At 44.0% G+C, this 57,671-nt stretch carries 49 protein-coding genes (2 of these 49 running past the window's edge); 6 read left to right on the top strand and 43 right to left on the bottom strand.

Annotated features, from left to right (window positions below):
* The 9 genes from ASG89_RS14595 to ASG89_RS14630 form a co-directional block, all read right to left on the bottom strand.
* Window positions 1-218, bottom strand: the 5' end (the start) of a protein-coding gene (locus ASG89_RS14595) for a hypothetical protein (RefSeq protein WP_057311448.1). 424 nt of this gene lie to the left of the window's left edge; the window shows 218 of its 642 coding nt (coding positions 1-218); it begins with the start codon at window positions 216-218; its stop codon lies beyond the left edge, outside the window.
* Window positions 219-348: 130 nt separating this feature from the next.
* Window positions 349-2,496 carry an ABC transporter transmembrane domain-containing protein gene (locus tag ASG89_RS14600; protein ID WP_057311449.1) on the bottom strand — a complete coding sequence of 716 codons (2,148 nt, stop codon included), beginning with the start codon at window positions 2,494-2,496 and terminating at the stop codon, window positions 349-351.
* Window positions 2,497-2,696: 200 nt separating this feature from the next.
* Complete coding sequence (locus ASG89_RS36415; protein WP_157276665.1) at window positions 2,697-2,861, bottom strand: hypothetical protein; 165 nt, start codon at window positions 2,859-2,861, stop codon at window positions 2,697-2,699.
* Window positions 2,862-2,989: 128 nt separating this feature from the next.
* Window positions 2,990-5,008, bottom strand: coding sequence for a TOTE conflict system archaeo-eukaryotic primase domain-containing protein (locus tag ASG89_RS14605; protein ID WP_057311450.1), 2,019 nt, complete (start codon window positions 5,006-5,008; stop codon window positions 2,990-2,992).
* 139 nt (window positions 5,009-5,147) lie between these two features.
* Window positions 5,148-5,318, bottom strand: a complete 171-nt coding sequence (locus tag ASG89_RS14610; protein WP_235549765.1) for a type II toxin-antitoxin system RelE family toxin — start codon at window positions 5,316-5,318, stop codon at window positions 5,148-5,150.
* A gap of 80 nt (window positions 5,319-5,398) precedes the next feature.
* Window positions 5,399-5,575: a hypothetical protein gene (locus tag ASG89_RS14615; RefSeq protein WP_235549766.1), complete on the bottom strand. Its 177-nt coding sequence runs from the start codon at window positions 5,573-5,575 to the stop codon at window positions 5,399-5,401.
* Window positions 5,576-5,754: 179 nt separating this feature from the next.
* Window positions 5,755-7,368, bottom strand: a complete 1,614-nt coding sequence (locus ASG89_RS14620; RefSeq protein ID WP_057311453.1) for a glycosyl hydrolase family 18 protein — start codon at window positions 7,366-7,368, stop codon at window positions 5,755-5,757.
* A gap of 160 nt (window positions 7,369-7,528) precedes the next feature.
* Window positions 7,529-8,092, bottom strand: a complete 564-nt coding sequence (locus ASG89_RS14625; RefSeq protein ID WP_057311454.1) for a DUF6155 family protein — start codon at window positions 8,090-8,092, stop codon at window positions 7,529-7,531.
* A 67-nt stretch (window positions 8,093-8,159) separates the two neighbouring features.
* Complete coding sequence (locus ASG89_RS14630) at window positions 8,160-8,513, bottom strand: helix-turn-helix domain-containing protein (RefSeq protein WP_057311455.1); 354 nt, start codon at window positions 8,511-8,513, stop codon at window positions 8,160-8,162.
* Window positions 8,514-8,812: 299 nt separating this feature from the next.
* Between ASG89_RS14630 and ASG89_RS14635 the strand changes: the two genes are divergently transcribed.
* Window positions 8,813-9,958 (top strand): sensor histidine kinase, encoded by a 1,146-nt coding sequence (locus ASG89_RS14635; protein ID WP_057311456.1) that lies wholly within the window; start codon window positions 8,813-8,815, stop codon window positions 9,956-9,958.
* Between the two features lie 18 nt (window positions 9,959-9,976).
* On the top strand, window positions 9,977-10,663 hold the full coding sequence (locus ASG89_RS14640) for a response regulator transcription factor (protein ID WP_057311457.1): 687 nt from the start codon (window positions 9,977-9,979) through the stop codon (window positions 10,661-10,663).
* Between the two features lie 90 nt (window positions 10,664-10,753).
* Here ASG89_RS14640 and ASG89_RS14645 read toward each other — a convergent pair whose 3' ends face one another.
* From ASG89_RS14645 to ASG89_RS14805, 33 genes are all read right to left on the bottom strand, one after another.
* Window positions 10,754-11,449, bottom strand: coding sequence for a glycerophosphodiester phosphodiesterase (locus tag ASG89_RS14645; RefSeq protein ID WP_057311458.1), 696 nt, complete (start codon window positions 11,447-11,449; stop codon window positions 10,754-10,756).
* 75 nt (window positions 11,450-11,524) lie between these two features.
* Entirely contained in the window at window positions 11,525-12,655 is a 1,131-nt protein-coding gene (locus ASG89_RS14650; RefSeq protein WP_057311459.1) for a hypothetical protein, read from the bottom strand.
* The gene (locus ASG89_RS14655) at window positions 12,652-13,410 is read right to left on the bottom strand and encodes a glycerophosphodiester phosphodiesterase (RefSeq protein ID WP_082593258.1); all 759 of its coding nucleotides are present in this window, start codon (window positions 13,408-13,410) and stop codon (window positions 12,652-12,654) included. Before ASG89_RS14655 ends, ASG89_RS14650 begins: the two co-directional genes overlap by 4 nt.
* A 2-nt stretch (window positions 13,411-13,412) precedes the next feature.
* Window positions 13,413-14,429 carry an SGNH/GDSL hydrolase family protein gene (locus ASG89_RS14660; protein WP_057311461.1) on the bottom strand — a complete coding sequence of 339 codons (1,017 nt, stop codon included), beginning with the start codon at window positions 14,427-14,429 and terminating at the stop codon, window positions 13,413-13,415.
* A 14-nt stretch (window positions 14,430-14,443) separates the two neighbouring features.
* A complete protein-coding gene (locus tag ASG89_RS14665) occupies window positions 14,444-15,274 on the bottom strand; it encodes a carbohydrate ABC transporter permease (protein ID WP_082593231.1) in 831 nt (276 codons plus the stop codon).
* Between the two features lie 10 nt (window positions 15,275-15,284).
* Window positions 15,285-16,229 carry a carbohydrate ABC transporter permease gene (locus ASG89_RS14670; protein WP_057311463.1) on the bottom strand — a complete coding sequence of 315 codons (945 nt, stop codon included), beginning with the start codon at window positions 16,227-16,229 and terminating at the stop codon, window positions 15,285-15,287.
* A gap of 86 nt (window positions 16,230-16,315) precedes the next feature.
* Window positions 16,316-17,629: an ABC transporter substrate-binding protein gene (locus tag ASG89_RS14675; protein ID WP_057311464.1), complete on the bottom strand. Its 1,314-nt coding sequence runs from the start codon at window positions 17,627-17,629 to the stop codon at window positions 16,316-16,318.
* Window positions 17,630-17,909: 280 nt separating this feature from the next.
* Window positions 17,910-18,671, bottom strand: a complete 762-nt coding sequence (locus tag ASG89_RS14680; RefSeq protein WP_082593234.1) for an MgtC/SapB family protein — start codon at window positions 18,669-18,671, stop codon at window positions 17,910-17,912.
* A 24-nt stretch (window positions 18,672-18,695) separates the two neighbouring features.
* On the bottom strand, window positions 18,696-20,366 hold the full coding sequence (locus ASG89_RS14685; RefSeq protein ID WP_057311466.1) for a glycerol-3-phosphate dehydrogenase/oxidase: 1,671 nt from the start codon (window positions 20,364-20,366) through the stop codon (window positions 18,696-18,698).
* Between the two features lie 117 nt (window positions 20,367-20,483).
* A complete protein-coding gene (locus ASG89_RS14690; RefSeq protein WP_057311467.1) occupies window positions 20,484-21,041 on the bottom strand; it encodes a glycerol-3-phosphate responsive antiterminator in 558 nt (185 codons plus the stop codon).
* Window positions 21,042-21,087: 46 nt separating this feature from the next.
* Complete coding sequence (locus ASG89_RS14695; RefSeq protein ID WP_057311468.1) at window positions 21,088-21,861, bottom strand: HAD-IIA family hydrolase; 774 nt, start codon at window positions 21,859-21,861, stop codon at window positions 21,088-21,090.
* Window positions 21,862-22,101: 240 nt separating this feature from the next.
* Complete coding sequence (locus ASG89_RS14700) at window positions 22,102-22,947, bottom strand: helix-turn-helix domain-containing protein (protein WP_057311469.1); 846 nt, start codon at window positions 22,945-22,947, stop codon at window positions 22,102-22,104.
* 34 nt (window positions 22,948-22,981) lie between these two features.
* The gene (locus tag ASG89_RS14705) at window positions 22,982-23,674 is read right to left on the bottom strand and encodes a phytanoyl-CoA dioxygenase family protein (protein ID WP_057311470.1); all 693 of its coding nucleotides are present in this window, start codon (window positions 23,672-23,674) and stop codon (window positions 22,982-22,984) included.
* A gap of 142 nt (window positions 23,675-23,816) precedes the next feature.
* Entirely contained in the window at window positions 23,817-24,473 is a 657-nt protein-coding gene (locus tag ASG89_RS14710) for a M48 family metallopeptidase (protein ID WP_057311471.1), read from the bottom strand.
* Window positions 24,470-25,177 carry an alpha/beta fold hydrolase gene (locus ASG89_RS14715; protein WP_057311472.1) on the bottom strand — a complete coding sequence of 236 codons (708 nt, stop codon included), beginning with the start codon at window positions 25,175-25,177 and terminating at the stop codon, window positions 24,470-24,472. Before ASG89_RS14715 ends, ASG89_RS14710 begins: the two co-directional genes overlap by 4 nt.
* Before the next feature lie 148 nt (window positions 25,178-25,325).
* Window positions 25,326-26,573 carry a carbohydrate-binding domain-containing protein gene (locus ASG89_RS14720; RefSeq protein WP_057311473.1) on the bottom strand — a complete coding sequence of 416 codons (1,248 nt, stop codon included), beginning with the start codon at window positions 26,571-26,573 and terminating at the stop codon, window positions 25,326-25,328.
* A 192-nt stretch (window positions 26,574-26,765) separates the two neighbouring features.
* On the bottom strand, window positions 26,766-28,487 hold the full coding sequence (locus ASG89_RS14725) for a GTP-binding protein (protein ID WP_063867899.1): 1,722 nt from the start codon (window positions 28,485-28,487) through the stop codon (window positions 26,766-26,768).
* Window position 28,488: 1 nt separating this feature from the next.
* Window positions 28,489-29,400 (bottom strand): sulfate adenylyltransferase subunit CysD, encoded by a 912-nt coding sequence (gene cysD / locus ASG89_RS14730; protein ID WP_414813267.1) that lies wholly within the window; start codon window positions 29,398-29,400, stop codon window positions 28,489-28,491.
* Window positions 29,401-29,757: 357 nt separating this feature from the next.
* Window positions 29,758-30,873 (bottom strand): slipin family protein, encoded by a 1,116-nt coding sequence (locus ASG89_RS14735; protein ID WP_057311474.1) that lies wholly within the window; start codon window positions 30,871-30,873, stop codon window positions 29,758-29,760.
* Window positions 30,874-31,949: 1,076 nt separating this feature from the next.
* On the bottom strand, window positions 31,950-33,428 hold the full coding sequence (locus tag ASG89_RS14740) for an ATP-binding protein (protein WP_057311475.1): 1,479 nt from the start codon (window positions 33,426-33,428) through the stop codon (window positions 31,950-31,952).
* Window positions 33,419-34,150, bottom strand: a complete 732-nt coding sequence (locus ASG89_RS14745) for a response regulator transcription factor (protein WP_057311553.1) — start codon at window positions 34,148-34,150, stop codon at window positions 33,419-33,421. Before ASG89_RS14745 ends, ASG89_RS14740 begins: the two co-directional genes overlap by 10 nt.
* Before the next feature lie 219 nt (window positions 34,151-34,369).
* Complete coding sequence (locus tag ASG89_RS14750) at window positions 34,370-35,257, bottom strand: hypothetical protein (RefSeq protein ID WP_235549767.1); 888 nt, start codon at window positions 35,255-35,257, stop codon at window positions 34,370-34,372.
* Window positions 35,254-36,546, bottom strand: a complete 1,293-nt coding sequence (locus ASG89_RS14755) for a copper amine oxidase N-terminal domain-containing protein (protein WP_063867906.1) — start codon at window positions 36,544-36,546, stop codon at window positions 35,254-35,256. The genes ASG89_RS14750 and ASG89_RS14755 overlap by 4 nt, the downstream gene beginning before the upstream one ends.
* A 13-nt stretch (window positions 36,547-36,559) precedes the next feature.
* Window positions 36,560-37,918 carry a phosphoglucosamine mutase gene (gene glmM / locus ASG89_RS14760; protein WP_057311477.1) on the bottom strand — a complete coding sequence of 453 codons (1,359 nt, stop codon included), beginning with the start codon at window positions 37,916-37,918 and terminating at the stop codon, window positions 36,560-36,562.
* 24 nt (window positions 37,919-37,942) lie between these two features.
* Window positions 37,943-38,704, bottom strand: a complete 762-nt coding sequence (locus tag ASG89_RS14765) for a sugar phosphate nucleotidyltransferase (RefSeq protein WP_057311478.1) — start codon at window positions 38,702-38,704, stop codon at window positions 37,943-37,945.
* 28 nt (window positions 38,705-38,732) lie between these two features.
* Window positions 38,733-40,562 carry a glutamine--fructose-6-phosphate transaminase (isomerizing) gene (glmS, locus tag ASG89_RS14770; RefSeq protein WP_057311479.1) on the bottom strand — a complete coding sequence of 610 codons (1,830 nt, stop codon included), beginning with the start codon at window positions 40,560-40,562 and terminating at the stop codon, window positions 38,733-38,735.
* 32 nt (window positions 40,563-40,594) lie between these two features.
* A complete protein-coding gene (locus ASG89_RS14775; RefSeq protein WP_057311480.1) occupies window positions 40,595-41,950 on the bottom strand; it encodes a nucleotide sugar dehydrogenase in 1,356 nt (451 codons plus the stop codon).
* A 31-nt stretch (window positions 41,951-41,981) separates the two neighbouring features.
* Window positions 41,982-42,797: a response regulator transcription factor gene (locus tag ASG89_RS14780; protein WP_057311481.1), complete on the bottom strand. Its 816-nt coding sequence runs from the start codon at window positions 42,795-42,797 to the stop codon at window positions 41,982-41,984.
* Window positions 42,798-42,829: 32 nt separating this feature from the next.
* Window positions 42,830-44,278: a glycosyltransferase family 2 protein gene (locus ASG89_RS14785; protein ID WP_057311482.1), complete on the bottom strand. Its 1,449-nt coding sequence runs from the start codon at window positions 44,276-44,278 to the stop codon at window positions 42,830-42,832.
* Between the two features lie 15 nt (window positions 44,279-44,293).
* Window positions 44,294-45,463: a HEAT repeat domain-containing protein gene (locus ASG89_RS14790; protein ID WP_057311483.1), complete on the bottom strand. Its 1,170-nt coding sequence runs from the start codon at window positions 45,461-45,463 to the stop codon at window positions 44,294-44,296.
* A 19-nt stretch (window positions 45,464-45,482) separates the two neighbouring features.
* Complete coding sequence (locus tag ASG89_RS14795) at window positions 45,483-47,720, bottom strand: hypothetical protein (protein ID WP_057311484.1); 2,238 nt, start codon at window positions 47,718-47,720, stop codon at window positions 45,483-45,485.
* A 661-nt stretch (window positions 47,721-48,381) separates the two neighbouring features.
* Window positions 48,382-49,473, bottom strand: a complete 1,092-nt coding sequence (locus tag ASG89_RS14800; protein ID WP_057311485.1) for a DGQHR domain-containing protein — start codon at window positions 49,471-49,473, stop codon at window positions 48,382-48,384.
* Complete coding sequence (locus ASG89_RS14805; RefSeq protein WP_057311486.1) at window positions 49,470-51,014, bottom strand: hypothetical protein; 1,545 nt, start codon at window positions 51,012-51,014, stop codon at window positions 49,470-49,472. Before ASG89_RS14805 ends, ASG89_RS14800 begins: the two co-directional genes overlap by 4 nt.
* A gap of 231 nt (window positions 51,015-51,245) precedes the next feature.
* On the opposite strand from ASG89_RS14805, the gene ASG89_RS37675 reads away from it, so the two are divergent.
* Window positions 51,246-51,470 (top strand): hypothetical protein, encoded by a 225-nt coding sequence (locus ASG89_RS37675; protein ID WP_157276666.1) that lies wholly within the window; start codon window positions 51,246-51,248, stop codon window positions 51,468-51,470.
* Window positions 51,471-51,692: 222 nt separating this feature from the next.
* On the opposite strand, the gene ASG89_RS14815 is transcribed toward ASG89_RS37675, so the two are convergent.
* Entirely contained in the window at window positions 51,693-53,456 is a 1,764-nt protein-coding gene (locus ASG89_RS14815; RefSeq protein WP_057311488.1) for an ATP-dependent nuclease, read from the bottom strand.
* Between the two features lie 320 nt (window positions 53,457-53,776).
* Between ASG89_RS14815 and dndB the strand changes: the two genes are divergently transcribed.
* From dndB to dndD, 3 genes are all read left to right on the top strand, one after another.
* The gene (gene dndB, locus ASG89_RS14820; RefSeq protein ID WP_057311489.1) at window positions 53,777-54,865 is read left to right on the top strand and encodes a DNA sulfur modification protein DndB; all 1,089 of its coding nucleotides are present in this window, start codon (window positions 53,777-53,779) and stop codon (window positions 54,863-54,865) included.
* Between the two features lie 61 nt (window positions 54,866-54,926).
* Complete coding sequence (gene dndC, locus ASG89_RS14825) at window positions 54,927-56,270, top strand: DNA phosphorothioation system sulfurtransferase DndC (protein ID WP_414813268.1); 1,344 nt, start codon at window positions 54,927-54,929, stop codon at window positions 56,268-56,270.
* Window positions 56,267-57,671 carry the 5' portion of a DNA sulfur modification protein DndD gene (dndD, locus tag ASG89_RS14830; RefSeq protein WP_057311491.1) on the top strand. 629 nt of this gene lie beyond the right edge of the window, so only the first 1,405 of its 2,034 coding nucleotides appear in the window; it begins with the start codon at window positions 56,267-56,269; its stop codon lies off the right edge, out of view. The genes dndC and dndD overlap by 4 nt, the downstream gene beginning before the upstream one ends.

The raw sequence follows: 57,671 nt of genomic DNA on the forward strand, positions 1-57,671 counted from the left end.
AGCGAACTTTTTCCACTTCGAATTTTTGTGTAAACATTAAAATCATAAACCGCGTCTTGCTCCGCAGATGATTCAAGTACCACTCGATCTTTGTTAAGAATGCCTAGAATTTTCGCAGACTCTTTGATTTCACCTGCATGGACATGATTATCTAATACTTTCGTGTGAATTCCCACTTGATTTTGTCTATACCTCTTGTATGTTTCTATTAATTCCATGTATATGAACCTCCTAATGCACTGATAAATATGCTTGCAAAGTATTATAAAGGATGACCTGCTTTTGGGAAAGTGTTGTGTAGGTTTTCGTTGGCAGGTCCGATATGACCGTTTTGGGAGTCATTAACCATTAGCTCCTCTCACTCAACGACTGATTCAATTTCGCCTTCATATCCTCATAGCGATCCAAAAGCGGCATCAACTGCTTCCGCGTTAGCGTCAAAAGCGTGCACTCCGTCAAAGCCGTGATATTCGCATTACGAGGCGCATCCTTCAGCAATGCGATTTCACCGAAATGGTCTCCATCTTGTAGAACAGCTACCCTTATGTTCTCGCCTTGGGCATTCCTTTTCGCCACTTCCACTTTGCCACGTGCAATGATGTACAATTTATGCCCCGCTTCACCTTGTCGGAAAACATGTTGGCCGCTCATTATTTTTTCCGTCATCACCAAGTCCTTGATTTCGTGCAGCAGATCCTCATTCATATAAGCAAAGAATGGCATCTGTCTTAAACGATCGACTTCTATAACAACTTCACCCGTTTGGGATAGTTGGAAGCCTTGTTGCTTTTGCCATAGTCGGTGGTAGGCCCCTTGGCGCTCTAGCAATTCCTGATGCGTTCCGTATTCGATGACTTTCCCCTCTTGAATGAAATAGATCAGATCCGCATGTGAAACGGTCTTCAAGCGATGCGAAACAGCAACTACCGTACGACCTTGATTAGCACGAGAGATGGTCTCATTCAGTGCTATTTCTGACTCGGGATCTAAGGATGCCGCGACTTCGTCCATGAATGTGAGCTCATTCGAACGTAGTAAAGCTCGCGCGATTGAGATCCTATGTCGTTGGCTGACGGACAGATTGGCTCCATCATTTTCGATCCAGGTATCATAGCCATTCGACATTTGCATAATCGCCTCATGAACGCCGACCGCAAGCGTCGCTTCGAGAAGCTCTTTCTCGGTGGCATCGGAATGACCGATCAGTAGATTTTCGCGTATCGTCGTATTAAACAGATAAGGTTCTTGAAAAATAACGCCAGCTTGCGTTAGCAGCGAAGACAATTGAATTTTACGGAGATCAAGGTCATCCACTTGAATAGAGCCTTTTTGCGGATCATAGAAACGCATGAGCAGTTGGAGCAACGTGCTTTTGCCTGAACCACTTGGCCCCACCAAAGCTACATAACTACCCACTGGAATGGATAAGGTTAGATCATGAATAACAGGGTGCGCCTCTGTATAGCCGAAGGTAACGTTATCGAACTTAATTTCGTTGGTCAAAGAAGGATTCTGGGAAGCTTGCTCATCATCCTCCAGATCGGGCTGGATCTCGAGTACTTCATTAATGCGTCGTATTCCGACTTCACCCTCAATTAGATCAGGCACGACCTCCATGAATTGAATCACGGACACGCCAACCGTATCGAAAACCGAGTAAAAGGCAATTAAATCCCCGATGGTCATGGTTCCTTGGAACGTAAAATAGCCCCCTAAACCAAGAATAATCACGTTAATAACGGATAACACCATGATTGGAAGTCTCTCCAGATTGGAATTAATGAAGCTCCTCTTAACACCGAGTCTAAACCAGACTTGCAGTTGCTTCGTGAACCTATTTTTCATAGATTCTTGCAGTTGAAAGCCTCGAATGACCTTAAATGCCTTCATTTCCTCATCCATATTATTAGAAAATGACTCTACAATGCCAACGTACTCCTCGTTGTAGCGCTGCGCGCGTTTATTGAGAAGTTTTTGCGGGACGAACATGAAGACAATACCGACGAACGCAACAAGCGCCAATTTCCACTCTAGAACAAACAAAATGACCGTCCCCACCACCATACTGAGACTAGCCAGAATAAGCGTTGAAAAAGTCTGCATCATCGCATGCTCCACCGCTGGAATATCCATGGTGAACCGTGCAACAATATCCCCAATTCGATAGCGTGAGAAGAAATGAGCAGAAAGCTTCTGCGTCTGTTCGTAGAGATCTTTGCGCAGCCCGATGAGAATCGTCTCGTTTAATTTGGACATCGCGTAATCGCCGCCGACTCCAATCAATAAGTTCAAGACACCACCAATGAGAAGTGCTAAGAGAAGACCAAAGAAAATGGTCATATTCCGTGGTGTAATGGCATCGTCAATTAAATATTTAATACTTAATGACGTAAAGTACTCGAAACTGAGTTCAAATAAGAGTGCAATTATGAAAACGGTGAATATTTTTTTGCTATTTGCTAGATATCGTAGGACGGATCTGTATAAATAAAGCATCGCGGGTTTCAGCGCCTTTTCGTAGAGTCGGTCGTTAGAATGGGAGGAAATAGTTCATTTTACCTATAGTTTAGCATATCTGATTTGTGCACGGGAACGATTTAATTAACCTTATTAATAAAAAAAAGACCTCATCCATTGGAACTGGACGAAGCCTTTTTCTCTCCACTACTATGAAACAAACGAGTGGATTCGGATTACTAGGCGGTGGAAAAGCCACATTTGAAAGCTGAATACTGAATTGGTATTGAAGCATTTAAACTAACTACGACTAGAACAAAGGAGTTAGCGTCAATGAACTGCGGCAGAAAATCATTGGTGACATAAATGTGTGGTGTCTCACATTCATCCTTATCTGATGACATAACCATTACCTCCTACTACTCCTTTTATACTAAATGATAGTAGAGGGTTAGATGTGCTAGGCGGGAGATGGTTTTGGTATAAAAATAGGAGAGTCGCGGTGCGTCCCTCTTCCACTTCTTCTGCTTGTCTACAATTCCATGCCGCTGTATCCCATGGCACGATATCCCATTATTCTTTTCTTATACATACTCATGAGAATCGACACTTGGATATCGATATAATCATAAATCTGAACATCTTTTTTATTTGCATGGGAACGGTGTAATCTTCCAGCATATTGCTGCAAGGTTCCTTTCCATGAGATGGGGTGAACTAGAAATAAGGTATCTAACCTAGCATCATCAAAGCCTTCCCCAATCAATTTACCCGTAGCAATAAAAACTCGCTCTTCTGTGTCGGGAATACTTGCAATCCGCTGTCTTGTTTCCTCTCTCTGCTTTTTACCCATACCACCGCGTAATACAATGACGTTTTTTGCAAACTTCTCAAGTCTCTTTTCAAAATATTCAACATGTGCTGTTCTTTCTGCGAGAAGGATTGGTGATCTGCCTTGATTCAAGCATTTTAACAGATCGTTAAAAATCAGCTCATTTCTACTCTCATCATCTACCAAGAGCTGATAAATAGATTGAATAGATGGATTTACTGTAAGGGCAGGTAACTGAAAAGATGTATATCTTGGGATTACTTTATGTTCAAACCCCCTTGTTAGAACTTGTGATTTCGCATCAATTCGAGTCCGTATTGGACCGCACTGCATCAGCACAATTGGTTGCTGCCCGTCCTGTCTGGTAGGGGTAGCCGTAAGGCCAACGACATATTTAGCATTTGGCTTTTTTAACACCTGCTCAAAGCTAAAAGCCGAGATATGGTGGCACTCGTCTACAATGATTTGTCCATACTCTGTTAGATAATCTTTAATTTGACCCTTATAATTCAGGCTTTGAATGACCGCTATATCTATCTTGCCTGTTCGTTTCTCCTTACCGCCACCAATCAAACCAATATCTTTGATATTCACATTTAGAAAAGTGCTCATCCTTTCCTTCCACTGGTCCATTAATTCCCGACGATGCACAAGCACCAACGTGTTCACTTTTCTGGATGCGATAATAGAAGCTGCAACTACCGTTTTCCCAAAAGCTGTTGTGGCTGAAAGAATCCCCGTATCATGAGCTAAGATGGATCTCGCTGCAGTATCTTGAAGTACCGAGAGTTGCCCCTTAAATTGAACTTCTATATCTGCTCCACTATTCCTCTCATCGGATATTGCATACTCAACGTTATTCTTCTCCAGTAACTTGATTAATTCATGGAAGCAACCTCTCGGAAGAGCAAGATGTTTAGTGAAGTCCTCCGCACAGCCTATCACTCGTGGTTTTCCATACGTAGGCAATCGCATCGCTTGTGTTTTATAGAAATCAGGATTGGGAAAGGAGGCAAGTTGTTTAATCCTGTTAATTGCTCTACTTGATAATCCATGTTTTTCAACATAGACCATATTAGAAAGAATCAACTTTATCTTGGAAGGCAAATCTATTCCCATTTCTTCATCATCAAACTGTACTTGCTGCATATCCCACGGTCTATCCTCACTAATTTCCTCCCAGTTCCCTACATTTAAAACACTCGAGTTCCTCGTTAGTTCTTGTAGGATATTCTCAACCCGCGCTGAACTCAGTTTTCTTAATCCCGCTAAGAAACTCCATTGATCCTCATATGGTTTAAAATTGGTATCAACAAAAACACTATTCCCTTCTTTCCTAGGACTTCCTTGTAAAGGTAAAGCGATCAGATTTCCAAATCCCCCTCGCGGTAGCGTATCTTGATTAGGAAATAAACGATCGTAGGAGTCCAGTCCAAGCTCATGTCGATTCTCCATCGTTTTAGTAATTAGCGCACATCCTAACGACCTAGCAACACTAGCTTCAATTGGTTGTTCAAAAAATATCCATATATGCCCGCCGTTACCTGAACGTGAGCGCTCAAGTGCAGCAGGAACTTCACTGATTAGCTCAGGTGAAGACTTGTAGGGAGAATCGTCATTTGATAATTCTTCAAGCTTCTGCTTCAGTAATTGATTCTCATGAATCAAGCGATCAATCTCTTTCAGGGCATTCTCTAGTTGCTTGGCTAGATCACTCATAATTCCTCCGGAGGAAATAACTTTGTAAAGCTAGTTTAGCATAGGCATAAGTTAAAAAATAATAAAATAACCATCCAATCACGAGAGTTGTGATAGTGGATGGCTAATAAAGTGCTTGCTTCAGATCATATTCGACCCTTCATTTCTTCTTCCAATAAATATTTTCTCTCTTATGCTTAATTCCATCTATCCAAACAACCAAGTTATCTTCATCTACTTCAAACACAAGAATGACTTGATAAAGACCAAGCCTTGCCCAATAGCCTTTTAATTTACCAAACGATATTTGTTTTGCGGTAAGAGTTGGCATGAAGGAAAGTCTTTTATAGGACTCTAAATAGATTCGTTCCTTTACCTCTAATGGATATGCCAATATGCCCGCTAGCTCATTTAGCGCTGTTTGAGACCAGTATACATCTCACGGAGGTAATCGAGCCCTGCTTGCTGGTCATAAACTCGCCTATTATCACGATCTTCGCGGCTGTGTTGAACTTGTCGAATTAATTCTTCATCTCTAGAGAGTGCTTCGATATCCAAATACTGAGCTGCTTCACGTTCTCGTTTCATATTCAAGTAACCAATGAAGTCAAGCACCTCAATTGCATCTTGTTCAGGAATATGTTCAATTAATTACTGTTTCCATTATAACATAACAGCAAAGATATCTAATCACTCACTACGCTTACATTCAGAAAGCCACTAAATCGAAAAGGAGCTAGGTCATAAACCCAGCTCCTTTATACTCTCTATTGTTTCGCCGCCAGCTCTCCAATTCGCTCCCAATCCGATGCCGTATAGTTGCCCATAAACCATAAAGAAACAGCTTGCAGGTCATAGAATTTGGCGAGCCAAATCTTCTTGGCTATGCTCTGGGAATCTTCGTAGTACAAGACATGACTGCCCCGATCGTCTGCGAACGAAGCTTTCTTCAAGAAATACGGCATGTCCCATGTGGTATTCACACCAGGCATCGCCAACCTTTTCTCAACAGCAGCGGTGGCAGGTATAAGGGGAGGTCCGGTTACACCTGATTGAGTAATCCACTGATTAGCTTGTTTGGAAATACCAAGGACAAGCTTCTCCTTCGGTATGGATTGCAGTGCGGTTAGCACCGTATCGTTCACTAATGGCAGAGGCGCTGACGGTAATAGACTTTCATTATGTGTAAAGTCATAAGCCATAAGGATGACCGAATCCGCTAGTTCACCGATTTCTTTTAAATCATAACCCTTGTAATAATAAATCGGCGGAACAGCTACGGAAAACGTAAGTGAACCTAACTGACTTTTCAACTCCTGAAGAAATTGGGTATAGCCTGCTGCACTTCCCGCTTCCTTCAATCCTTCAAAATCAATACTTACCCCAGTAAACGAGTAGGCTGGATCTTTCAAAGTACTGAGCAATGATGCAATAAAGGTCTTTTTAGCTGATTCATCTTGAAGGAAGTCTTTTAAATTAGCGCCATCATAGAAAACCATCAGTTCCTTCGTGATTTGGGCAGCATCCGCAGTAGCAATGACCTCTTCATAACCATCTGGCACGCGATTAACCGTTGAGCTGATGTTCAATGAAGCTGTTCCAGCGGCGCTGTATGACAAGTTAGACCAACCAAAAATGACATGGGAAAGCTTATTCATTTGCTTAATCGCAGGATAGGAAGTGAGGGCATAATACCCTGTGAAATCGATCTTCTGCTCAGCAATTCGCTTATCAATCAAACGATAGATAACGGCTGCTGCCTGCTTACGGATCAAAGACTCTTTCGGGTTGAATCCTGTCTGATCTCCCTCCATAATACCGCGATGCGCTGCGTAATACACATAAGGTTTCATTGCCTCACTCAAAGTTGAATTATCCGCAAAACGTCTAACTACTTGCTCTTTCTTCCAATCCGTGGTCAGCCATTGTTGACGAGCCGTTTCACTTTCAGACTCCAGCAACGATTTCCCTACGAGCATAGCAACTTCTTCTCTCGTGATTGGCTGCGCTGGATGAAGTAAGCCCTCCTGATCTAGTAAGCTATCTAGCCATTTACGTTCGTAGACAGCAGCAATATAAGGTGCCGACCAACGGTCCTTCGTTACATCAGCGGGGATACCCCCAAGAGCGGCTTTACTCTCTATTTTACCTGCCATAACGAGCAACTTAATGAAAGCCTCTCTAGACAAGTCATCATTGGGACGATAAGTTTGGTCCTCGTAGCCATTAATTATACCTAATGCGGATAGTGTGTAAATCGGATCTTTGGCGTAGTCTTGTTCCTCATCCTTGAAGGGCTGGAGTTGTACATCGTAGGCTAAAGCAGTATTTGCAAACAATAGAACAAACAGCGTGCCGAATAAAATTGTCTTTTTCAACATAAATCTCGTCTTCCCTCTCCCTCTATATCTGCGATTGCTAGATTTAGTTTCATAGCAACATAGTAATAGACGCATTGGGCTGGTGATTAGTTACGTTAAAATGAAAAAACGTCCCATCACATGGTGTGATTGTGGACGGTTCGCGTATATTCCTTAGAACTCAATCTTCATCTTCATCTTCATCAAATCCGCCGACATGCCTGTAATAGACATCTGCCAGTCCATCCTGAAATCCCCAGCCTACATTCCCAGCTCTTTCAATAATAAGCATTAATTTCTCACGGAACAAATGGTATCGCCCACCGCTATCATCTTCAGCGATTTTTTGAACAGCCGATTGATACATAGACACCATACTATTATAAAAAGACTCGTACATATCCCCGTAGTCATTGGTCATCTGTACACCTAACTCGACATAGTAAATCATTAACTCGATCGTTCTAACTTGATTATTGCTGAGCTTACTGAATTCAGAAATTGCCTTCCTAGCATCTGCAAATTTCAGTTTGGGCTCACCACGGTCAGGATAAAATTGAATTAAGATCTTCTTTTCCGCTGCTTCAAACAGTTGATTTTCTGTATGTTCAGGATCTAGCATCATGTGAATATATTTTTTGACATCCTCACTAGATTTATAGCAATCTACAATAATAGATACTAGCTCTTCAGCTTTGTACGTTTTGAGTTGTTTCTTAAGCTCTGGTAGTGAAATCTTGGACATGTTGATCTCTTTCCTTTCTTCTAAAGATCTTTGTCCACTATTATATCAAAAAGTGATTTCAAATGAGCTACTTTTTCTCCGCTAACGTGTTGCTTTCCTGAAAGTAAAGGACATGATTGAATAACAGCGAAAGTAATTTCCGCATCGATCTGATGCCAGCTTTGTTCATTATATTAGCAAGATGAATCTTGACCGTTTTTTCGCTGATTCTGCAACGTTCGGCAATTTCGTGATTGGAAAAACCATAAATAGCGACCATCAGGAAAATTTCCGACTCTCGCTTCGTAATTTGATACCTATTCGAAAATACATCCATGGAACTACCGGTTTCCTGAATTAGAAACTCATTCATTCGCTCGTAATCAGTGCTACATAATACATGCATATCCTCATTTTTCCTCTGATGCAAGTCTTCTTTCAAGTCGTACTCCCTCCTACTCAGGGTTACGTTCCAACAATGATTTCAACGGCAAATACAAACTCAAGATTAGAAGAATGCCACCTAGTAAGTTCCATAAAATCATCAACATTTGGACATGCCTCCCTTAAAATTCCATCATTCCTTTATCTACATTATAGATGCTACTAAAGACCTATCCAAGATGAAGAAGTTCACTAGATGTGCAACTTTTTCGACGCCTTATGCGTTCTATGTATGACTTAAGTCATGTTTATGCTAAAATGAATGGTAAATAAAGCCATGTATTTGAGGGTAAAGATATGGATGTACATTTAAATAAAAATATGACGCTCACTTTGAATATCATCGTGATGGGCGCAACACTCTCACTTTTGTTTCATACGAGTAAATTTTCGGTTGGACTACTGCTGCTAGCATGCACGTATGTTGCTGCTGTCCTTATGAGGGATTACATCCTAAAGATTGCTCTGCATAGTAAGAGAGGTTTCCAGTTTTTATACGCTCAACTAGCCTTGGCGCTTGTGATCTGTGTTTGGTCGGAAAGTTATTTCTCACAAATTTACCTCTTAATTCTCATTGGCGAATTTACCTTTCATCACGGTAGAAAGCATGCGATTATCTTTACAATCATCACTTATGTTTGTGTTTTACTAGGCGTCATGATCTATCGTCAGTTTCCCCCCTTTGAGGACATCTATTTGATTATTCCTAGAGTGATTGATTTCTTTGCTATCTACGGAATGAGCCTGCTTGCTAGAATCGCGTTTCAACAAAAGAATCAGTTGGCTATCGACAATGAACATCTGCGAATTGCCTCTATTGCGCTAGAGCAGAAGGCCAAATTACAAGAACGGACGCGAATTTCCCGCGACATTCATGACTCCGTTGGACATACGCTGACATCTGCGTTAACCGGGTTGCAGACGGCAGAGCATGCTTTGGAGAAAGGCCAGTATCCCATTGCCAAAGAGATGATTGAACGTACGAAAGAAAGTATTCTCAGAGGGCTAAATGATGTACGAAGTTCAGTCCATGTGTTGCGAGAAAGCTCTCCCGATCACTGCTTCATACCTGATCTTATTAGGCTGATCGATGATACCAAAAAGCAAACTAACGTGGAAATCGCCTATACGATCGACACCATGACGCTTGATCTGACACCTATGATTGAGATCACGATTTACCGTGCACTACAAGAAGGTTTGACTAATGGCATTCGCCATGGCCTAAGTACCTATTTCCACTTCTCACTAACCTATCACGAGGAAGTTCTTCGTTTCGTTTTATCCAATAATGGTCATTCACCGATCCACATTATTTATGGCTACGGACTAAATGCGATGAAAGAACGAGTGGAAGATGTTGGGGGAACGTTGTCCATACGTAACAAAGGTGCATCTGGCGGAGTAACGCTAGATATAGTCATACCCTTCAGTCGAAAATGATCGGAAGGAGTGATCGAATTGTCTCAAACAACCATCCTTGTCGCAGACGACCAGCCCCTTATCCGCGATGGATTAGCAGCTATTCTAGGTATGGAAGAAGGATATAAAGTCGTAGCTACAACGGGGGATGGCATTGCCACAATTGAACAAGTACAGTTGCATCGTCCTCAGCTCGTTATGATGGATATCCATATGCCCAAGCTTGATGGCTTAGAGGCTACCAAACAAATCAAAGCCCAATTTCCGGAGATTAAGGTACTCATTTTAACCTCATTTGAGGATGAAGCCTACATATGGGAAGCGATACGTCACGGTGCCAGCGGTTATTTAGTGAAAGGCGTCGAGACGAAAAAAATACTCTCAACCATTCAGGTGTGCTTAGATGGTGGCATTACCTACCCGCTAAGTATTCAACCGCGCCTTGTCCAAGCACTTCGTTCCTCAGAGGAACACGAAGAAAAGGCATTGGAGGAAAACCTGCAACCGATTGAAACGCAACAACAAGATAACAAGCTGTCTGGCTTATCTGTGCAGGAACGGAACATTCTGAGGAATTTGAAACAAGGGAAGTCGAATCAAGCCATCGCTTCTGACATGTTTCTAACCACGGGGACTGTGAAGAATTATTTGAGTGCTATTTATAAGAAGCTGAATGTCTCTGGACGGTCGGAAACGATTGCTTATTTGCACGAGAATGATCGGTAGGGATCGTGGATCTATACGGGGTACGGAATATTGTCTCACCATACAAATGGAGGAGCCCACAACATCGTTGTGAGCTCCTCTATTTGCATATTAAAATATGGTAATCCATCTCTCGAGCTCATTCGTGCATGCCCAGATGTGTGAATAACGCGACCGCAAATTCCTCATATCTTGTTCATCATCGATTGTCCAAGCAATCAATTGTAGGCCCGCTTCATCGCAGCGATGAACAAATTCATCCGTTAAATAAATATGTTTCACAGACACATACTTCGCATTAATTTCCTTCGCAAATGGGAATACCGCCGGTGTTGCGCCGTAAAGGACGAGTCCTACTTGAATATCCCTAGACAGTTCCCTTGTTCGAGCGATGGCGTAATGGTCGAAGGAAGTTACGAACACTTGCTCCTGAACCCCTGCAACTCGAATCGTCTCCAGCACTTGTTCCTCTAAACCTGGATACAACAACCCGCTCTGTTTCAGTTCGATATCGACGTGAGCTTTTCCCTTCGCTAGCATTAGAACTTCCTCCAGCGTTGGAATCTGCTGACCTCCGCCAGCATCCAATGTCCGAATTTGCTCAAAGGTGAAGTCTGCCACACGGCCGGTACCATTCGTTGTTCGATTCACGGTTGTATCGTGAATGACAACAGGCACTCCGTCTTTCGTGAGTTGCACGTCCAACTCCAAATGACTATAGGACAAATCTAAAGCTGCCTGAAATGATAATATCGTGTTTTCCGGGTATTTTTTTGGGTAACCCCTGTGAGCTAAGCCAGTGATCATGTCGCGTTGTCCACCTCCGGTTATCGTATATACCTTGTAATCATAACGCAAATGTAGACAACCGACCACTATGGCTTAGTCATTCCAGGGCAGCATATAAATTCGCTCTAAAGCATAGGTCGTGGAAGTTTTGTATTTGGTTGCACCTGATTCAAATAAGATGTACATGATACCTTTCCATTTGAATATGCCTTCAGCCATCGGTGCAATTTCCATTTTCTCTATCTTGTTCTTATTGTCTAAAAACCACACAGGCACTTCAGATTGTCCGAGCTTTACCGCCGTATGCGGCTTATCCAACAAACTGTTCTTATATCGCGTTAAGTCACTAGTACTGTTTCTTCCGTACGACTGACTGAGCCATATGCTGCCCTTGTCGAGATACATCCCTTGCACACTGTCTGGCAGCGAAAGAATCATATCGGGTACAACCGGCCCCGACGCTTGCAATTTGGAAGCACTCGGCAAGTCTGTCGAAGGGTCAAGCTTATAGCCGACAGCCCAAGCTTTATGCTCCTTTTCTTCCCGGTTCGTCATATAATGTGAAACGTCCGTCGGATAGCTGGCGCCTTGTGCAAATTCACCAACCCATAATATACCGTCAGCAAAAGCATTAAATGAGGCGCGCGTATCGGTTTGAACGTTCCCTTTAAAGACGATTTTACCAGCCTTATCCGCTTTCAAGAGATCTTCCTTGGGGAAATAGTAGGCGTTACTCTCTGAAGATATCCAGATGTATTTGTTGCTAACGGTAACACCGCCTGCATGACCTGTATAAGGTGTAGTCTCGTTCTTATAAATCTCAAGAGCTTTGACCATCTCTCCGCTCTTCTCATCAACAACCGAGATAATGCTAGGCTTACCGTCCTCACGGTAATGAGTAACCAATATCCAATTCTTCTCTTCCAAATACGCCATACCTTGCGGGATTGCATTCTGCTTCAATGCTGGAATAACAGGTCCTTGCTTGCTCTTTTCAAGGAATGTTTTGATTTCAGGCATATCGACACGAATCTTGATGCCCGCTTCTTCTTGGGTTATTCCCGTCATTGTGTTCACCTGCTTAGGAGTAGCAATTGCCTCGATCGGTGTCGCTGATGGAATCTCTTTAGCATTTAAAGTCGCTGTCGGCTTCTGACAGCCCACCGTTGTTACAGCGATCAACCCTAACACAACCATCATATAAGAGAAGTGGAACCTACTCATCCTTGCCCCCCTATAGGCTGTCTCCACGCTGTCAAAATCTTGCGCAATTTACCAGGGAAATCGGTAATTATACCTGAGGCGCCTCTTTCGATGGCTTGTTTCATCTTCTTTTCGTCGTTAATCGTCCAAGGATACACCTGAATTCCTTTACTTAAGGCATCGCGTATATCCTCTTGGTTAATCCTTTTAAAACTAGGATGCAGGGAATACACGGGCACCCCAAGTCCTGTCGCCAAACTGGTGTGGTTTCCTGGATTGATTTCATACAAGAGCCCGATTTTCGCTTCAGGCAGCAAAAGCTTTAGGAAGAGAAGGCTTTTGTGATCGAAGGAAGAGACGACCACATTATTCACGCGATCTTTCCTTTTCATGAGCTCGGCCAGTGCTGGCTCGAGCTTACGGTCGTAAGAATCTTTGATCTCTACATTAATCATCACTTGTGGCGGAACAAGGTCGAACACTTCCTCTAATGTAGGAATCCGTTCACCTTCGTATTGTGAGTTAAACCAGCGACCGGCATCGGCCTGCTTCAACTCAGAGAGCGTCATCTCGTGCACAACACCCTTCATATCTGTTGTTCGATCTACAGTGAAATCATGAATGACGATAATTTCACCGTCTTTGGATAAATGAATGTCCAGTTCGATGGCGTCGCAGCCCTGTTCAATTCCGAGGCGGAAAGCGCCGAGCGTGTTCTCCGGGGCTTCCCCCTTAGCTCCACGATGAGCGATTACTAATACTGATGGTTGCGTCATATTCATACATTCCTCCTAGGCGTTAAGCAAGTCATTAGTTCTGGAATCCGCTCGATGGCAGCCTCGAAGCGCTCCGCCATGAGCTTATATCCCATTGCATCTGGATGAAGCAAATCGGGCAAATGGTCGGAATCAGCCTCCCCGATCACGTCCAATCCGTCAAGATAATACAGCTGATTATCGCCTGCTTGCCTAAGCAGCTCAACGGCATCCCGGATCTGCTCCCTGAACAGAGGAAGCGTCATATCTACCCGATTCGGAACAACCTCACGATCTCTACTATAAATAGGTGATTGTAAGAGGATCGGAGTGTTCTCGTGTCGATCACGAATTGTCTTAACAAATCCAACAACAGCAGCTAGAAACGTACGAGTACTGTAACTCGAGCCGCCCATGATGTTAATACCCAGGCACAAGGATATGAAGTCAGCCTTCATATCCCGGATCATACGAGCAACCATCGTCTCCATATGGCAATTGGCTGAATACCCTATACAAGTCAAGTTCCAATCCATCTGCCTAGCCACGATGGCTGACCAAGTCTGAGACGGACTCTCCGCAGCTTCTGCCTGTGTGATCGAACTGCCGTAGGCAATCCAGCGGAGTCTCTCATCCGGAAACTTCCGATATTCTGCATCATTATCGATGAAGAGCCCCGTCAAACAAACTGGCCTTGTAGGCGGTAAGTAAATCTCAATACGTTTCATTCCTTCTGGAAGAGCGGTGAAGTAAATTCGGTTCTCCTCTGCCGATGCTTTGCCGGTTGCAAGTAGACCGCCGTCAACTACGCAATCCATCACCATTTCCCTACCAGAGGAGAACTCAACGGCTATCTCCGTCGTATTGCTGATCATAACAACCCGAACACCTGCTGTTGCTTCCGATTTACCATTGATAGCGTTTGGGACAAACAAGGCACGGTCCTGATAGGGAATACGCCACGGCTTGATTCCTTCTGGCAAACGCTCAATTGATACGGCACCTTGTATATCCCATTCACTCATATCTATTGGTTGCATAGGTCACCTCCGATTTACTTAAAGGTGGAATTGGCCATTGCAGCCACAATGTATTTCTGTGCAAAAATAAACAATACGACGATCGGCAAGATAATCAGCACACTCGCCGACATGATGATATGCATATTTAATGCTTCATCCCCAGCAATCGAATCCCGCATCATGGAAATACCTACAGTCAACACGCGCATCTTGTTCGAATTCGTCATAATGAGCGGCCAGAAATAAGAATTCCAGCTGCTAATAAAGCTGATAACGGCTAAAGTAGATACCGTTGGCATGGCCATCGGCGTTAATATTTTGTACAACACCTGAACTCGATTCGCACCATCCACCCTCGCTGCCTCGATCACATCATTATTAATCGAGCGAAACATTTGACGGAGGAGGAAAATGCCATAAGCAGATGCAGCATGCGGAATGATAAGCGCGTAATACGTATTAATCCAGTTCAACTTCGACATCAGTACATACACCGGTACGAATACAACCTGTTCCGGTACGATAAGCGCCGCGAGTACGAGTGCGAACAACTTGTCTCTACCTGGGAATGTCCCCTTCGCAAAAGCGTAGGCTGCCATAAGACCAATATTAATCTGTAGAAAAACAATCCCCACAGTCTGAATAACCGTATTCAGCGTAAACCGATAAAATGGAATGGCTTTAAACGCCGTGGCAAAGTTCTCCCACATCACCTTTTCCGGCCAAAATGTCGGAGATGACACCCGGAGCTCGGCCGGTGTTTTTAAAGCGGTAATCAGCATCCAATAGATCGGGAAAAACATCAACAGCGTAATGATAACGGCAATACCGATACGGGTAGTATGGAGCAACGGTTTTGTCATGTTCTTGTACCTACCCTTCGTAATGAACTTTCTTCTTAGACACATACATTTGAACCATGGTTAACAAGATAATAATAAAGAAGAAGATAACCACTAAGGCTGATGCGCGGCCTGTTTTGAAATCCGTAAATGCCATTTCATAGATCCAGTACACCATCGCTTTGGTCGATTCTAACGGTCCACCGTTCGTGATAACGTCAACAGACTGGAACACTTGCATCGAAGAGATGAAATGGGTAATGACAAGGAATAACGTTGTCGGTGAAAGAAGCGGTACCGTGATTTTCCAGAATTGCGTCCACTTCGATGCCCCATCGATACCTGAAGCTTCGTAGTATTCAACTGGAATGCTTCTTAACCCGGAAATGAAAATAATCATCGTAAAGCCGACGCCTTTCCATACCCCAACGGCAACCAGCACCCACAGCGCTGTTTTCGTATTCGTAAGCCATTGAATAGGCTCGAGTCCTATCCATTGCATAATGTTATTCATCAGACCGTAATGACCGTTGAAAATCCACAAGAAGATCATAGAGACAATAACCATAGATACATAGTGCGGCATGAAAATAATGGCACGCATGAAATTGAATGTGCGCGAGGAGTAATTAAATAACAAGGCAAGCAGCAAGCCAATTCCAAGTGTTAAGAAAACATCCGCTACCGTATAGGTGAATGTAACCTGAAGTACCTTATAGAAGGTCTTACTGGTTAACAAATATTCATAGTTATCGAATCCGATAAACTTCTTCGTCGGCTTCGTCATATTCCAGTTCGTAAAACTTATATACAACGAGTTAACCAGCGGATAATAAATGAATACCATCAAGATGACTAATGCAGGTATGGCAAACGAGAAATCTTTCAAGTATTCTATCCAACGGGAACGAGAACGTGTTCTCACGATACCGCCAACTTCTGGATGAATCTGGCCCGGCTTGTTGTCCGTATTCATGGCGTATCCCCTTTCAACTTACTTAAATGAACTGTCGTGTAGAAAACCTCAGCTTCCTACACGACATTACAGCTAATTCTTATAGATTAACTTTCGCTTAAAATGGCATTGATTTCTTTCACAGCTTCTTTCATCGTCGGTTCTGGATCTGCATTCTCCAAAATCATCTTACCTACGACTTCCATATACTTCTTGCTGAACTCCGGATAAGCTGGGTGCTGCGGACGTCCTACAACGTTGTCGAAATTATCAAATACAGCTTTGTATTGTGGCAGCTTAGCAAAATATTGCTTACCTTCATCGGTATTCAGTACCGATTTATGCGTTGGCAGGTAACCAGTTCCTTCAGCCCACTTGATGTTGTGCTCCGCATCTGTCATGAACTTGATAAACTTCCAACCAGCTTCCTTCTGTTTAGCTTGCGCACCTTCCATCATGACAATTCCTGCTCCACCAATATGTGATTTGCGTTCTTTATCACCAGGAATGAAGGATACACCAACTTCAAACTTCGCATTCTGCAAGTACGTTTTCAATACAGCTGATGTATGCTGTACCATGGCCACCTTCTCATCCAAGAACATCTGTCTCATCGTATCCGATGCACCTTTACCGTAACCCATGTGAATGGAGCCTTCTTTCAACCATTTGTTGAAGTTCTGGATCCATCTCATGCTGTCAGGCTGATCCAGCAACGTTTTGGTACGCTCAGGGTTAAGAATGGAGCCTCCTCCATTTGAAATCCACGGGTCCATGTACCACGTATCCCAGCCTGGAACAGAGAACGCGAAACGAGAAGTTTTCCCGTTTTCCTTAACGACGACTTTCTTATTAAACTCTTCAATTTCAGTCCACTTTTGTGGAGGTTGCACGCCTAGCTTATCCAGCATAGTTTTGTTGTAAATCATGACGCTCGTGCTGACGATCAGCGGGAAGCCGAATTGTTTCTTATCATATGAATACGCTTGCAGCATCCCTTGTGAGAAGTCGTTCATGTCTACCTTATCCCGTTTGATGTATCCGGATAAATCTGCGAATGCACCGCTGTCTGCAAAGCTCGGAAGCGCCGATACTTCGACGTTAGTCACAGCAGGTACATCTTTCGCTGCAATAGCCGCCTGAAGTTTCTTTTGCAAATCAGCATAACCCCCTTGGAATACAGCTTCTACCGTAATGTAAGGGTATTTCTTCTGGAACGCGGCGATCATATCATTCACGGCACCCATTTGAACTTCTGCGTGGGAGTGCCAATACTGGATTGTAACAGGTGTGGTATCTTCCACAGCTGGTGGAACCTCTACTTCTTTGGTTGTCTCCGTACCGCTGCTGCCGCAGGCCGTCAATGTTGTTAGTAACAAAGAAGATGTTGCTAGTGTAGCTAACCATTTTTTACTTTTCATATACAAATCCCCTCTCTGGATTAAAGCAAATTTTCATTGATTGCTGCCGTTCGTCTACGAAAAAAGCATAAAAAGGAGAGCATTAAGTCAGGCAAGAAACAGAAGGGCCGCACACTCATGCACGGTCCGTTCGTCTCTTGGGCTGTCTCAATGATCTCCGCACCCAATCGTTTTGAACGAGAATAAAGCGTTTTCTTTAGTGAGAGTATGGCATATATCTAGGGTTAATGTCAACAAATTTATTATCACCTAGAAGCAACTTGTGTATTCTTAACCGGTTTTACAAAGCGTAGGTTTGATTCACACGGGACGCACCGCCGCTCAGTTGTACCCCCTTGGATTCCAATGAAATAATATGGCTGGATTTCAAAATACGATCAATCGCTTGCAACAGCGCCTCCGAATAGCCGCTTTTCAAATGAAAACGAAGCTCCATCACCCCTTCCGATACGCCTGATATCTCCATTTGGCCTTCAGGCTTCATCTGCACATTAACGACCTGGATGCCTTGCTCGCCAAATTGAGATGCAATCGTACCCAAAACCCCTGGTTTATCGACGATCTTAATAACCACCTCTTGCGTCCGCCGGTTCCGCATCATTAACTTTTCCCATTTATTCAGAACAAATAGGCTAAGTAAAACCATAATAGTCGCCAGCACAGCGCAGTAATAGAAACCTGCTCCTACGCATAGACCAATGGCTGCAACGACCCAAACCGAAGCCGCCGTTGTAAGCCCGGATACCGTAGAACCCGTTCTCATAATCGTACCTGCGCCTAGGAAGCCGATCCCGCTAATGACCTGCGCAGCCAGACGGGCAGGATCCATCCGCACGTTCGCTTCAGTAACGAACTCGGAGAAGCCGTAGATGGATAACAGCATGATCGCTGTCGAGCCGATGCAAACCAAAATATGCGTCCGTAAGCCAGCCGCGTGGTTGCTCCACTCCCGCTCCAACCCAACGAGTCCACCTAAGCATACAGCCATCAAAATGCGAATCGTCAAATCCAAATGAGTAATATGCCACACGCTAGCGGCCATACTCTTCACCTCCTTTCAAGGTGCTTAAATCGCATGATCATTCGCAGGAAACTCGTAAATCGATTGGAATAACGACTCGACCATAGCGATTTGCTTCTGCTTCAGATCCGCATTGTAGGATAGGGAGCTGCTTAACATTTGGAGGACGATATCGGCATACTTCTCCGCCTTCTCCAATTGAAAGTACGACCAGCCTGTATGAAGACGCAGAAAATCGGCTGCTGCGACTGTCATTTCTGCCTCCATCGCATAAAGTAACTGGGCATGGATGAACTGCAGCTCTTGATTAGGGGTTACTTGCTTCGCGATAGGGAGATATTCCAATATCTGCAACGCATTCGTGCCATAGGTATCGATCCACTCCTGCATCGTTGATCTGTCTACGCCCTGCGTCTTACCAATGCGAAGCATCTCCTGCTTCCAGTCTTGGAAGTTGGCACCGCGGTTCTCACCGCCGCTAATCGTGATAGCGTCTGTACTGCAGGCGGGGAATTTCCTGCCATCCCCACGTTCCAAATGCTGCGCGACTAGGTCGGTGACCTTTTCCGCCATTTTACGGAATCCGGTTAATTTACCTCCAGCAATCGTGATCAAACCACTGTCCGAAACGAAAATCTCATCTTTTCTGGACAATTCGGAAGGTCCTTTGCCTTCTTCATAAATAAGTGGTCGTAGACCGGCCCAATGTGAACGAATGTCGTCAATTGTAAGTTTGACAGTCGGGAACATCGCATTCACAGCCCGAATGATATAGTCACGATCCTCTTTCGTCGCTCGCGGGTTATCTATTGACTTCTCGAATGCCGTGTCCGTCGTTCCGATATACGTCGACTTCCCCCTAGGAATAACGAACACCATCCGACCATCCGGCGTATCGAAATAAGCTGCTTGTTTGACGGGAAGCTTCACGTAATCTACAACAAGATGGACGCCTTTGGTCAGAAACAATCGTTTCCCCTTCAAAGAATTATCGATTTGACGCATCTTATCTACCCATGGCCCTGCTGCATTCACAATGTGCTTCGAATAGATTTGAAATGGTTGCCCGTTAATGCGATCAGTAACCTCGACCCCAACCGCCTTGCCATCACGATAAATAAAATCAGTGGCCTCGGAATAGTTTACAATTTGAGCACCACGTGCATAAGCCGTTTTCATAATATCAATCGTTAAGCGCGCATCGTCAGTCCGGTATTCGAAATAAAGCCCGCCACCTTTGAGCCCATCTTGTTTTAGCAAAGGCTCTTGACGGACAGTCTGACTGCGCCCTAGCATTTTTCTACGTTCTTTGCGCGCTACACCTGCGAGCCAATCATAAATGTACAGTCCGATCGAAGAGGCGAGGTAACCATACGTGCCCCCCTTATACACGGGAAGAAGCATAGGGGCCGGAATAACGAGATGCGGAGCATTTTTATACAAAATTGCCCGTTCTTTGCCAACCTCCTGCACGAGCTTCACGTCGCCTTGCTTCAAATAACGAAGCCCGCCGTGGATCAACTTCGTTGAACGGCTGCTAGTTCCGGAACCGAAGTCGTTCTTCTCAATAAGGCCGATTCGCATACCTCGAGTGACCGCATCCAGAGCGATCCCCCCTCCGGTAATCCCACCTCCGATGACTAGTACGTCCAATTCCTGCTGTGCCATGCTTCTTAGAATCTCGATACGGCTCTGTGCCGAAAACGTCGGTCTCATCGTCCTTCTCCCCCGAATATAAAAAACCCTCCATAGAAAAGAATGCGAACGTAAAGTCTCGCACCTTTTCCAAAGAGGGTTCTCCTAGTCTCTCCTGCTTGGAATTAGTATTCTATGTTACTCCCATAATGCTGATGAACCTGCAGATACGGCAAGTGCACCGGCTTCTAATGCGTCTTCAATCTCCTTAAGATTACCAACCAAACCACCAGCAATAATAGGAAGTGTCGTCATATCTGTCATTTCGCGAATAATGCGAGGCATAATGCCTGGCATCACTTCAATCGCATCAGGACCGCTCTGCTCCGCTGCCTTAATTCCTCTGAGGACCGCGCTTCGATCAATCAGAAAAATACGCTGAATGGCCATGAGCCCCGCTTCCTTCGCACTGCGAATCAAGTGGCTCTTCGTCGAAATAACACCTGTCGGCTTGATGACCTGTGCGGCATAGGCAACACCGCTCTTGTCCGAGGCGATGCCTTCAATAAAATCCATGTGAATAAACACATGCTTGCCTGCTTCTTTGAGCCGATCTACCATTTCCTTCAATGTAAAGATGGATCCGAAAAGCAAAAACACAATGTTCGCCGGACTCTGAATGGCCAGCTCGATATCTTCTACCTTCTGTACAGCTGCGATGGTTTGATGTTCAACTAGATCAACAATCGGATACACACTTGATTCCACCCTTCGTCGATGTTAGAACATTATACCACGATTATCATAAATGAATGACTTCTTTGATACTTGAAATAATATGCAGAGGACGATTCGGCGAACTATCCGCCATTTCCTTCGTCGCAACACCCGTCAGCACCAGAACGGATTTCATGCCAGCGTCATTGGCCATTTTGATATCAGTCTCCAGCCGATCTCCGATCATAAAGCACTCTTCGAACGGTAAACCCAAATGGGCTGCTGCTGCCTCGGCAGCAATTAAAGACGGTTTGCCAACGACCAAATCAATCGCCTTGCCCGTCGCCACTTCCAACGCTGCAATAAACGTACCCGTGTCCGGAATCTGACCTCCATCTAGTGGGCAGGTCGCATCTGGATTAGATGCAATAATAATCGAACCTCTGATCGCTGCCTGATACACGCTATTCAGTTTGTCATAGGTGAATTGGCGATCCCACGAAAGCACCACATAGTGGGCTTGCTCGCTATCCTGTGTAAGCGGGATACCGTTTTCCTCTAGTTCCTCTACAATCGGTTCCTCGCCAATAACGAAAACTAACTCACCTGGCTGGAGACGTTGATTCAAGTATTGAGCAACGATTTGCGATGAATTCAACACATCTTCGATCGTTACGGGAATGCCCATTTTAGATAACTTTTCCACATAAGATTGACGGGTTGCAATTGGTTTATTCGACAAAAATACGACTTTGTCTCCTCGTGAACGCAATGCTTGTATCGCATCAGCCGCCCCTTCAATTGCTCGATCCCCAAGGTATACTGTACCATCCAAATCAAACACGTAGCCTTTTGCCATATTGGTCCCACCTTCTAGTAAGAAATCATCAATATCCAATTAGGAACGCAAAAAAGACCTTATCCATGTAAACATATTCCGCCAATTGTATGGCAGAATATGATTACGGATAAGGTCTTCTCCTAGACTCGCGCCCAACCGTATATTCATACTTTGTACGTTTACTATAAAGCGTTTTCACTCTTGTTGTCAATCATCTTTTTAAGACCGCAAATTAAAGCGCATTGAAACAGCGAAAACTCACAATTTCTTCGACAGTTTGGCGTAGGACGAAGGCGTCATTCCCGTGATCTTCTTGAACACCCGACTGAAGTAAAACTCATCTTCGTAACCGACCAACTTGGAAATGTACGTCAACGTCAATCCAGAACACGCGAGCAATTCCTTCGCTTTCGTCACTCGCAGTCGAATGATGAAGTCTTTGGGCGAGAGACCGGTTAGTCGCTTGAACTGTCTGGAATAATAACCCTCGCTAAGTCCGGCCATCTTAGCCAACTGCTCCACTGTCAAAGGCGATGGGTAATGATCCGCGATGTATTGGCAGGTGAACCCAATCGCAGAATCTGCATCGCTGCTGTATTGTTGGTCGTAGATTTGATTAATCAAGGAAAGCCACAGTTCGCGAAATGCCAAATTACAGCGATACTGCGAAATCGGGTCATAGCCCTTCCATTGTTGAAACACCATATCGAAACATCTTCGGATCTCGGCCGGCCGAACCGTCGTCAATCTGCCTCGCATAGGCGCAAGCCAGTCAGTTGCGGGTTCGATTATCCAATCTTGCTTCTCTTTGTAACACAGGTGGTAATCAAATCGAATATGGTAAATCTCAACATCTTCTTCATCCGAGATCCACCATTCGAACGTCGTTTCTGGAACGAACAGCATCACAGAGCCCGCTTCCAATTCATACTTGACGTTGTTCATCACATAGCAGCCTGTACCTCTCACAATGTAATGAATGGAATGGATATTATGAATGTACGGCGATTGATAGGTGCCCGCTGGGAGTATCGTATTGCCGGCAAATGCGATCGAAAACATCGATTTATGGAAATGATCCGCTAGTTGGGTCGCGTTTAACACAGCATACTCCCTCCTTGCTAATAAGGAACCGTGCCTAGATCACAGGCCGCAGGACAACGTGCTGTTTCCCACGCCCGAGCGGCACCGTTGCCTCTTGATACGATACAATGAACGCACGTCTCACATGATCCGTTTCATTCCCTCTGGAAGAATGCCAAATGAGCGCGTTGAATAGTAAAATAGAACCGGCCTTCATTGGCACTGGTTCAGCCTTGGATAAGTCTACCTGCTCCTCATCCAATGCCTTCCGGCACGTACCGTTATCCTGTACTATATATGATTGCAGCCCTTGCTTATGACTGCCTGGAACGATCCATAGGCACCCGTTTCGCTCGTCCGTATCCTGCAGCGGTACCCAAATCGACATCCGAGTGTCGCTGTTCACAACCTCCGTGTAGTAGGCATCGTCCTGATGCCAGTGACATACCGACGGACTGTGCGGCAGCTTAGTCAATAACTTGGAGGAGAAGATCGCGATACCCGGTTTCACAATATCTTCGATCAAGGTCAGAATACGTTCGTCATGGGCAAAATGTTTCGTCGTTTCTGTCAGCATCGCTAATTGGTACGTGAATCCTTCATGCTCGCCTGATGATTGGGGAGGTGCTTCACACCCATCGAGCTCTTCGTTCATCCCACTTAATTCTTCCTTCTGAAAAAGATCAGTAACCACCACATAACCAAACTCATCGTAATGTTTTTTCTCTTCTATCGTCAATTTCCTCACATATCTCACTCCCTTTGTAAGTGCTTGGTAGTATTGTAGCACTTGGCTTTTCTAGCCTACCATGGAGAAAACCGATATGAGATCTGGACAAATCTGATGTTCGTTGAGGGTGGCGAAGAAGACCCCGCGGGTGAAAGCATGCTTACAGCGTCATTGCCTGTCCGTACCGAGCTAGGAAGGCTTCCTTCTCTTTGAAATCCGGCATTATGCTGCCAACTCGTCTCCAGAAGGAGCGATCATGATTCATATGCAGGAGGTGGCAAAGTTCGTGAACGATGACGTAATCAATTACTTCAACGGGTGCCATGGCAAGGCGATAGTTGAACGTTAGCTTTTTGTCCGAGCTGCAACTCCCCCATTTCGTTCTCGACTCATCGATCTCAATCGTCTTGGGTTTGACTTTCAATTGCGTTTGATAGATTTTGATTCGCTGCGCTACGATCTTCTTGCAGCTCGCGAAATAGAACTTCTTCAGGTTGATTTTCAACTCATCCTGCGAGAGACCATTCGTTTCGATTAACTCGTGGAGGAAATAGTATTTCCCGAGATGAAGGAACTTGCCTTCGTCTTCATATTCCCTGACCTTGGGAATCGGCTGCCTCGCTTTGGTGATGGCGTTTAGCTTGTCTAGGATAGACTTGCTGTGTTGTTGCACAGCGTGTATGATTTGCTCCTGACTGATGTCGTTGGGAGCTTTGACCGTGATGAAGCCACTATCATCGATGTGGATATGGAGTTTCTTACGGATGGCATATTGGACGTTGACGTCTATGGTTATGTTATCGAGTTCGATTTTCATGATTTATCTTTGGTCTTAATAAATTCCATGATGTGCGCAACGGTTTCCTGTTGCTGTTGTTCCCTTGAGATCGTCGCTGTTCCATCCCCTTTTTGGGGACCGTAATTACCAAATTGACCATGGTTCCCACCTTCGATAACGAACACATTTTCTTTGTAGGTTATCTTCGATTTGTCCAGTACACCATCAAGTGAGCCATACACCGTTAGCGCATTTTCTGGCAGAATGTCACCATAAATATAGGCGCCGAGCAGGATAAGCCCCTTAATCTGATTAGGGTGCTTAGAAGCGTAATTACTTGCCATTGCTCCGCCTAGTGAATGTCCGCCGATATACCAGTTTTTGATTTCGGGTAGTTTTCCAAACGCGTTATCCGCAGCATTGCTATTCAAAAACGCAAGATTAAAAGGCATATCAACAAGCACACAGGTTATGCCGTTTTGACGTAATTTTTCAAGCATAGGTAAATAAGCAATATGCTCGACCTTCCCACCAGGATAGAAAATGAAACCTGTCTCGCTTGGCGTTGAAGGCGACAGAATTGTAAGCTTTCCATCTGTTTTTATTGTCTTTTCATTGACCAAGGCATCCTTGGACACATCAACCGCATGATAATAATTAGATGCATAAATTAAAAATGCCGCTGCGAGTAAAAGAACGAAGGAAAGAAGTGAAATCAACGTGATTTTGAGCCATTTTTTCATGTGCGGCCCTCCGTATATTGGTTGTCTTAATGATGCTATCTTACATTGTTGTATTCAATTGTACAAATTCGCAATAGCAACAGAATGCAAACAAAAGCACACTTGGATAACAAGTGTGCTTTTGTTTGTTTTATTCCTATTTATTGGACTATCGGCGCATTCCTCTAACGCCACCGCCACCACCGCGTGATTGGGTAATTTGAGTGATTTTTTCTCCATTGACCGTAACATTGCCGCCATTTAATTGAGCTGTACCATCTGCGTCAAAGGCGGAAACTGCCTTTACATTAATGGTTCCTCCATTAATATAGAGATCACCGTTTGAATCAAATGCATCCGTATCCCCGCTAGCCATGCTTACATCAATGGTACCGCCATTGACTTCAATCACCACATCAGAATTGATTTTGGGTGTAGCATTTATACCATCATTATTTGCATACAAAGTAATCTGACCATCATTTATCTTAATAGCGTTGGCCTCGATGCCTTCTTCACTGCTCTCTATGTTAATGATGCCGCCATCTATTTGAACAAAGCTGTTGCCACGGATGGCATCATCGGCAGCGTTAATCGTTAATGTGCCACCCTCAATATAGATATACCCTCGGGAAGTATCTTCATCGTTTTCGCTATGCAGAGCATCCTTACCTGAATCTATGGTAATCGTTCCATCATTAATAAGAATGGCATCATTGGCCTCTATCGCATCTGCCGATGACTGAATGGTATACATGCCTCCAGTAATTTTGAGATCATCCTTTGAAGAAATACCGTTACCCGCTTTCGATACAATGTCTAAGGTTCCGGTTCCATTCAGGGTCATATCTGCTCTTGAGAAAATGACCGCATCCAAATTGGTATCTCCATCCGCCTTATAGCTTCCTGAAACGACCATACGGTTCTTACTCTCAGTCGATGTAACGAATACTTTATCCGCTTCTTTCACATAAATGGCAGGTGAATCTTCATTCGTTATACTGACGCCGTCAAGGACGATTTGAACTTTTGCATCATCGGCAGCATCGACCACTATCGTCACGTTGTCTACCTCACCGCTCAAGACATAAACACCTTCTTTATTCAGTGTCACATCTTGATTACTTACCAGTTTCATTTGTGTGGCAGTTGCAAGATCAGCCGACTGTTTTAAATCCCGATCACTGAATAATTCAGCTGTATCTTGATCGGAAGCTTTCGCTGTTGATGCAGCTATCGATGCCGCTGTTGACGTAGCTGTTGGCGCCGCGCTAGACGACACGGTCGAAGTTGCTGTTTGTGTGGTTACTGCCCCAGCTCTACTATCGACTTGTGCGTTAGAGCACCCCACAGCGGCTACGCTAAGCAATGCGGCCAAAGTAATAACGCTTAGACTTCTCATTTTTTTGTTTTTCATGAATTAAACACTCCTCGTATATTAAGTTGTCATCATCTGTTATCATTCAAAAAGCATTTGACTTTTCATGACTTATTTAAATCATAATGCAGATAACTTAAATCAAACTTAAATAACGAGCAGACATGACAAAAATCCCAACAGCACTGTTCACAGTGGTGTTGGGATACAATTTTTCAAAAACTATTTGCATTAAAAATTAAGGAATTGCCCTACGCTGCTTTCATTGATTAAATATTTGATAATCCGTTTCACTACATAATTTGCAGCTTCTTCGGTTGAAAGCTCGTTTGTATCGATGACAATCTCCGGGTTCCCAGGAATATGGTTTGTGCTCGTGCCGACATAAACTTCCGTATACTCTTTGCCAATAATGTCTCGCGCGGTTCCTGGGTCGTTGCTGTTCGAGGAATCACTCGATACCAATGCAATAAGTCCGGCATCGTTCATCAATTTAGCAATCTCTGCTAATCGCTGCAACGATTCTCCTTGGCCATTCCCCAGTAACATGGTATGGTGACCTGTCGATACTAGACGTTTTTCAACTTCCTTCGCAAGGACCGATTGATCTGCAGATGAACCAGTGAACCAAAGAGTCAATGGATTCTGACCTTTTTGCTGAGCGCGAACATCTCTGGTAATTTCCGTATCTAGCTTGACTGAATTGTCGGAGCTTTGAACGATTTGCTCAATGACTCCGCAAGCAGATGTCATATTAGTGACACGATCGATCAGAATAAATCCGCCAATACTTTTATTTTGTTCAAAAGAATCAATAACGATATTGTCAGATAACGTAAACTCACATGTTGCCAATTCATTTTTGACAATATGGTCGGTTGGCACCGTTTTGCCTGTATTAATTTCAATTTTATGCTTAATGGCCGTTACGGTACCTGGTAGGATTTTCGTCCCTACTTTGACCAGATAATTCTTACCTGGCGTCAGCACAGAATCATCCATCCAAAGAATCGTAGCACTGAAACTATCCGCCTCTTGAAGCTGACTATCCTTCGTGAATACACAGCCCCGCGAAACGTCGACTTCTCGATCCAATTGAATCGTTACTGGCTGTCCAGCATAGGCATAATCGCGATCTTGGTCTCCCACGAGAAGACGTTTAACTTTTGCTTTCTCATGACTAGGCAACGTGATCAGTTCATCGCCAACCGCGATACGCCCACCCTCGATCTGGCCTTGGAAGCCGCGGAACGTATGATCCGGACGGCACACACGCTGAATCGGCATCATGAATTGCTTAGCATTGTCGTTCTGATGAACGTCCACATTTTCCAAATACGGCAGCAAGGCAAGGCCTTCGTACCATGGGGTATTTGGCGATTTCTTCGTAATGTTATCCCCTTCTGTCGCAGAAACAGGGATCACCTGAATGCTTTCGAAATGAAACCCAGAGGTCAATTCCAAAAATTCTTGCTTGATCGCATCAAAAACCTTCGGATCAAACCCGACTAAATCCATTTTATTCACAGCTAAAACAAGATGTTTAATACCCATAAGTGCGCAAATCCGAGTGTGGCGCTTGGTTTGGGTAATAACCCCTTTCTTAGCATCCGTAAGAATGATAGCAAGATCCGCAAACGATGCGCCTACAGCCATGTTGCGGGTATATTCTTCGTGTCCCGGTGTGTCCGCTACGATGAACGAACGGTGGTCCGTCGTAAAATAACGATAAGCCACGTCAATCGTAATCCCTTGCTCACGCTCTGCAAGCAGCCCATCAAGCAGCAAGGAATAATCAATTTTGCCGCCGCGGCTGCCAAGTCTGCTGTCCAGTTCTAACGCTCTCTCCTGGTCGGCGAATAAAAGCTTGGCCTCATAAAGCATATGTCCAATTAAGGTGGATTTTCCGTCGTCTACACTTCCGCAAGTAATAAATTTAAGCAGACTTTTCATCTTAGAAATAACCCTCCCGTTTACGTCTTTCCATACTTCCTGCCGCCTCTTGGTCAATTACCCGCGTTGTCCGTTCGGATGAAACCGCACCAAGCGTTTCTTCAATAATCGCATCTATCGTATTCGCATCCGACTCAGCTCCGCCAGTAAGCGGATAGCAGCCTAATGTGCGGAAACGCATCTTCTTCATTTCAATTTTCTCATGAGGCTCGAGCTTCATGCGCTCATCGTCCACCATGATGAGATGCCCGTCGCGTTCGAGTACAGGTCTTTCTTTTGCAAAATAAAGAGGCACAATATCAATGTTCTCTCTGCGAATATATTGCCAGATGTCTTTTTCCGTCCAGTTGGATATTGGGAATACGCGGGTGCTTTCACCCTTATTGATTCTTGTATTAAAAAGCTTCCACATCTCTGGTCGTTGGTTTTTCGGATCCCAGGCATGGTTTTTATTACGGAAAGAGAAAATCCGCTCCTTCGCACGCGACTTCTCCTCGTCACGTCTTCCGCCGCCGAACGCAGCAGTAAATCCGTATTTGTCCAATCCTTCTTTCAAGGCTTGGGTTTTCATAATATCCGTATACGCGGAACCATGATCGAATGGGTTGATCCCTTGATCAATCCCCTCCTGATTGGAGTGAACAATCATCTTAATCCCGAATTCTTTGGCTTTACGATCGCGGAATTCAATCATTTCTTTAAACTTCCACGTTGTATCAATATGCATGAAAGGAAACGGCGGCTTCTCCGGATAGAAAGCTTTCAGCGCCAAATGCAGCATCACGGAACTATCTTTCCCGATCGAATACAGCATTACGGGATTTTCACATTCCGCCGCTACTTCTCGAATAATATAAATCGCTTCAGCCTCGAGTTGATCTAGATGCGTCATTTCATCTATAGAATCAAGCATCAATTTTTCCATGGAAAGGTGCCTCCTTTTAATTCTTACTAAATCTATCGCCTTTCTTTATATCCTAACAGATAATGGCTTTCGTGCAAAGTGGAAGAAAGTAAAAAACTTATGAAATCTAAGTTTTCGGTCGAATATTGTCGTGTTTTTGCATGCGAGCATGAAGCATTTATTTATATATGCATATAGTGGGCTTATCGTTACTGAAGCATACGGCGCTTCTTGTCGCGAAATCCAAATAAAAAAGCACCCGGTCATCAGGTGCTTCTAACTATATAAGAAACTTACTTCCAAAACAATCTCAAGCTGTGGACTCGGATTTACAAAAATTAAGCAGTAACACTTTCGCCTTCTAAATCACTTGCTTGCTGCCTTCTTCTCACCCATGAGCGCACCCAATCGCTCCAACAGATCCCCGCCGCCAGTTAAAGAAATCGATCCGACTTTTTCGCAAATTTTCTCGAGGAATTCCAGCTCCTTCAGACGGAACAACGTCTGATTCTCATCCATCAGCTTCGCGGTGTTCAGCAAACTTCGGGTTGATGCAGTTTCTTCCCGACGAGTGATTAGATTCGCCTGGGCCTTCTTCTCTGCCAGCAAGACAGTGTTTAAGATATCCTTCATCTCTCCCGGTAAAATGACATCCTTCACCCCTGCATTCAGAAACTGTACGCCGTACTCTTCGCCCCTCTCGCGTAAACGGGACAATACGAACGAAGCTACGTCCTCTTTCTTCTTCAGGAGATCGTCTAATTTAAGATGCCCGACATATTCACGCAGGATGAGCTGAAGCTGGATGTGGATTTGCTCGTCAAACGATTTCATTTCCAAAGCACGCAATGGCTTCACGATCTTGTATTGGCAGACGAAGTTCAAGCGCAGCGTAACCTTGTCTTCTGTCATGATTTCTTGGCCGATAAGATCCATTTGTTGTTGCCTTAAATCAATCGTTTTTACCACAATCGAGACAGGACCTCTCCAAAAGTAGTACTTCCCAGGAGAAAGCTCTCTCTGCAAAACGTGATCATAAAACAAAAATCCAGACTCGTAACTCGCGATTTCGAAACACTGTACATAGGTCATAAGCTTCGATAGAATCGAACGATTTACCTCAACAGGTAACTCCGGTTTTCTAATATCCGTATGCAAAAAGGTATGCTTTTTCAGGACATTCCAGTAAGCGTAGACACCAGGCTTAAGCAGTTGTACGAAATGACCATCCTCATCATGCAGCGCATATTCGTGGTCTTGCACACGAACGATATCAAGCTCCTCCGCGAGGTTATCATCTTGAAGGAACAACTGCAAATCTTTGCCCGCTACAACGAACGGGTCCGCGATATTCAACACGACAACCGTGGATTGTGACCACATTACAAAGTGATAGGTCCCCGGCATGATCTTTTTCACATAACTTCCTTTATGAAAGAGTAGACCGCGTTGGTCAGCTTGAATCGTTATTTTTTTCAACATATGGATTACCCCCTTAATAGTTCGACCATTGGATGAAGAATCCCACTGCGGTTCAGGCGGAATCTCGTTTCAGATAAGCGATCTACCCGCGATGTTAAAGGACATTTGATTTAGGAGGTTGACCCTACTTCAGTCATCCTTCCTTCCCCTATCATCCTAAAAAATCTACCGGATCTCGCACTATCTGTATCCACGGATTGCAAAGCCTTACCTGCAGTGCGCTTATACTAGCCGCTAGGGATTCTATCCTTTGTTCTTTGTTCATCATTTTCGCTCGATTGGAAGTCGAGTAGTCAACCAGAATCGCTCAATATGCGATTGGGGATTCGAACCCCAAATGGTGGATTCTTATCGATCCGATCGTACAGGATACCGTCACATATCATGCACGGCACTGCGGGATAACCGATATCCACGCCTCGTTACGACCGTCCGAACAAGAACCAAGTGTCTTACAAGTTCTATATTCGCTTATTTCAATGAGAACGAACATGGCGGAAGTATTACGAGTTGGTTTTTTTATAAAAAGAAATAAGCCCAAGCATCGGTTAGGAAGAACCAGTGCTTGAGCTTTTATCTATAATCAACGTAAATCTATACTGTACTAGTCGTCCGGATTCTTTTTTATAACAAAGTCTGGCCTTCTGCATTCTTATACACAATATATGTTTTGTTTGCCTTAGCATCAATCTTAGCGCGCAATACATGGAAAATGAGAAAAACTTCTATCGAAGTCCTTCGAGGATGAGCGACCGCGTTTCAAAGGTGGTTTTTATCGCCAATAAGAATTTGTTCTTCCGAGCCTCGGAAACTTATCCATTCTTATGTGGTAAAAAAACTCGATTTGACTGGAAATTATGTAGTTAATATCCCTCTTTTTTGCACATTTGGGCTAACTGTATAAAATTAACTGAGGTTTTTCCATCTATTCATCATTTTCTCATAAAACCCCAAAATAAAACTGTATAAAATCCATCTATTTGCCTCCAGCGCACCGTGGAAACTTATAAATTCTGGCGTAGTCAAAAAAACCGCAGAAAAGGAACCCTCCTTTCTCTGCGGCCTTTCTATAAATTCTATCCAACAACAGCTAATTTTACCACCGGCTGCACATACGGACGGCTCTCATAAAGTGGAATTCTGACCTCAAAGGTGCTTCCGATCCCTAGATCGCTTCGCACGCGTATGCTTCCACTATGAAGCTCGACGAGCTCTCGCACAATGGCCAGCCCCAGACCGGATGAGCCTTTATGCTTCACAGGTCTTCCTCTCTCCACTTTGAAGAAGCGCTCCCAGATGAGCCCTTGATCCTCCGGTGATATCCCGATTCCCGTATCGGTTACCGTGATGAGAACACACCCTTCCGATGGAATCGCCATCGCCTTCAATTCGATCGTTCCGTTCTCGGTGAACTTAACGGCATTTTTGATCAAATTGTTTAAAATTTGTTCCAAACGATCCGGATCGGCGTGAGCCTGTGGCGAATTATCATCCTCATGGCAGAGAATGAACGTTCCGCGGAGTTCCGCTTCCGGTTGGAATTTAAAGGCCAGCTTGGACAGCATCGCCTGAACATCGACCGCCAACCACACAAGATCGATTTCCTTATTTTCCAGTTTCATTAAATCAGTAATATCATCGACCAGCCGGTTCATATGGAGGGTTTCGTTATACATGATCTCGTAATATTTTTCCCGGGCTATATCTTCAATCAAACCATCCTGAAGCGCCTCCAGAAAACCCTGCATCGCCGTAAGCGGCGTTCGCAGCTCATGGGAAACATTCGCCAAAAAATCATGCCGCATCTGATTCAGCTGCCTCTTCTCCAGATCAACGCGCGCAAGCTGCTCCACCATGTGATTAATCGTCGTCGCCAGCTCGCCAATCTCGTCTTTGGAATCGATTTGAATTCGCTCACTGTAATCACCGATGGCAATCTTGGCTGCCGCCTTGTCGATCTGTTGGATAGGCCTAGTAATGGACCAGGAGAAATAAGAGGAAACGCCAAATGAAAAGAATATACCGAGCAAGGTAACCCAAAGGATGGTTTCTCGGAGCTGAGCGATCGTCTCATTCATCCCTTTAAGAGGCGAATGCAGGACAATTCCACCGTATATGTCGTTGTCTTTCCCCCATGGGACGGCAACCGAAAGCATACCTTCCTTAAAACCTTCGGATTGATTCCATACGGCGGGTTCACCATTCAGGACTCCGTTTATCACTTCCGTGCTGACGACTTTACCTACGTTCACCTCATCCTTTGAAGAGGTAGAAACAACGTTTCCGTTCAAGTCAAATATCCAAATACGCGAATCAAAGGCTTCATCGAAAAAGCGCAGCTGCTCCTTAAATCTGTCACTCGGATTCGTTTGATCTTGAATGGCCAGATTCACCTGTTTGGCTTGCCGGATCATCTCATTACTTTTGGAATTGACGATATAATCCTTGGCAAACAACGAAATAACGAGCCCCACCGCACATAGCCCGAGGAGCACCGTAACCATGGAGCTGGTCAGCATTTTGCGAAGAATGCTCTTATTTGGATTTAGGTACATGCCGCTACCTCAAATTTATAGCCCACTCCCCAAACTGTATGAATGCAAACATGATGACACGGGCTTAATCTTTCACGAAGTTTTTTAATATGAACGTCAACCGTTCTCATATCACCTAAAAAATCATATCCCCACACCTGCTCCAGCAGCTGTTCTCTCGTAAACACGTCGCCCGGAGATTTCGCAAAAAATGCGAGCAGTTCAAACTCCTTAGGGCGCATATCAATCTTAGTACTCCCCGCGAGCACCTCTCGGCGGGTCACATGGATGACCAAATTATCAAACTCATATTGGACGGGTGCGTCCACCTCAATACTCGGCTGTCCCTTCTGCATTCTGCGTAAAATCGCTTTAATCCGCGACACCAGCTCCCTCGGACTGAAGGGCTTGGTCATATAATCGTCGGCACCAAGCTCAAGGCCCAGCACCCGATCAAACTCATCGTTCTTCGCCGTCAGCATAATGACCGGCACATCATCATAACGCTTGGTAATCTCCCGGCACGTTTCATACCCGTCGAGCCCGGGCATCATCACATCTAGTATCACGATATCAGGCTTAACTTCTGCTAACATGGTCAGGGCCGAGACGCCGTCAGGGGCTTCGATTAATTCGATGAGCTGCTGACGGAAATAAAGCCGGATGATTTCTCTCACATTCGGATCATCATCTGCAATCAACACTTTCCAAGTCACAAGCGGTTCACACCTTTCTATGATCATCCCATAGATTTCTACAATCTTTTCCATTTTAAGGGGGTATCCCCGATTGTATTCTTTATATGACACAAAAGGAATCACATGACATCGCTTACAAAATGTTACAAAAATCTGCTGTAGAAGCGCTCCTAATGCTGTCAGATCCCGCCCCCCACAAGGCATCTCCCGCTTATCCCATACAAAAAAGCCCCCTATGAAATAGAGGACTTTAAGTAATTATTTTTACCACGAAGATAGTGCCGTTCTTTTCCAGGTATTAGGTGCCACACAAACATAGACAAACCCGTCATCCCATGCCATCTCCCCCACTTCTCCTGGGGCAGTAGCCGAAGCCGGCGTCATAGATTTCCTGATGCGGATACTGTCATCACTGACGTCCAGCTTGGTCTTAGCGTCCGAGTTGCCAATACCGATATTGCCGCTGCTGCGGTTAATCGATAATGGATTGTCCAGGGCTTTACCATCATCCGAATAACGGATGATCTGCAGATTGGAGCCGGCATTTCCTCCCGTTTCCTCGGAGTTATCTGCACGCATCGCCCAGCGAGGTGTCGTCACATTTCCATCGTCTGCCTTGGCCCAAGTTAGATCACGATTGACGCCACCGGTTCCAGCAACCCTTAGAATCCCGTCCATCACATTGAAATTAGAGGAATGCGTGCGAATTTCAGCCACATCCTGGTCGAATGGAATTTCCAGACGCGTGAACAGTTCATTTGGGTTTTTGCCGTCAGGTGCCATCGTTGTTTCGAACGACATATGGTTATGGTCGTGCTGCTCTGGGTTATTCGCTTTGGCATGCGCGACGATAGCCGCCTTATCCTTCCCTTTCTCGTCTAGCCAAGAGATGGCCGGCTTCGCTCGATCTTTCGTCCACTGCAGCCGGATGAGATCCGACAAGTGGCCTTCTGAAGAGATCCACTGCTTATCGGTAGAGAGATGAATCCGATCATTATGAGGGACCTCAAGGCCTCCCCCCGGTAAAGACGATTCCTGAAAGGTGCCGGCCGTTGCGGCCGTCTCATGGCCGCCTGTGTAAGCGAAGGCCATTCCTGAGACACCCAGCGCCGCACCAGCCAACAGAGAGATCACTAAACCAATTTTTTTCATCTTGCATCCTCCTCCTTTTTGTTCATCGAATACGTCGGGCGATTAGCGTTCAATAGTTCGATCCATCTCACGTAATCATGGACAGCGATGCCGATATAGCTCGGATAAAGGGAGAGGCTTTCCTTGACCTGTTTCAATTCCGACTCCATAAGCGAAGAATTCGACGTATAGAAGGTCGTATAATCGGCTTCCTTGCTGGGCAACGTATCCACGGCAATGACCGCCTGTTTCTTCAGCGTTGCTGCCTCTAAAATGATGGATTTGGCTCTGGCAATGATGCCGTTGCTTCCAAGTGCCTTATTCCGATAAGCCATAATGACGACACTATCCGCCTTCTCTAGCAGCCAAGCGCTAAAGGAGTAGTTAGATCCGGGAACCTTACTGCTGTTGATCCAAAAAGGAATATCGAAAGCCATCGTCATACTGCGATCCGAGCTTTCCACTTGGGATTCAATGAGTCTGATCGTTTTCATCCACTGTTCGAGCACCCAGGTCTGATTGGTCTTCCACATATCCAAGGTGTAGGGTTCAATGTCAAAATGAAAGCCCTGGAAGCGTTCTAGAGCACCTGCCGAAGCGTTATATTGCGTAACCGCTGCAATCCATTGCTGGATATAGATATGGTTATGGTCATAGATCCAATCCGATTGGCCAGCCAGCGCCTCAACCTTGATGCCCAGCTCATTCGCTCTGCGGATGAAATTTCGGTAAACATCCTGACTCGGATACGTTTTCTCATAGCGCAGATAAATGGACGTCAATTTTTGGTTCACCGCAAACTGGAGGACGCGATCGCTATCCATCTCAATAAGCTTGCTATCCCAGATCCAAGTGGACCTTTGCGCTTTGTCCGCCGAAGTAATCAGTACCAATTTTCGTTCTCCCACCCAATCGACATCAGCTCCGAGGCTCTCACTAACAGCTCTTAGTGGAACCATGGTTCTGTCATTTCTCAGGACAGCCGGAGCGTCTATTTCCACCTGCTTACCGTCCACCAACGCAATTTTTTGCCCTATGGTCAATAATGATGTGGCGTATTTACTACGAAAAGTTACCTGTTCCAGGGAACCATTCCATCCCACTTCAGCACCCAATTTCTCGGCAATCTCCCTTACCGGCACCATCGTACTGCCTGTCGTCTCATCGATGTAGGGCTGAATATCCGTAAAGACGATCTTCTCCCCATTGACCTCCACGCCAAGCCCAGTGTCCAGAGAGTACACAGGGAAAAACAAAGGAACACTTACTACCATTTGAATAATTACCAAGCATACAATCGTCTTTCTCATAGGGACTAACGGTTTACACCATGCTATATTCAAGCTCTTCCTTGACCACCTCTACAATGCCTTCCACATAACCGGACAACTCCCGTTCATCCGGTCCTTCTGCCATCACCCGCACTAGTGATTCCGTGCCCGAAGGCCGCACTAATACACGGCCTCTGCCGGCCATCTCACTTTCCACCTGGCGTATAACGGCATCAATGCGACGATTGCCTTCTAGCTTGTATTTATTCATCACGCGTACATTAACCACCAACTGAGGGTATTTGACGACAGGGGATACGAGCTCGGACAAAGGCTTGCCTTCTTGAAGCATAACCTGCAACAGCTGAAGCGCTGATAGCAGACCGTCCCCAGTCGTTGAATTATCTAGCAAAATGATATGTCCAGACGACTCCCCGCCCAAGTTGTACCCGCCACTGCGCATCGTTTCCATGACATGCCGGTCTCCTACCTTGCTTTTTAACGAATTAAGACCGATGGTATGCAGCGCTTGATGAAAACCAAGGTTGCTCATGACGGTAGAAACGACAGTGTTCTGACGCAGCCGTCCCTGCTTGGCCAGATGAGCGGCAAGGATATAGAGGATGTGATCCCCATCCAGTATTTCGCCCCGCTCATCAACTGCAATCAGCCGGTCCGCATCACCGTCGAACGAAAGTCCCGCATGTGCCTGATGATCTAGCACAGCCTTACGCAGATGCTCCGGATGCGTCGAGCCGCAATCCTCATTAATATTTAAACCATCCGGTTGATGATGCATCAGAATCGTCTCTGCACCCAACTCGGCGAACAGCTGCGGAGCTAACACGGAAGCCGCCCCGTTGGCACAATCGAGCACGATTCTACAGCCTAACAGCGGCACCGCAGCTGTCGACTTCAAGTAGCTTAGATAGTCCTGTGCGCCCTGTAGATCATCACGCAGCGTGCCAATCCCCGCTCCCGTAGGGCGGGAAACCCGATGCTCGTCCCCCTGCAAGCGGGTCTCGACTTCCTCTTCCCAGGCATCCGGCATTTTGAAGCCGTCTCTTGCAAAAAATTTAATACCGTTGTCCTCCACCGGATTATGAGAGGCAGAGATCATCACCCCTGCGTCCATGCCTGACTGTCGTGTGACATAAGCCACACCAGGCGTCGGTAGGACGCCTAGTCTTACGACATCCACCCCGGCAGATAACAACCCAGCAGACAGAGCTGCTTCTAGCATGTGCCCGGAGATGCGGGTATCCCGTCCAATAGCGACGGTTGGCCGATTCCCTTCACAGCTGCGCATTAGCATATAGCCAACAATAAGCCCTAATTCATAAGCCAGCTCTGGCGTTAATTCACGGTTGGCAACCCCTCTGACGCCATCCGTACCGAAAATAGCTCCCATATCAACACTCCTCCCTATGGTTCGTTAGGCGAAAATTCCCATATGTTCATAAAAGGCCCGATTCGCCTCCTCCAATTGTTCTGGGGTATTAATCCCCATCACTTCTGTCGGATCCTCAAGGATTATGGCCTCGAATCGCTTCTCGCCATCGGAAATACCCCTCTGCCGCATCACCTTCACGATATCGGTCAAGTAGTACTCCCCCTGTGCATTCGCATTGGTAATGCTAGGGAGCGCTTGAAACAAGCTTTCATTATCGAAACAGAAAATTCCCGTGTTAATTTCGTTAATCGCTTTCTGCTCAGGCGTTGCGTCTTTCTCTTCAATGATATCGACAACTTCGCCGCTTGCAGCATCTCGGATAATTCTACCGTAGCCCGTTGGGTCCTGAACGATCGCAGTCAACACCACACCGGCACTAGCGCTAACACGCTGGGCCGCCAACAGCCGCTCAATGGTCGATTGCCGGATCAGCGGCGTATCGCCCGTCAGCACCAAGGTCGAGCCGCTGCGGTTATGGAGCAGCTGCTCCGCCTGAAGAACGGCATGTGCCGTTCCTAACTGATTCTCCTGCTGGGCGTAGGTAACCCGCGTTCCCAAGCACTTCTTCACCAGCTCTCCCCGATGGCCGATCACGGCCACAATTCGGGTGATCGGCATCGCTTCCAGCTTGTCCACCAAACGGCCGATCATCGGTATGCCGCCGACAGGATGAAGCACTTTGGGCAGCTCCGACTTCATCCGTGTGCCTTTCCCTGCTCCTAACAGAATAGCGAATGCTTCCATGTAAGTGATTCAGCTCCCTTCCGGTTGGTTATTCTACCGTCACGCTTTTGGCTAAGTTGCGCGGTTTATCAATATCGTTATCTAGCGCCAGGGAGGCGTAATAGGAAATTAACTGCAGCGGTACGACGGCCAATATCGGCGCCAAGAGCTGATGGGACGGCGGGATGAAGCAGATCTCATCGACCGCGTTGAGCAGCCCCACATTGCCTTCCACCGTAATTCCCATGACATGTGCTCCGCGTGCCTTGACTTCTTTAATATTGCTCACTGTTTTCTCGTACAGATCCATCTGTGTAGCCAGCGCAATCACCGGCGTATCCTTCTCGATCAACGCCAATGTGCCATGCTTGAGCTCTCCGGCTGCATAAGCCTCCGAGTGGATGTAAGAAATTTCTTTCAGTTTGAGAGAACCTTCCAGCGCAACGGCGTAGTCCAAGCCTCTTCCGATAAAGAATAGACTCTCGGCATCCTTGATCGATTCTGCATACAGCTTCACTTCGTTCGCGTTTTCCAGCACCTTCTCCACCTGAACGGGAAGTGACTTCAAGCCTTTGACCAGCTCCGCATGAAGCTCGGTAGACAGCGTCTGTCTTTCCTGGGCCAAGTAAATGCTGAACAAATAGAAGGCAAGCAGCTGAGCTGTATACGCTTTGGTCGATGCTACTGCAATTTCCGGGCCGGCCTTCGTTGCGATGACATAGTCCGCATCTCGCGCAACTGAACTGGTTGGCACATTGGTAATGGCCAATACTTTGGCGCCTTGTCTTCTGCTCTCCTGCAGGGCAGCAAGCGTATCCGCCGTTTCCCCAGATTGGCTCACGACGATGACGAGCGTTCGGTCCGTGATGATTGGGTCCCGATATCGGAATTCCGATGCAATATCGCACTGCACGGGGATCCGCGTTAGCTTCTCAATAACCGTGCTGCCGACAAGGCCAGCATGATAGGCGGTGCCGCAAGCCACGATAAAGATTTTATCCACCTGTTGAAATGCTCCTGCTGCGTGCGCTAATTCCGGAAAACTCACTTCGTCCTGATCATTGATGCGCCCGAGCATTGTATTACGAAGCGTTAACGGCTGTTCGTGAATTTCCTTCAGCATGAAATGCTCAAACTGCCCCTTCTCCACCTGATCCGCGCTCCAATCGATGTGCAACAGCTTACACTCCGCCGGCAGCCCTGTCTCAATCTTCGTGATCGAGATACCCTCATGTGTAAGGATGGCCATATCGCCATCCTCTAGAATATAAACCTCACGCGTATGCTCAATAAGCGCAGAGATGTCCGAAGCCATGAAGTATTCTCCCTGACCCGCACCAATAACTAGCGGACTCGATTGTCTGACTGCGACAAGCTTATCCGGCTCATACTCGGTCATGACACCAAGGGAATAAGCCCCTTGCAGTCTCTGAATGACCGCAAGCATAGCGGTGTAAATGTCGCCTTCGTAATGCTCGGCAAGCAAGTGAGCAATCACCTCGGTGTCGGTCTCGGAAGTAAAGATGACACCTTTATCCTCCATCTCTTGCTTGAGCTCCATATAGTTTTCCACGATGCCGTTATGCACGACCGTGAACTTACCCGACATATCCGTATGGGGATGGGAGTTGACATCCGACGGACGGCCGTGCGTAGCCCAGCGCGTATGCCCGATCCCAATCGATCCTTTCAACGGCTGCTTATCCAGCTGATCCGATAAATTGGCCAGACGTCCTTCCGCCTTGCTAACCTTGAGCCGATCTTGCACTAGGACCGCGATCCCCGCAGAATCATACCCTCTATACTCCAGCTTGCTTAATCCGTTCAACAGAATCGGCTGTACATCTCGCTTTCCAATATATCCCACAATGCCACACATCGTTGTTTACTCCTCTCTCTTCTATGCTAAGTCTAAACGCCAACAGCGAGCCTTACTTCTTGCTGACGAATACCTGTTCCCAATTTATAAATATTGTCCCTTTGAATGTCTACAAACGCATTACGTGTATCAATGATAGGCACGTCAAGCTCCGCTAGTTCACGGTTATTGAAGATGCGGTGGTTCGTGATCAGTACCATGCAGTCATATTCAGCAAAAGTTGACAGATCATAGTTCACAGAGTGTACCGTATCCCCTTCTTTATCAAGGAAGGAAACGGCATGCGGATCGTAATATTCCACTTGAGCTCCGCTCTCCCGAAGAAGCTCGTACAACTCCAATCCCGGCGATTCACGGAGATCATCCACATCCGGCTTATACGCCATACCTAGAATAAGAATCTTCGAATTGCGGATGGATTTGGCATACATATTGAGAACCTGCGAAGCTTTATACCGAACATATTCCGGCATATTATCATTGATGGATTGCGCCAGCTCGATAAATTTACTATAAAAACGGAATTCTTTGGCTTTCCACGATAAGTACATCGGATCCAGCGGGATACAGTGACCGCCGATGCCAGGTCCCGGATGGAACGGCATGAAACCAAAAGGCTTCGTCGACGCCGCTTTAATGACCTCCCAGACGTCAATGTCCATTTTGTCGCACATCATGGCCATTTCGTTAATGAACGCAATGTTAATACTGCGAAACGTATTCTCCAGCAGCTTGGACATCTCTGCTACTTTTGGCGAGGAGACTGGTACGACATCTTTCACGACATGGCCATATAGGGTGACACCGAGGTCGATGCACGCTTCCGTCGTACCGCCGATCACCTTAGGCGTATTATAGGTGTTGAATTTGGGATTACCTGGATCGACCCGCTCCGGCGAGAAGCAGAGGAAGAAATCCTTGCCTACCTTGAGTCCTTGCGCTTCCAGCTCGAACTGGATAAGCTCCTCCGTCGTTCCCGGATAGGTGGTGCTCTCCAGGATGATCAAAGCTCCGCGCTTGAGATTTTTCTTAATTTCCCGGACAACACTCTGAATATAAGAGGTATCCGGATCTTGGTTTTCACTAAGTGGCGTCGGTACACAGATGGAGATCGCATCTAGTCTTTGAACCGTATGGTAGTCATCGGTCGGAATAAAGCGGCCGGACTCGATCGCTTTCGCCACCTCTTCGTTCGGAACGTCTTGAATATACGATTGTCCGTTTTGAAGGGACTCTACCTTCCGGAAATCGAGATCGATACCGTATACCGTAAACCCGCCCTTTGCCATCTCCATGCAGAGAGGCAGTCCTACATAGCCGAGGCCGATGACCCCGATTTCTGCTGTTTTTGCCTGAAATTTATATTTTAATTGGTTATATGCGTTCATGATGATTCTCCCTCCTATGTTTCCAAGTTTATTAGCCGAGACGTGGTATTAGCTTCTTAATTCGCCACTCCAACTCCGAAATGGAGAAGGGCTTCGTCACATAATCGGATGCACCCAATTCGAAGGCACGGTCCATACTTTTGGGCAGCTGCTTATCCGTTAGAACGATAACTTGTCCTTCGCCGGCATAATTCCTCTGAATCTTGTCAATTAACTGGTACCCATCAAGAATCGGCAGGTTCAGCTCCGTGATCACCAAGTCTGGCATTGTTTTCTCAAATTTCTCGAACGCTTCACTGCCGTCCTTAGCCTCTTCTACCTTGTAACCGTTGATCTCTAACCGCAGCTTGACGAACTCTCTGCTCACTTCGTCCGGATCGGCGATGAGAATCGAAGTAATTCCTTGCTGAACCCCATGATTCATGAAAAGGTGAATATCTCTGCTCTCCCCTTTTCCTTGGAGTGTTGTATGAAGCATCTGTGACATCGATTGTTCCGTCAACTCTCCGCTCTCGGGGAAACTGGCGACGACCATCTGACCTTCGAGCACTGCTTGTTGTTCGAGGAACTCTTTGAGCACGAGCGATGCATAGTGGGTGTTAATCAGTTTTTGCCCAGAAAGAACGATTCCAAGAAGGCCGCTCCCATCCAAGTAGAAGCATTGAAGGGGTATCTCGGGCTCAAAGCCACTCACATAGGACTGCATCTGTTCCAGTACCTTCTGGCCCACCACTGCACATGGCGCAAGGATCATCCCGTATGGAGCACCTTTTTCATAGGAAGCCTGAACTTTCTCTGCTACTTGTAAAATTGCTTCTTGAATCGGATCATGCACTAATACCGCCATCTTCTCCACTCCTCTTGTCTTTGTTTAGTATTCTATTTATTAAAATTGGTGCGGACCATCGTTCCCCACGAGTTGTTATTCCGCAGGAATTCGACATGCCCGTTTAACCTCCACCAAACACCGATTTGCCGATACCCAGCAAACATTAAGAGCGAATACAAGATCATTTTGCTCAAGTCACTAAGCTTGGGATATCGGCTGAAGGCCGTCTCTTCAATAAACAGGGCCCCCAGGCTTAAGGCAAAACAGGAAAATAAATTAACTAACGAAAAGATCACGACGGTGTACCAATCTGTCATATTTAGCATCCAGTAACCCAATATCGCCAACAGGCCACTGAGACGGAAATACGGATTCAGGGTTTCAAAAATAATGTTATAGGGAAGTGTCAGCATGCCGAAAATTTTGTATTTCGGACGCAGCACCATGTGAATCCCTTCCTCAATCATGTTCTTCAGATTCCCCCGCCCCCAGCGCTTGCGCTGGCTGCTCAAGATTCGGTACGAATCAGGGGCTTGCGTCCAACAAACCGCATCTGGGCAAAAGGCTACCCGGTAGGGAATTTTATTCTCCAAACAGTGGCGATGAAGCTTAATCACAATGTTCATATCCTCACCGGGGTAGCCCCCACGGTAACCGCCGACGGCGATGATCATTTTCTTTTGAAACACGCCGAAGGCTCCTGAGATAATAATGAGGCCATTGACGGCGCTCCAGCCGATCCTGCCGCCGAGGAAAGCTTTCGTATATTCGACGTGTTGCAGTGCCGGCAGCAGCTTGCGAGGAAATTGAACATCTTTCACAATGCCGTCCTCCACCTTGCAACTGTTCACGATTCGAACATTGCCCCCAACGGCGATCGTCTCCTCAGGGTTCTCCATGTATACCCGGGCAATCCGTGTTAAAGCATCCTTTTCAAGTAAAGAGTCTGCATCAATGGTTGAAATCAACGCATAGTGGGAAAGGTTAATGCCTGCGTTTAACGAATCCGCCTTCCCGCCATTCACTTTATCTATGAAAAAAAGATTGGGATACTCGGGATTATGGTACACCCCTCTGACTTTTCCGGTCTTAATGGAGCTGGAAAGCACCGGATGAATGAGCTCCAGCTTGAATTCTTCAAGCATGCATGTTAAGGTCCCATCCTGTGAACCGTCATTGACGACGATCACCTCATACTCCGCATAATTGAGCGCGAGTAGCGACCTTACGTTCTCAATAATCGTTAACTCCTCGTTATAGGCGGGCACCAACAGCGAAACCGGCGGAAGCTGACTGGAACTGGATAGCTTATTAATTCGGTTGTACTGGATTCCCCGCTTGATCGCGAAAATATGCCGAATCGAAAATCCGAAGATAAAATAATAGAGCAATGTGACGAGAACAACGTAAAAGAGTGCGGCATAGCTGTAATAGAGCAAAAACTCCCTTAATCCGTTCAGAAATGATTCCAAGATAACTTGATATCCAAAAACCCACATGTTTAAGCAACCCTCCTATACGACACGATAAATACGTTTTGACTTGCGAAAGATTTTGTCATAGGTATACATCAGCGTGTTATATTGCATGAGCTTATTCCAATTGTGCAGCCCCATAGACAGATGCTTGATCTCATCCTCAATCAACTGCAGCATGAACTGACCGCGTTCTGTGCCTTGAACCGCTGCTGCACTTTCACAAAACGCTACCATACCTTCTTCGCCCATACGGAGCAGCCCCTTGCCTGACGCATACACGATTCGTTGATCGGGGTCGTTCAGACTGATGGTCATGAGCTCGACGTAAGCCGTGTTTTTGATATCAGCCAAAGCCTCTATCGTCAATTGCCGAATGTTCAGATTGGGATGATTGAGCAACTTGCTAACGATGTTTCTAGGCAGTAGACGGGAGCTTTTCAGGTACAAATCCACCGCTTTGATTTGAATGTCTTCCTGCTCGGCATCCATGAGACGGTAGACCGCAGAGGCCGCTGCCGGATCGGTGTAGACATTCAGCCCGATGAGCCCAATTCGAATGTAAGCCGGATTCCTATGACTCACATAGCTCGTGTACAAGGAACCGGCATCCACGTCCGAATCAGCGATGATATTCACAATCAGCTCGTAGTACTTCTTGTTGTGCCCAAGTAGAATATGAACCATGGCTTGGAGCTCCTGTTGACTGTGGGCACACTTAGCGACCGCTCTAGCCACGACAAACAGCGACGAATCGAGCGGATGCTTCTGTAACATGTCCAGTAAACCCGGAACTGCCTCCTTCACCCGCATGCATCCCAAATGATACGCAGCATCCAGCTTCACCCGATAAGTTCGGCTGTTAAAGCGCTCCTGATGGTACTGAACGAGCCCCAAATCTATGCAAAGCTGCACCAGCTTGTGCCGCTGTTCGCCAGAGAAGATTTCCATCATATCATTCAGCTTCTCCTGCATCGCCTCTCTTTCCACCGAATTCATCGTCCAAGGAGGGACCCTTAACGGCTCCACCCCATCCAGATTGGCTTGCACGTACGTCAGGTAATCCTTAAACTTCGTCTGGAATCGGTCGTTCAGCCTTCTCCTTCGAATACTTCTCACCTTGATGGCATAAATGATGACCACACAAACTAGATTAAAAGCCAAAATAATATATAACGCTTGTATGGCTGCATTCAGATTGGTGTACACGCCTGCACTCTCCTTATTTTCAGCTCCCCGATTGATCGCTAGTGGTCATGGGGCCATTGATCTTATGCAACGCCTCTTTCATCATGTAGTAGCTTTGCTTCGGCCGTTCCACGTAATTCACCTTATCCTCCCAGCCCTGCCAGGTGTATAGCGGCATAGCGGACACTTGTACCGGCTGCGCCGCAGCCGAACTGTCCCGGCCCACGACGCCATCATTCTTCACAATCCACGGTACAAAGCGAACACCTTTCACATGTGTCTTTTCAAATTTATTCTTAGTCGGGGCGTTGTAGTTGATCACACTTAGAGCGCTTGGATCACTGAATCCGAGCAGCATCCACGGTATGCGCATTTCGAGCACCTGCCCTTGAACTTGCCACATCGCTTTCGAATTGTATTCGGTACGGGATGGATCGCTGTAGCCTCTCTCTAGAATACCAACCTCTACATCCCCGAAGGGGTGGTCCACCCGGGAGTCGGGATGTTCCAGCAGATAATTGACCACTAGCTTCCAAGGCTTGAAAATCCCCGAGTCATCCTGCTTTTCCTTCGGATCGACCTCCGGCAGTCCGGAACGCTCATACAAGCGGGCATGAATATCGTAATTAGAAGCGATCGTCATGCGGCTTTGCTTGTCATCCGACAGCTGGATTAATGTTTCCAATCCTTCATCGAGTGTCATGCCGTGAAGTTCTGGTCCGTGACGATTGCCACCGGGCAGCGTATCTGCCCCGAAATAGATGCTTTCCTTTGACGGGTCAAATGGTTCAGATAGCTTGGCCTGCAAGTACAGGTAGCCTTCGTCCTGCGTGGCCCAAATCTCCTCAAAGCCAGGAGTGGGCACATCGAGTTTCTTCTTATCCTTCAACTTGTTCCAATCCGAGGAGTCCCCATCGATGTGAATCGCTTCGTCTTTGCCTGGGAACATCCCGAGCACCCCGAAGAAAGACTCATTCGTCAGCGTGTTATACCAGTACGCCCGGCGATCCGCTTCATCGTAGCGTTGCGTGTTCCATGTCTTCTTGAACCATTCGTCCTGCCACGTGAACAAAATCGCCCCGGCATAGCCAGACCCGTGAATCTGCTCCAGTAATTCCACATCGATCTCTCCCTGCCCCTTCTCGCTATGACCGCCTTGATTGCGGCCGAGCGTACCTAAGTGGGCTACGCCTACGGAAGCCGGTACGCCATATTCCGTCACCATGACCGGCAGATTGGGATGCGCTGCTTTTAATTTATTCAGGTAGGTGTAGTAACTATCGACTTCCCCTTTGCTATTGGTCATTTCCTGGAACGACTTATCAAAGGCAAAGAAATCGGGATAGTACGGATACACATGATACGAGGCAAAATAGCCCGCCTCCCAATTAACCGCCTCAATATGCATGGGATCGACACTAACCATATCCTCTTCAACGAGCGGTTCGCCCGGATGCGCGATCGGATCCGTCGTCACCCAATTGGCGAAAGCCATCGGGTGCTGCCAGCCATACTGAATCTCCGTTTGCGCCGCCGTGTCGACCATTAAGGCCAGCCACTTCTCAAAAGCGTTCGCTCCCGGTGTACTGCTGAAATATTTCCCCGCGTAGTCCGGGGTGTCCGCGTGCAGCTCATTGGTCCCCTTCACCATCTTCGGATCCCATTCCGTCCCGACAATCCAGCCCATCAGATACGGACCTGCATTATATTTATAGGCGCCTCCCGCTTTCCCCGAATGCGGCTCGGGTGTGAGCGTCGTTTTGCCATAAACCGCCGCAACCGCGTCTTTAATCTCTTGTTCGAATTTCTCCTTGATCTTGGGATCGAAGGCATCCTGTCCTTCAATCAGTTGTTCCTCAGGGCTCCATACACCCTGAAGGAAGAAAAGCGGATTACTTTGATGTTTCATGTTGTATTTGGAAAGCGCCTCGTAAAACTCAGGCATCATGATCGTATACACCCGAATCACATTCGATCCCATATCCTGAATCATGCCAAACCATCTCTCATATTCATCCTCTGAAATGGCCAGTTCACCAGGGTAATGTCCAGGGATCGTCGCCCCCATATTAATTCCCTTGGCGAAATAAGGCTGCCAGGCTTCATTCGTGTATTCTTCTACATTCATTCCTTGTGTCCTAAACTTCACATGTATGCCGCTAGCCAACGTCGTGCTTTCGACTCTGACCAGAAGTGGACGCAGCCAATAATAAAACGCACCGGCTACAATCGCTATGACAAGACTTATTTTTAACAACAATTTGGGCCACTTGCGCATCCTATTCACCTTCGATAATTTGCTGAGTTCTTCTGTCTATTGCCATGGTACGACAGGAAAGTGCAATTGTCTGTTTTCAAAGTGTTAAACATTATGATCGGTTTAAGAGCATTGTGTTCATAATTTGAACTTTGTTATTAAAGAGTTAAAAGATTGTGAGAGGATTGTTAAAATGGAATAATTTTGTGTAAATGGGGAGAGATAGGAGGAGATCGAGGGGGATTTTGGCGGATGTTGGGGGAGTGTGGAGAATGACAAGTTAATATCATTGATGCGTAATGGGAACGCCTAGTTAGAAGGAAAAACACCTGATTTGGGTATCAGGTGTTTTTCCTTTCTAACTAATTTATTAATTTCTTTAACAATCAGTCAACTCTATTAATTCCGTGCTTCTATTTCATACTTCCATCTCATCTGTACTACTCCTCAAATCCGCTCCACTGCAGTAATCTCAGCTTTCTGTACCATCCCTAACCAACAAAGCCACCGATTCCACATGCACCGTATGCGGGAACATATAGTAGTTGACATGTATCTGTGTTAGTTAGTTAAAACCCTTGATTTGCAAGGGTTTTAACTATAGCCTATTGTTCTATTCATTTCATTTTTATTGTTGAAACAGTTCGTCAACAAGTTGTCAACGATTGCATTTATCAGGAACTTAATATTCTTCCATTATACGTTCAGCAACCTGGTTAAACCCAGCTCTTGATGCGAACCCCATAAACTCTCCACCAATCATCCAATCCTCATCTGTAACAATAGTTTTCTTTAATATTTTAATAAAATCATTAACTACAGCGGTTTTTAGCAGTTCTAACGTCGGGCATTCTTGGTACTTACTTCTTATAATTCTCGTTAATATGATATGTAAAGAGTTTACGCCAATACCTTTTTGAATATTATAGTAGGAGTTATATTTCTCTTCATTTTTAAAATTAAAACAACCAGGCCACTTGCTCATTACTGAGTCCCAGCATTCTACCAATAGTTGCTGAAAAAATTCTGTATAATGTTTCGCTTCTATTTCATTACTAAGTTTTTTATTTTCCCAAAATAAAGAAAGTAAATCAAACAACGATTTGTTAAAAGCATTTATTGATATAATTCTTCCAGATTGATCAGGACCGACCTTGATAGCATTATACCAAACCGAATTTTCATTTGAATTTATAGATTTAGTTATTTTCGTTGCTATATCTTCAATAACCTCTACTTTATTAAAGTAAAAGTTGTTTTCTCCTTTATCCCGTATCTGTTCTCTTAATCTAATTGCGAGGTCTGTACTAACCTTTTTCCCTTTACTATTAATATTAATAAATGTATTTATTTCGTGTATCTGTTTTTCCTCGGGTATTATCATTATTATGACAGGTATTTCATAGTGTTTTATTTCACTATATTTAAATTCATCTATCTCTCTCAATTGCTTAAATGCTGCAATACGATGCTGTCCATCAACCACTCGTAATTTTCCTATAATACCAAGTCTATTTTGGTTATATTCAATATTTCCAGGTTCACTTGCCGTTAAAATTGCTGGAGGTAAGATGGCTCCACTCCCTTGTAAATATTTGGTTATTTTTCTGAAGTGACTTGGAAGCAGTGGTCTTTGATACCCCCGTGAATTTTCTTCCTCTGAGTTAAACTGAAGAACATACGTCCCAAAAACTAATTCTTCTATCGTCAATACAACTATATGCATTGAAAAATTATTTTGATGAGCAGTAATAAATGACTTATTCTTAATCATATTATATTCCCCTCTCCTGTCGAGTAGAGAAGATTTTTTAATTCTTCTTTTGATTCAATACACCTATTTTCTTCTACTAATTCTTTTAACATTGCAACGTTAAAATTCTCAGTAAGCCATGGAATATCATTTTGTGAAATCAACTGATGAAGCTCATTTAAAAGTGAATTGCTTAAACTAAGATTAAGTTCAATTTGTATTTCCATACAAATTAAATTGCCTATAATTTTTTCTATACTGTCTAATTGACTCGTAATCTCAAATAAGTCTTCCTCATTATTATTAACGAAATCGTTAATTATTGTATTAATCCTTTTTTGCTTACCACCTGGTAAAAAATAATCAATTTTTTTGTATTGATTAAATGCCTTTACAACACCAATTTTAATTCCATTAAATAACGATAAGTGACCATTATTATCGGTATCAAGATTAGCTTGAAACCCTATGTATGCTTCCAACAACCGTGTTGCTAACAACTTAATATTCGTCTCTAAAGTGTTTGCACTATTATGAATATTAAATAATCCAAAAAGTATTCTCCAAAAAATATCTTTCGAGTTTGCTAATTCAAGAAAATGTGATGCCAACTTTTCTTCTTGACTATTAGTAAACCCCAGTCGTACATCGTCAAATATAAAATCGGTTTCTGTTATTGGCCGTGTTAATATTTTTGAAATTAGCTGGGATGAAATTTGTAAAGCATTGGCTCTGCTAATATTTTTCATTTCAGCAAATATTATCGCGTCGTAGACTTCCCGACAATCCAAATTACATTTTAACAATAAATCTATATTAGGCTGATAAGTATCATACATAAATTTGGCAACCATTTGCTTTATTTCTTGTATTTGACTATGCGGATCTTTAGTACCGAGTTGTATTTGCATGCCTGCGAGTTGACTATCAATGTTCTTCAATAAACCCAGAATTGTTTTCATTAACTCACCGTAAAAATCCGAACCAACTAAATATTGATAGTTTTTGTAAACTAACATATGTTCCATCTCACCCCAGAACATATTAATTAGTGATTTTATTTGTAGTTCCATAGGGAACTCCTCATTATTATCGACCCACATACATTTTATACGATATATGTCTTCACCATTCTTTTGTTTTTCAGGTTGACCCTCTAGAAATATTTTAAAATAAGCCTCCCCCGTAGTATTGACCCCAGGCAAACATTTAAAACCCCGTTCTAGTGAATGAGTAAATATTTTTGATAGTTCTCTAAAAATAACTTTCTCTTCAGAGTGAAGTAAACATACGAGTCTTAAACCTATTAAATCTGGCAATTCTTTAATGAAGTTTTCAGGATTATCATACTTCTCGTAGTATCTCTTTCTAATGATTTTTTCCCTTAAACTCGATGGACCTTTAACCCTTGCCTGAAGAGATAATTTGTTATCCAACCTATTTATAATATTTTCTTCAATAAATGATTCTACGGCTTGCTTTACAAACTTGAACTTTGTTGCTGTTTCTGATTTCAATTTTTCTTCACATTGATCAATGAATAAATTTAATGAAGCATCCATATAGGTGGGTTCCTCCCGTAAAGCGAAAGTATAGTAATCTCTATATTACAATTTCCCTCTACGTTCTTCCATATTTTTTTCCATTATTCGAGTTTTTTATTTATAGGCTATTACTAAATGACTGAATGACTGAAGAATTAAAAGTTACGGCTTTCGCGGCAATAATCACAAATTCTATTTTTCATTTCCATTTTAATTCCTCCATCCAGACTTATAATAACCATCTATAGTATGACACAAGAAGAAGCCATTATTAGTGCCTTTGAGATTATGGGCGGAGAGAAACGTCCTAAAGAAATCGAAGCATGGGTAATACATCATTTATCAGGGTACAATTGGAAAGATTACAGGACGGTTATGGCAGATATGACAATGCCGAATATGGCGGTAATCCAAATACACACGGAAGGCGTCTTGTTCCTGCAAGAACGCGGATTAGAGTATATAGACTCTTAACATCAAAGGAAATTGAAGGATGCAAGATAAATAAACCAGCAGGAGTTAAATAGTATTTTTCGTTATTACCACTCACTAACTAATTTTGTTTGAACCGAACATGAAAAAGATGACTTCCATTAATTTTCAGAAGTCATCTTTAATATCAGGTAAATATTTACCTTTAAGATTTTACATAACAGCTATTTTGGAACTATAATTTCCATCAAAATTTGAACCTGCTCATTCATTTCCTGAAGTTCTGAATTCCTCTAACTTGAATATAAATTTGAGCAGTTCTTCAGGCATAAGCGTAAACTCATCAATAATTTTGAAATCTGTTAGTGTTACTGAATAAATCGACTGTATTTCAGCCTTAAGAAGCTTTAAGACTTCTTTACCTTCAACAATATTCAAACGAGCATTAAAATCTTTCCACTTACTTTCAAACACTTCCATTAAATCTAAATCAGGTTCCGAATTATCCCCATTTCCTTTCTTATTATTAATGGATTTTGAAATGAATTGTTCCATTACTGAAAGTTTTAAAGAATCCGTAATTCTATCAAGAATTTGATGGATAGTTTCGGCTTCAAATGCCCTTTCTCCTGTTCTTCTAAAACGATCTTCAATAGCTTTTTTTACGGCTTTATCAATAGCAAATGGATCAAGGAGATAGTTCTCTAACTCATATCTTTCATAGATATGAAGATATTCAAGATGCTGCTCAAATTCATTCAACTTTTCTGAAAGCACTTGATCTAACCCAAAATCTCTATTAAATATTGCCCCAATATGTAGCGATCCGTCTGATGTAAAGTTGGATGCAAATGATTTAATTTGTTGCCAGTTGGAGTAACCTCCAGATACGAGTGCTGTGATATCATTGCCCAACGAAAGTTCATTTAAACCCACTTGTTTCGCAAGCCTTCTAATCAATTTATAATCGTACTGACCGTCTACAAACAAAATCCGTCTACTTCTAGCAAGATGTGTTAAATTAACATTCGGTACTGATCCTAATGAATTAAGTGCCTCCCCAATTCCTGCAATCTCGGGCAGTCTCATAGCAGCTTGTTTATTCTTGTTAACCATAATTATTTCTGAAGGATCTGCTTCTTCTAATATTTCTTTTGAATGAGAAGCTAGTAAAATATCCGGTCCACAGTCTCTTAGGATCCCCAACAATTGACGTTGCACATCTGGATGCAGATATACTTCCGGTTCGTCAACGATTAACAATGTAGAATCTTTACTTCTTGAAATATGTGTTAGTAGTTGGCACCAAATTTGAAATCCAAATCCTGCCCAATATAATTCCCGCGGTATTCGATTTTCGTTAACAAACATAATTAATTCTTGAGACAAGGCATCTGGTTTTTTAGGTGCTTCAATTGACATCCCTGACCAGGTTTTGCTTATCATTTCTGCAAATTGGTCAAATCCTTCAGGAAAAAACCTCCAGTAATTTCTGAAATGCCGAGATGCTCGATGGGTCGTCATTCCTTTTTTCACTGTTTCGATTGTTACCAACGGCTCATTCTGTTCAATCGGGCCTAATACGGGAATGATCTCTAATTCAATTGGGAAATGACGTTTGAATTCTGTTGGAGTGCTCACTTTTGTTCCCACAACTCTAGTTAGTAAATTACATCCACCTTCTCCGGGGAAATAAAGAATTATCGCATTTCCATTTGTTAATGTGAACGTTATTCTGGAATCAACTGCAACATAGTCTGTATGAACGTTCTCTAACGACATTGGCAATGATTCTTCAGAAATGGTATATCCGTTTTCTTCCCCATCAGGTCCAGCTACCCGATACGGCTTTCTTGATAAAGCTTGTTTAATACCTACTCCCAGAGCACGAAATGCACTAAGAGATGTAGATTTACCGGCATTATTCGGTCCAACAAGTATATTCATATGTTCTAAACGGATTGAAAAGTTTCTAAGTGCCTTGAAATTTTTGAAATCAACTGTAGCTATTGATACTTTGCTTGACATTTTACAACCTCATTGTCGTAAGATTTATAGTATATAGGAATTATCTTATAATACTACTTAGTTATTATATTACTTTTACCATGTAAATCACAAAAGAAAATAGAGTCCTCAAATTTAATAAGAAACGATCCTTATTACACATTTATAATTTCAAATAATGGATATTACCTTGAATTCTCATTGCAAATATAGTTATAGTTCATTTTACATATTTCGATATACAGAGGAATTCTATATAACTTTATACCTAATAAATTCTTTACTCCCAACTGAAAATTTAATATAATACTCATATATTACGTACGTAAAAGGAGATGTGTATGAACGCCTCATTTAGTTACAACTTTCCTGCAATTAGAGGACTTCAAGCGGGAGATCAATATTTCGTTGTAATGTGTCCTCTTAAACTCATCCCAAGAATTTTCTTGTTTGACGAGGAGGAAATTCCTCCAGAACACCGAGCTCAGCGTTCCTTAAATAAAGCTAGGGTTCCTGATATTTGCAATTACATTCTTAACAACTCTAAAGATTATGTTTTTTCATCTTTAACTGCTTCTGTAGATGGGGAAATGGTCTTTACTCCTTTCTCTGAGGAAGCACAGTTCAAGGATATTGGTAAGCTGGCCATTTCGTTAGATGCAAGGTTTCTCATTAACGATGGTCAGCATAGAAGAGCTGCCATTGAAGAAGCTTTGAAAATAGCACCCGAACTAGGGAATGAAACGATTTCTGTCGTTTTTTTTCAAGATACAGGTCTCGTCAAGAGCCAACAAATATTCGCGGACTTGAATCGACACGCAGTAAATACTACGTCTTCTTTAGGTATTTTATACGAACATCGCGATCAATTAGCAAGCATTACAAAAACTATCATTTCTCGAATACCACTTCTTGAGCGTTATACAGATCTGGAAAAACAATCACTTTCAAAGTTATCCCCCAAACTCTTTGCCCTTAGCAATATTTTCCAAACAAACAGTCGTCTCTTGAACAAAAAAAGAGGAGAGTTAATTACAGACTCGGAAAAACAATTCTTAGAGGAATTCTGGAGAGAATTATGTAATGCTATGGTTGAGTGGCAGCTTGTAATGAAGAAAGAACTATCACCCACTGAGCTAAGAAAAAATTTCATTAATGCCCATGGTATTTTTCTTGAAGCAATTGGGATCGTAGGTCACTATGTACACAATAATCAACCGACCGACTGGAATAATTACATACAAATGCTATCCGCTATAGACTGGAACAGGAGCAACAAGGTATGGTTTGGGCGAGCTTTTGGAACAACAGGTAGAATAAACAAAAATAATGAAACAATACAACTAACTGCAAATATGATAAAATCTTGCATCGAACTCCCACTAACTGAACAAGAATCAATTCTCGAACAAAAAGCGAAGATTGGATGATGAAACTATGTTACTAGGACTATTAAATAACACGAATCGAAATGATATAAGAATAAAAGAAATGCAAGATGTATATCTATCTGATGACCGACCATGGGTAGTTGGCTATAGTGGAGGTAAAGATTCTTCCGTAGTCGTACAACTAGTCTTTGAAACGCTTAATAGATTGGCTCCTGAACAGCGTCATAAAAAGGTCTATATCATTTCATCTGATACACTTGTAGAAACACCTCTTATCATTTCTTCCATTAACCGAACACTTTTACAAATTCAGAATCTTGCACTGGACTTGGGTCTACCAATCGAAACACATAAAGTAAAACCAGAAGTAGAAAAGACTTTTTGGTCATCATTAATTGGTAAAGGGTACCCTTCACCTCGCCAAAAATTCCGTTGGTGTACAGACCGTATGAAAATTGATCCTGCTAACAAGTTTATCCTAGATAAAGTCTCTCAATTTGGAGAGGTCATCATGGTACTTGGTGTTCGGGACTCTGAAAGTGCAACTCGTGCACAAGTAATGGAATCCCACACCATTGATGGAAAGACACTCATGCGCCACTCTACACTTCCAAATGCTTACGTATACGCACCAATACGCGACTTTAATCTGGATGACGTTTGGGAATTTCTCCTCAGTAATCAAGGACAGACACCATGGGGATCGGATAACAATGAGTTACATGCTCTTTACCAAAACTCGTCAGGTGGCGAATGTCCTCTTATCGTAGATAAAGAAATTAAAGAAACTGCTGGTTCTTGCGGTAACAGCCGATTTGGTTGTTGGGTTTGTACGGTAGTAAAAGTAGACAAAGCTTTAGTCGGGTTTATTGAGAATGGAGAATCTTGGCTTACTCCTCTATTAGAATTCCGAAATTGGCTTTCGGATATTCGTGAAAACCGTGAATATCGTGAAAAACATCGGATGAACGGTTCAATTTATTTTGTAGGTGAAGGCGAAGATAAGGAATTAGGACTGGGTCCATTTACTTTAAAAGCCCGTCAAATGATACTTCGAAAACTGCTCGTGACTCAAAAAACAGTCTCAAATCCGTATGACACTGATTATAAGTTAATTCAAGATGATGAACTAAAAATGATTAGAAGATATTGGCTTCAAGATGGCGATTGGGATGACTCTGTGCCAACTATTTACCAGGAGATTTTCGGAGAAGATTTAGATTGGGAATATGATGAAAGATCTCTCTTGGAACCCGATCAGGTCACCGATCTTGAACTTCTTTGTAACGAGTATGATATTGATTTAGAGCTCATGAAGAAATTAATAAGCATTGAAAAAAACTATATCGGTTACAAAGTAAGACGAGGCCTTATACAAGACTTTAACCGAGTTCTTAATCAAGACAAATTACATTTTGGAAAAGTGGAAGGTTATAAACAATGAAATTCAATAGACTTCGGATAACTAATATTGGCGCTTTCCATGGAAACTATGATTTTGATCTGAAGACAGAGCGGAATCAAAAAAATATTATTTTATTCGGTGGTAAGAACGGCGCTGGTAAAACTACGATATTAGAAAGTGTGAAGCTCGCACTTTTCGGTCCACTTGCTTACGGATATAAGACAGAGTCAACCCCTTATTTCGATAAGATACTCGTTAAACTTAATAATAATGCGAGGAAGAACAAAGAGACAAAATATCACATCATATTAGATATTGAAATGGTAGAAAACTACCAAAAAAATGTATATACACTCCGTAGAAGTTGGATACCGACCAAAACCGCGGTAAAAGAAGAGTTTATTGTTCTGAAAAATCGTGTTGAACTATCTAGTCTGGATAAAGACTTGTTTCAGAACAAACTTCGTGAAGAAACACCGCCTCAGTTGCTAGATTTATGCTTGTTTGACGGTGAGAGAATAGCACAGGTAATTTCAGAGGAAGTATTGTCCGATCATTTAAAAGAAACCGCTAAAGTCATGTTCAACTTGGATCTATTCGAAAATTTAGAAAATGATCTTAATTTTTACATTAAGCAAGAGGATATTCATAATAGTCTCTCAAGAGAACAACAACATCTGTTAGAACAAGAAGAAGAACTCGAAAAGCTATTGCTCCGCCTAGATGATGTAAGCCAACAATTGGCAGAAACAGATTCTGAACTTGAAGAAAAACACCAGTTATCTCGTGAACTCATTCATAACTATGAGACTAATGGTGGATTAATGAAAGATCAGCGAGAGTCTCTGCTTCAAAAAATAAATGAAATTGAACTGCAACGTCGAGTGATGATGGACCGGAGCAGGGACATCATTTCTTCCTTGCTACCTTTTGCCCTTGTAAAAGATCAATTGAATGTCATACAGAATCAGATGCAGGAAGAAATAAAACACGAACTAATTGAGAATATGGAAACCCTTTTTAATCCACACGGGTTTGCACAGGTTCTTAATCAATTACAAAAAAAAGGCGCGCTGTCGCTCGTTGATTCCAGAGAAAATGTAGCCATTCAGCTACACAAGGAAATATTAGATATCTTTTCACTTGAATTACCAAAACACATATATCGCGCATCATCTGCACAAAAAGCTGAAATTACCTCAATCTATCATCAAGTGAATGAATTTGACGGTAATTTCATTATTGAAAGCTTCAAAGAAAATACCGATTTAATAAAAAAATCTCAAAATCTCCGAAAAAAAATATCGGAGAACGATGAAACAAGCGAACTACACGAATTATTAAAACAACTAGGAGATACGCAGTCTAGCATCACTAGTCTTGAGCACAACAAAAATCAACTTAGTGTCATTTATGATGAACTATCAGAAGAAATTTCGG

The organism is Paenibacillus sp. Soil766, assembly GCF_001428105.1.
Classification (GTDB): Bacteria; Bacillota; Bacilli; order Paenibacillales; family NBRC-103111; genus Paenibacillus_E.

Coding starts and splice junctions, on each gene's coding strand:
- ASG89_RS14600 (WP_057311449.1), bottom strand. CDS start 2,496: ATGCTTTATTTATACAGATCCGTCCTACGATATCTAGCAAATAGCAAA.
- ASG89_RS36415 (WP_157276665.1), bottom strand. CDS start 2,861: ATGTCATCAGATAAGGATGAATGTGAGACACCACACATTTATGTCACC.
- ASG89_RS14605 (WP_057311450.1), bottom strand. CDS start 5,008: ATGAGTGATCTAGCCAAGCAACTAGAGAATGCCCTGAAAGAGATTGAT.
- ASG89_RS14610 (WP_235549765.1), bottom strand. CDS start 5,318: ATGCCAACTCTTACCGCAAAACAAATATCGTTTGGTAAATTAAAAGGC.
- ASG89_RS14615 (WP_235549766.1), bottom strand. CDS start 5,575: ATGAAACGAGAACGTGAAGCAGCTCAGTATTTGGATATCGAAGCACTC.
- ASG89_RS14620 (WP_057311453.1), bottom strand. CDS start 7,368: ATGTTGAAAAAGACAATTTTATTCGGCACGCTGTTTGTTCTATTGTTT.
- ASG89_RS14625 (WP_057311454.1), bottom strand. CDS start 8,092: ATGTCCAAGATTTCACTACCAGAGCTTAAGAAACAACTCAAAACGTAC.
- ASG89_RS14635 (WP_057311456.1), top strand. CDS start 8,813: ATGGATGTACATTTAAATAAAAATATGACGCTCACTTTGAATATCATC.
- ASG89_RS14645 (WP_057311458.1), bottom strand. CDS start 11,449: ATGATCACTGGCTTAGCTCACAGGGGTTACCCAAAAAAATACCCGGAA.
- ASG89_RS14650 (WP_057311459.1), bottom strand. CDS start 12,655: ATGAGTAGGTTCCACTTCTCTTATATGATGGTTGTGTTAGGGTTGATC.
- ASG89_RS14655 (WP_082593258.1), bottom strand. CDS start 13,410: ATGACGCAACCATCAGTATTAGTAATCGCTCATCGTGGAGCTAAGGGG.
- ASG89_RS14660 (WP_057311461.1), bottom strand. CDS start 14,429: ATGCAACCAATAGATATGAGTGAATGGGATATACAAGGTGCCGTATCA.
- ASG89_RS14665 (WP_082593231.1), bottom strand. CDS start 15,274: ATGACAAAACCGTTGCTCCATACTACCCGTATCGGTATTGCCGTTATC.
- ASG89_RS14670 (WP_057311463.1), bottom strand. CDS start 16,229: ATGAATACGGACAACAAGCCGGGCCAGATTCATCCAGAAGTTGGCGGT.
- ASG89_RS14675 (WP_057311464.1), bottom strand. CDS start 17,629: ATGAAAAGTAAAAAATGGTTAGCTACACTAGCAACATCTTCTTTGTTA.
- ASG89_RS14680 (WP_082593234.1), bottom strand. CDS start 18,671: ATGGCCGCTAGCGTGTGGCATATTACTCATTTGGATTTGACGATTCGC.
- ASG89_RS14685 (WP_057311466.1), bottom strand. CDS start 20,366: ATGAGACCGACGTTTTCGGCACAGAGCCGTATCGAGATTCTAAGAAGC.
- ASG89_RS14695 (WP_057311468.1), bottom strand. CDS start 21,861: ATGGCAAAAGGCTACGTGTTTGATTTGGATGGTACAGTATACCTTGGG.
- ASG89_RS14710 (WP_057311471.1), bottom strand. CDS start 24,473: ATGAAAATCGAACTCGATAACATAACCATAGACGTCAACGTCCAATAT.
- ASG89_RS14715 (WP_057311472.1), bottom strand. CDS start 25,177: ATGAAAAAATGGCTCAAAATCACGTTGATTTCACTTCTTTCCTTCGTT.
- ASG89_RS14720 (WP_057311473.1), bottom strand. CDS start 26,573: ATGAAAAACAAAAAAATGAGAAGTCTAAGCGTTATTACTTTGGCCGCA.
- ASG89_RS14725 (WP_063867899.1), bottom strand. CDS start 28,487: ATGAAAAGTCTGCTTAAATTTATTACTTGCGGAAGTGTAGACGACGGA.
- cysD (WP_414813267.1), bottom strand. CDS start 29,400: ATGCTTGATTCTATAGATGAAATGACGCATCTAGATCAACTCGAGGCT.
- ASG89_RS14735 (WP_057311474.1), bottom strand. CDS start 30,873: ATGTTGAAAAAAATAACGATTCAAGCTGACCAACGCGGTCTACTCTTT.
- ASG89_RS14740 (WP_057311475.1), bottom strand. CDS start 33,428: ATGTACCTAAATCCAAATAAGAGCATTCTTCGCAAAATGCTGACCAGC.
- ASG89_RS14745 (WP_057311553.1), bottom strand. CDS start 34,150: ATGATCATAGAAAGGTGTGAACCGCTTGTGACTTGGAAAGTGTTGATT.
- ASG89_RS14750 (WP_235549767.1), bottom strand. CDS start 35,257: ATGAAAAAAATTGGTTTAGTGATCTCTCTGTTGGCTGGTGCGGCGCTG.
- ASG89_RS14755 (WP_063867906.1), bottom strand. CDS start 36,546: ATGAGAAAGACGATTGTATGCTTGGTAATTATTCAAATGGTAGTAAGT.
- glmM (WP_057311477.1), bottom strand. CDS start 37,918: ATGGGAGCTATTTTCGGTACGGATGGCGTCAGAGGGGTTGCCAACCGT.
- ASG89_RS14765 (WP_057311478.1), bottom strand. CDS start 38,704: ATGGAAGCATTCGCTATTCTGTTAGGAGCAGGGAAAGGCACACGGATG.
- glmS (WP_057311479.1), bottom strand. CDS start 40,562: ATGTGTGGCATTGTGGGATATATTGGAAAGCGAGATGTACAGCCGATT.
- ASG89_RS14775 (WP_057311480.1), bottom strand. CDS start 41,950: ATGAACGCATATAACCAATTAAAATATAAATTTCAGGCAAAAACAGCA.
- ASG89_RS14780 (WP_057311481.1), bottom strand. CDS start 42,797: ATGGCGGTATTAGTGCATGATCCGATTCAAGAAGCAATTTTACAAGTA.
- ASG89_RS14785 (WP_057311482.1), bottom strand. CDS start 44,278: ATGTGGGTTTTTGGATATCAAGTTATCTTGGAATCATTTCTGAACGGA.
- ASG89_RS14795 (WP_057311484.1), bottom strand. CDS start 47,720: ATGCGCAAGTGGCCCAAATTGTTGTTAAAAATAAGTCTTGTCATAGCG.
- ASG89_RS14800 (WP_057311485.1), bottom strand. CDS start 49,473: ATGATTAAGAATAAGTCATTTATTACTGCTCATCAAAATAATTTTTCA.
- ASG89_RS14805 (WP_057311486.1), bottom strand. CDS start 51,014: ATGGATGCTTCATTAAATTTATTCATTGATCAATGTGAAGAAAAATTG.
- ASG89_RS37675 (WP_157276666.1), top strand. CDS start 51,246: ATGACACAAGAAGAAGCCATTATTAGTGCCTTTGAGATTATGGGCGGA.
- ASG89_RS14815 (WP_057311488.1), bottom strand. CDS start 53,456: ATGTCAAGCAAAGTATCAATAGCTACAGTTGATTTCAAAAATTTCAAG.
- dndB (WP_057311489.1), top strand. CDS start 53,777: ATGAACGCCTCATTTAGTTACAACTTTCCTGCAATTAGAGGACTTCAA.
- dndC (WP_414813268.1), top strand. CDS start 54,927: ATGCAAGATGTATATCTATCTGATGACCGACCATGGGTAGTTGGCTAT.